A 54,972-nucleotide genomic window follows, 5' to 3' on the forward strand; every position below is an offset into this window, starting at 1 on the left:
CGCCACCATGCACAACCTCACCCTCACAGGGTGAAACAGCACGTCAGACACCGCTCCGGCCTGCCCGCGGCAGACCTTCTGCAACACCCTTTAGGACCGCGGGAGGGCCCGGGGGTCGGCCGGGCGGGGGACGAACACCGGGGAGTCCGACTGGTAGAAGAGGTCGATGTCGGCCTCCTCGCCGCCGACGATCAGGGTGTCCCAGGCGCCGCTCTCCCTCAGGGTGCGGAGGGTGGCGGGGGCGATCGGGGCGAGGTGGGAGCGGAGTTCCGCGTCCGTGGGCAGGCCGGGCAGCCGGGACGCCAGCCGGTCGCGGATCCCGGACATGCGCTCCAGCAGCGCGTCCAGATCGCTCCCGTCCCCGGCACCGGACGCGGCAGCCGGCGCCGGCCCGGGTGCCGCACCGGGCGCGGCGCCGCCGGCCTCCGCGCTGCGCGCGATGATGTCCCTGATGGCCCGGGTGACGCCCTGCTCGTCGGTGGTCACCATGGCGTTCCACGCCCGGCTCTTGTGGCGGTACTGGAGCATGGACATCGCCGCCTCGTGACGGATGAAGTCGGCGTCCCGCAGCGGTTTGCCCCGCCAGGCGCGGCTGAGCGAGCGGGCCAGTGAAGAGGCGGAGGCCAGACCGCTGTTGAGGCCGCGGCCCGGCCAGAAGTGGATGGCGTTGGCCGCGTCGCCCAGCAGGAATCCGTACGTACCGGGGCTGGTCGCGGTCGGGCGGCGCAGCTGCGCGGTGAACCGCGGGCGCTGCACCATGTCCAGCCGGAACGAGGTGATCGCGGACAGGTCGTCCTCCGCCACCCCGAAGAGGCCGAGGCCCTGCCGGATCTCCTTCCACAGCGGGGAGCTGCGCAGCAGGGCGGGCAGGAACAGGGTGCCGTGGGTGGGGCAGCGGAACTCGTTGTCCTCCTCCTGGCGGCTCATCAGGCAGGGGCGGGTGGCGATGCACTCCTCGAACACCTGGCGCACCGGGTCGATGCCGATGACGTTCCTGGCCTCTTCGCGGGTGAGCCGCATGTTCAGGAAGCCCTCGCCGCGCAGCGAGTTGAGGAGGAACCGGTTCTGCGACACGGTGAGCAGTACGCTCATCGGGTCGGGCAGCTTCGACTTGACGCGCAGGCCCAGGACGATGTCCTGGAGGTGCTCGCCGTCGAGGGAGTAGATCGAGGCGTCGGCCGCGCCGAAGCGGTCCGCGTAGTGCTCGCGGGTGCGGGAGCGGCCGCCCTCGCAGACCACCAGGACGTGTTCCTGGGTGAGCCGGTTCTGCTGCTCCTCCACGTCGAAACGCCGGGGGACGAGGCGGATCGCCGACCGCCGGTTCGCCAGGTCCAGCAGCCGGTCCTCGATGTGGGCGATCCGGATGTTGCGGGGCGGGCGGCCGTCGACGGAGTCCGGGCCGACGGGCCACATCTCGGAGTAGGCGCCGTCGTCGCCGAAGAGCGCGGTGAGCACCTCCTCGGACAGGGCGAGGTACTGCCGGCTCTGGACGGTCACCACCTGCTGGCGGCGGAAGTTGCCCTGGGTCTCGTCCTTCCAGACGACCGCGGCGCCCTTCCTGGTCCACCGGCCGTCGTAGAGGGTGATGGCGGTGCGACCGGGCAGCATCTCGTCGAGCGCCAGGGCGAAGGCGAGGCCGACCGGGCCGCCACCGGTGACGGTGACCCGCAGTGTGCCGGGGTCCGCGGCGCTCGGCCGGGGGACGTCCAGGAGGGAGAGGTCCATGACCGTCTCCATGGAGTCCTGCGCCTCGTAGAGGAAGGTTTCGTCGCCGATGCGGATGCAGTCGTTCGCGCGCAGGACGTGCCGGGTGACGCGCTGGTCGTTGACGAAGGTGCCGTTGCGGCTGTCCCGGTCGTAGAGGACGAATCCGCCGTCCTCCGCGAGGACTTCGGCGTGCAGCCGGGAGGCACTGGGGCTGACGATCACGACGCCGTTGTCGCTCTTGCGCCCGAAGCTGAGGGACTCGCTGCCCAGGACGACGCTCTGGCCGGTGAAGGGACCCGTGCGCCCGACGATGACCGATGGCACTGCACACTCCTCGAAAGCGATGCTGCTGACTGTTCCTACGACAGCAACACGCCATCGAGAAGGTGTTCGGTTCGGGCACGTCTCGGAAAATTTCCCCGCGCCCGGCTGAACCGGGGGCGTGGCCGGTACGTGATGTCCACGTCGGCCGGCTTGAGAGGAAGTACCGCCCCCATGCGCTACGAGGAAACCGAGACCGTGACGGAGACCGTGCTCGCGGGTGCTCCGGACGCGGTGGCCGCACCCGGCGGCGAACGCCTGATCGCGGGCCGCTACCGGCTGCTGTCCCGGCTCGGCGAGGGCGGCATGGGCACCGTGTGGCGGGCCCGTGACGAGACCCTGCAGCGGGAGGTCGCCGTCAAGGAGGTGCGGCCGCCGGGCGGCCTGGGGGCGGGCGACATCGCGCGGATGTACAGCCGGCTCGAGCGGGAGGCGTGGGCGGCGGCCCGGATACCCGACCGCCACGTGGTGACGGTCTACGACGTGGTCATCGACGAGGACCGGCCCTGGATCGTGATGGAACTGATCCGCGGGCAGTCGCTGGCCGAACTGCTGCGGGCCGAAGGGCCGCTCACCCCGCGGCACACCGCGCACATCGGCGCGGAGGTACTGGGCGCCCTGCGTGCCGCGCACGCCGTCGGGGTGGAGCACCGGGACGTGAAGCCGGCGAACGTGCTGCTCGCCGAGGACGGGCGGGTGGTGCTCGGGGACTTCGGCATCGCGATGGTCGAGGGCAGCACCGCCCTGACCATGACCGGCGAGGTGGTCGGCTCCCCCGAGTTCTTGCCGCCGGAGCGGGCGCTGGGCCGCCCCTCGGGTCCCGAGTCGGACCTGTGGTCGCTCGGGGTGATGCTGTACGCGGCCGTCGAGGGGATCTCCCCCTTCCGGCAGGACACCGCGCTGAGCACGCTGCGGGCCGTGGTGGACGAGGAACCGCCGGAGCCCTCCCGGGCGGGTCCGCTCGCCCCTGTCATCGCCGGGCTGCTCCGCAAGGAGCCCGCCGAGCGGACTCCCGCCGCCGAGGTCGCCGAAGCCCTGCGGGACATCGCCCGCGGGCCCGGGGCCACCACGACGGCCGCCCCGGTCCCGGCGAGTGCGGCGCAACGGGCGGCGGCCGGGACGCCCTCGGGGACGGAGTCCGCGGCCGCGACCCCCGTCCCCGGCGCCCCGCTGCGCAGGCGGCGTACGGCGGCCTTGGTCACGACCGGCGCGGCCGCCTGCGTACTGACCGCGGCCGGGCTGGCCTACGCCTTCACCGGCAACGGCGGGGAAGGGGCCTCCGACCCGGGCCTGCGGATGTCGGTGGTGGGCGCGCACACGACGTACACCGGCCGCTGTCCGAGCCCCGAGGGCAGGGCCCCGTCGTTCACCGCGACGTTCACGGCCTCCGAGCCCACCCTGATCTCCTACCGCTGGGTGTCCGGCAACGGCGCGGTGGTGGACCCGCACTGGCGCACCATGAAGATCGGGGACAGGGCCACGCCCACGGGGCAGGACACGGTGCACCTGACGGCCTACGCGAGGGCCGGCACGCTCACCACCGGGATGGCGGTGGAGCTCCAGAGTCCCACCCACGCCACCTCCGACCCGGTCCCGTTCTCGATCACCTGTACCGGCTGACCCTGCCGTACCGGGGCGGAGTCCAGCGGACGGGCTCACCCTCCGGGCCCTCCCGTCAGGCGGCGAAGGACCTTTCCAGCCTGGGGATCAGATCGCGGAGGTCCTGTTCCCAGCAGCCGGCGTTGTGGCCGCCGTTGCACTGGGTGCCCCAGGCGGAACCGTCACCGTAGTCGACGTAGTAGTAGGGCATCCGCAGGGCGTCCATGCTGTCCTTGACGTGCTTGGACGCGCTCTCGACCCAGAACTCCAAGTCGGTGACGTCACCGCGGCCGTTGCCCACGTAGATGGAGACTCCCACTCCCGCGAGCTTGTTCATGTGCGCCGCCGGGTCGACCTCGTTGAACCTCCAGTCGGCGTTGAACACCGGGTAGGGCGAGCCGAACACGGCGTCGCTGTCCACGCTGGGCTCGTAGGCGACGAGGGAGGCCACGACGGCCATCCGCAGGTCCATGGAGCGGACCGACAGATCGATGTCGCCCGACAGGGACGCGGTCTGGCTGAACAGGTCGGGGCGGACCTGGGCGTAGTGCAGGGCCCCGAACCCGCCCATGGAGACACCGGCGACGGCCCTGGCCTTCTTGGCGGCGATGGTGCGCAGGTTCGCGTCGATGAACGGGATCACCTGCTTGAGGTGGAAGTTCTCCCAGTTCTGGGCCCCGGCCGCGGTCCTCTGGTTGAGCCAGTTGGCGTACCAGCCCCGGGCGCCGCCGTCCGGAATGACGGTGATCATCTGGTCGGAGGTGGTCAGCGCCGGGTAGTTCTGCTGGATCGGGTCGTCGGGGGACCCGTGCAGGAAGTACAGCACCGGATAGCGCCTGGCCGGGTCGTCGTAGTAGCCGCTCGGCAAGATGATCTTGATGTGGTGCTTGCCCGCGACCTCCGGTGTGGTCACGGTGATGTGGAAGTTGCGGGGACCGCCTGTCGCCGTGTCGACCTGGGTCAGGCCGAAGCCGTCCGCCAGCGGCGGCGGCCCGGTGGGCTCGGCGGCCCGTGCCGTGCCTGCCGGTGCGGCCAGCGCCACGATGGCGGCCGTCAACGCCACCACCATGCGCCATGGACTCGTTTTCCTCATCACGCTGCTTCCCCCTTGGGAGCCTTGTCGTCGGGCATGTGGACGGAAGGGCGGCCTCATCAGGAAAGGACCTTGATCTCCAGTGCCGGCGAGGCCGCGATCTGGTCTTCGGTGAACCGTTCCGTCACCCACTGGCCGGCCGAGAACAGCCTGGTCTGGTCGGCGTGGTGCGGCGAGTTCGGGTTGGCCGACTGGGAGTAGGCGAGCACCGAGGAGGCCTGCGGCGGGCCGTCGGCGGTGAACTTCACCTGCTGGATGAAACTGGATCCGAAGGTGATGTCGAGCTTGCCGTCGACCAGGCCGGGAGTGACCACGTTCAGTACGCCCAGTTCACCGATCGAACCGTGGATCGGGATCTGCTCACCGCCGCGGGTGATCTTCTGGACGTCCGACAGCGGCGCGTTCAGGGCAACACCCGCCCTGCGCAGCGCGAGGACCGCCCGGCCGAACGCGTCGCGGACGGCGGAGCTTCCGGCGTCCAGTGAATTGGGCGTGTGCACCGGGTCCTTGGGGTCGAAGGGCACCCGCCACGGCAGTTTCTCGATCGCCTGCCCGTTCAGCAGGAAGGCCCAGTAGTTCTCGAAGAGCCACGACCCCCGGCTGTCGGCCGTGAAGTCGTGGTCCCGCCATGCGGCCAGGATCGGGCAGGCCTCGCTCACGTTGACCAGGTTGCCGTCGACCAGGATGAGCCCGAACGGGAGGCTGCGGCACATCGCGACCGTGGCGTCGAGGGCCAGGTCGGCGGCCCTGCTGTTGTCCGCGAACAGCAACTGCCGCATGTTCTCCGGTGTGAAGCCCCTGCCGGGAAGACCGTCGGTGCCGTTGATCCGGTTCTGCGCGGTCAGGATCAGCTCCTGGGTGCGCAGTGACCGGGGAGCGGCCGTATCGCCCATCACCCTCGGGAAGGACAGCGGCTGCTCGGGGTTGGCCAGCCAGGCGCTGTCGTTGGCGTTGCCGGCGAAGTCCTTGCGGATCAGACGTGGCTGCTTGTGCGGGTCCAGCAGTCCGGGCGCGACCGCGTTCGGATCGTCCGGCCAGTCACAGGCACTGCGCTTGCCGTCGAGGACGGAGACCGGCGGCACGTTCGGCAGCCGCAGCTCCTGGTTGAACAGCAGCCGCCCGGTCAGGGTCAGGCACGACTGGGCGTGCTCGTCGGTGATGTTCGCAGTGGCCTGGATGTCCGCGTACAGGGCGTTGCCCTTGCGGTCGGAGGCGACGGTGTTGAAGAAGGGGACGCCCTGCGTGGTCTCGAGGGTGTCGACCACCTCGTTGACGTCCTTGGCCCGGTCGAGGTGGAACCAGGTGTTGAGCGCCCGCAGATTGTCCGTGTTCACGTCGCGCACGGCGTGCGCGCTGACCACCCACGGCAGCGGGATGCCCAGCACCGAGGTGACGACCGGGCCGTACCGGGTGGCCCAGAGCGTCCTGGTGACCTTGCCGATGGAGCCGTCCGCGTTCAGTACGTCGACGGCGACCTGCTGCGAGGTCATCCGCTGCCAAGCACCGTCGACCAGGTAGTTGGTCGGGTTCAGCGGATCGACCTGTACGTCGAACAGCCCGAACGGGGCCACCGTGGCGACGGTGTGGCTCCAGGCGACGTCGTCGTTGTGCCCGATGTTCACCGCGGGGAATCCGAGCAGGCTCGCCCCGGAGACGTTGATCTTCCCCGGGATCGTCAGCTGGCTCTGCCACATCCGGTTCTTGCCCTGCCACGGGAAGTGCGGGTTGGCCAACAGCATGCCGGTGCCCCCGGACACGCCCTGCGAACCCACCGCCAAGGCGTTGCTGCCCATGCTCTGCTGACGGCTGACGGCCAGGGCGTCGCGGATCTTCGCCGCCGTCTCCTCGGGTGAGGATGCCGGCGGCGCGGCAGCCGGTGCGCCCGGGGGTGCGGCGGTCACCTGACCGTCCAGCAGCGGATCGGCGCTGCCCATGATGATCTCGGCGTGCGCGTGCCGGTATACGTCCAGTTCCGTGATCGGCCGCACCCAGGCGGCGCCGCGGCAGGCCGGGTCTGAGATGTTGTCCACGCCCGTCTCGGCCAGGTACCTGTTGTATCCGCGGACATAGCCGCGAATGGCTTCCCGAACCTCCGGCTCCGGCCCGTTGGGGGCGGGCTGGTCGAGCAGGCGCTCCACCACGCGGTTGTCGTTGATCCGCTGGAAGTAGAGGTCGCTGTTGAGATTGGTGGTGGTGTTCTGCTTCTCGCCGGGGCTGGCCTTGCCGTCGGGGCCCAGGTAGCGGGACTTCCGGGCGTTGACCATCAGATAGGTCTCGGCCAGCGTGCAGACGTTGTCCTTGGCCGCGGCGTATCCGTAGCCCGTTCCCAGGCCCTCCCAGTCCGAGGCGATGATGTGCGGGATTCCGTACTCGGTGTAGCGGATCGTCGGCTTGTCCGGCCCCGCTGCGGCGATGGCCGACGCGGCGGACGATGACCCGGCCGGTGACGACCCGGCCGGTGACGACGCGGCCGGTGACGACGCGGCCGGTGATCCGGAGGCAGCCATCGTGCTCATCACCGCCGCCGCGGCCATGACCGCAACCGGCAGCCTCGCCGTGAATCCCCTCCGCGCCATCGAGCCTTCCTTCCCCTGTGGTCGAGGCCTTCCTCCGAACGCACCCACGCTAGGAAGGGGCGATGAAATCCCGATGGAGTCGCCGCCCCGTCGCGGGTTTCATCGGGATGTCATCGGCCGCTGCGACGGTCGTCCGGTGACTTCGGCCGACGGCGTTACGCATCGGGAGGCGGACACGTGGGCCGACTATCCTTGGAGGATCGAATGCGAGCCAGAAGGATCTCGGCCGTGGCGGCCGGGTTTTTGCTGACGGTCGGACTTTCCGCGGTACAGGGGGCCACCGCACAGGGGGCCGCGGCGCAGGCGGCGGCCTCGTGCGAGGGCACGTACACGATCGTCGTCGGAGGTACCGGCAGCTCGTGGAACAACGACGGCTTCTACGGCAACATCCAGCAGCACGTGGGGTACCCCACCCGGATCCCCAACGGCGCGAGCGCCCGGGCGGGCGTCAATGAGCTGAACCGGCTGGTCCGCGACCAGCGCGCGGCCTGTCCCTGGCAGCACGTCAAGATGGGCGGGTACTCCTTGGGCGCCGCGGTGGTGCACACGTGGATCACCGAGAACTGGCAGACGTTCGGCAACGTCAACGCCGTGCTCATCGCGGACCCCAAGCGCCAGGGCCCTCCCGGCGCCAACGGCGGATCCGTGCCGTTCGGCGGGATCGTCGGCGCCCCGCTCGCGGGCGCCGACCGGTTCTTCGGCAACGTGCCCGTCAAGACCATCTGCCATTGGGACTACGTCTGCGACGAGTCCGCGGGCATCTGGACCTACCCGAACAACCACGTCCGGAACTACCCCGAGGACTTCAACATGGATCACCACAACGACAGTGCCAGCGAGCAGTGGTACAACGGCGCCTGGTACGCCTGGTAACCCCGCCCGTCACGCACCGCCCAGGGCCCCGCAGCGCCAACCGTGGCGGTACGGGGCCCTTCGCCGTGAAGGAGGAGCCGGAGTGCGGGGACCGCTCAGTCCACGCCGAGCAGTCGCCGTCGGTCCTCGGGGCGGGAGGCGAATTCCGCACAGGACGCCCGGTGGACGATGCGGCCCTTCTGCATCACCGCGACGTCCTGGGCCGCGGAGAAGGCGAGCCCCAGGTTCTGCTCGACGAGGACGACCGCCGTGCCCTGCGCACCCACCTCGAGGATCACCTCGCCCACCTGGGCGACGATCGCCGGCGCGAGGCCGTCGGACGGCTCGTCGAGCAGGAGCAGGCGCGGATTGCCCAGCAGGGCCCTGGCGATCGCGAGCATCTGCTGTTCCCCGCCGGAGAGCTGGTCCCCGCGGTGACCGAGCCGCTCCCCCAGCCGCGGCAGCAGCTCGAGGACGCGGGCCCTGGTCCACGGGCCCGCGGCCGGACGCCGCGAGGCGATCGCGAGGTGCTCGGCCACGGTCAGCGGGGCGAACACCCGCCGCCCCTGCGGGACGATGCCGACACCGGCGCGGGCGATCACGTCGACGCGGGCTCCGGCGATCTCCCGGCCGTCGAGGGTGACGCTGCCCCCGTACGGCCGTACGAGCCCCGTGACGGTCGAGATGAGCGTGGTCTTCCCGACCCCGTTGCGGCCGAGGACGGCGACGACGCCGCCCGCGTCGAGGTCCAGGTCGACACCGCCGAGGACGAGGCCCCCGGCGTAGCCGGACCTCAGGTCGCGCACGCTGAAGAACGGTTTCACGAGGCGGCCTCCGCGGTGCCGAGGTAGGCGCTCTGGACCGCAGCGGAGGCGCGCACCGCGTCCGGGGAGCCGGTCATCAGGTGCCGGCCGAGGTGCATGACGGTCACCGTGTCGGCGAGCTCGAAGACCATGTCGAGGTCGTGTTCGACGAGGAGTACGGTCACCTCGGCGGGCAGGGCGGCGATCAGTGCGGTGAGCCGAGCGGTCTCCGCGGGAGACATGCCGGCGGCCGGTTCGTCCAGGAGCAGCAGCCGGGGATCGGTGGCCAGCGCGACGGCGACCTCCAGCTGTCTCCGTTCGCCGTGCGAGAGTTCGGCCGCCGCGAGCTCGTACCGGCTGGGCAGGCCCACCCGGTCGAGCAGGGCGTGCGCCTGGGCGATCGTCTTCGGCCGGGCGGCGACCTTCCGCCGGCCCCCGAGCCCTCCCCCGGGCCGCCGCAACAAGGAGAGCAGTACGTTTTCCAGCACGGACTCCCGCATGAAGAGGCTGGAGTGCTGGAACGTGGCGGCGATCCCGAGGCCGACCCGGCGGTGCACGGGCAGCCGGGTCACGTCCTGCCCGTCGAAGAGGATCGATCCCGCGGTGACCGGCAGCGTTCCGGAGACCAGGCCGAACAGGGTGGACTTGCCCGCGCCGTTCGGGCCGATGATCGCGTGCCGGGCTCCCGACCGCACCCGGACGGAGACCTCGTCCAGGGCCCGGAAGGACCCGAAGTGCCGTGAGAGGTCCCGTAGTTCCAGGAGGGAGGGGTGGCCGTGGGTCTGGTCGGTCACGTCGTTCTCTTTCGGGTGGTCATGAGCGGCAGCCGTACGCCCGCCAGCCCGCGGGGCAGCGCGTACACGGCGACGACGAAGAGCAGTCCGAGCAGGAGCGGGCCTCGCCCGGCGACGGCTTCGAGGTTCCCGAGGTAGTCGCGGGTGAGCCAGACCAGCGCGGCGCCGGCGCAGGCTCCCCACAGGGAGCCGGAGCCGCCGATGACCACGGCCAGCAGCGCCAGGGCCGCGATCTCGAATCCGGCGTCGCCGGGCGAGACGAACCTCTGCACCGAGACCCACAGGGCTCCGGCGACGCCCGCCAGTGCCCCGGCCCCGCAGTAGACGGTCAGGGCGTAGCGCCGCGTCGGATAGCCGATCGCCCTCATCCGCGGCTCGTTGTCGCGGATTCCGCGCAGGGCGAGGGCGAAGGGGGTCGAGCCCAGGCGGGTGACGGCCGCGAGGAGGAGCAGGAACACGGCCAGTACGTGGAAGTAGACGAGCCCGTCCAGCGCCAGTGCGGGCATGCCGGGCAGCGGAACGACGGGCGGGATGCCCGATATGCCGTCGGTGCCGTTCGTCACGGGCTTCCAGTTGACGGCGGCGCTGTACGCGATCTCGCCGATCGCCAGGGTCAGCATCAGGAAGACCACGCCCCGCGCCCTCACCGCCAGCCACCCGGTCGGGACCGCCACCAGCGCCGAGACGCCTGCGGCGATGAGCAGCTGGAAGAGTCCGACGTCGGTGAGGCGCGTCGCCACGATGGCGGCGGTGTAGGCACCGACTCCGAAGTGGGCCGACTGGCCGAGTGTCGGCAGCCCCGTCAGGCCGGTGAGCAGGTTCACGCTGACGGCGAGGAGCGCGAACACCAGGATGCGCGACAGGGTGCCGATGGCGTACGGGCCGAGGACGAAGGGGGCCACGGCGAGTGCGAGGACCACGGCGGCCGCAGACAGCCGCCGCCCGGCGGCGCCCGCGGTTCCCGCGGTTCCCGCGCCGGTGGTTGCGGTCCGGTTCATGCGCTCACCGCCGATGGGACCAGGCCGTTCGGCCGGACGACGAGCACGATCAGCATGGTGCCGAAGAGCAGGAAGGGCGCGTACTCGGGGAGCAGCGCCACCCCGAGGGTCTGCACCTGCCCGATCAGGAGCGCTCCGGCGAGCGCACCGCGCACGGATCCGAGACCGCCGACGACCACGACCACGAGGGAGAGGACGAGCACGGTCTCGTCGACGCCCGGCCCTGGGCCCAGGATCGGTGCCCCGAGGACGCCGCCGACCGCCGCCAGGGCGGCGCCGGAGGCGAAGACCCCGTACAGCACCTTGCGGACGTCGACCCCGAGTGCGCGCACCATGTCCCGGTCGGCGACCGCGGCCCGTACCAGCGCGCCGAGCCGGCTGCGCTCGAAGACGAGGTGGACGAGGAGCACGAGGCCGGCCGCGACGCCGATGAACACCAGCCGGTAGACCGGATAGGCGTGGCCGACGAGGTCCACCGTGCCGCGCAGGGCCGACGGCGGGTCCGTGGGGAGCACGTCGCCGCCGAAGGCCGCGGCCAGCAGGTCCGCGACGATGAAGGTGATGCCGAGCGTCAGCAGGGCCTGGTCCAGGTGCCCGCGCCGGGCGAGCGGCCGGGTGAGGAACGTGAGCGCGGCCCCGCCCGCACCGCCGGCCAGGGCGCCTGCCGCCAGCGCGAGGACCAGGCCCCACAGGCTGCCGTCGGACAGCGCGTAGGCGACGTACGCCCCGCCCAGGTAGAGGGTGCCGTGGGCCAGGTTCAGCACGTCCATCATGCCGAAGACCAGGGAGAGCCCGACGGCCATCGTGAACAGCAGCAGACCGAAGGCAACCCCGTCGACGACGCTGACGAGGTTGCCGTTCAACCATCCGGTCATGTCAGCCGCCCAGCCGGCCGAGCTCGGCGGTGACGGTGTTGGCGCCCTGCTTGACCTCGCGCAGGTACCACGGCTGGACGGGCGTGCCCGCGTTGCCGAACTTCCAGGTGCCGCGCGGGCTGTCGATGTCCCCCACCTTGGAGATGGCGGCGTTGACCGATTCCGGGGTCACGGTGCCACCGGCCGCCTTGATGGCCTTGTCGAGCACCTGCGCCGCGTCCCATGACGCCATCGCGTAGGTGGTGGCGGGCGCTCCGTAGGCGGACCGGTAGGCGGGTGCGAACTGCCCGTTCGCCGCGTTGTCCAGGTCGGCGCTGTAGTTGAGCGCCGTGAAGATGCCTTCGGCCGCCTCCCCCTGCCCCTTCAGTACGCCGCCCTCGGTGAGGAAGCCGGGTCCGTAGAGCGGGATCTTGCCGGCCAGCCCGAAGTCCCGGTACTGCTTGACGAAGTCGACGGCGGCGGCGCCCGCGTAGAAGCAGAAGACCGCCTTCGCCCCGGAGTTCTGGATCTGGGCCAGGTAGGGCTGGAAGTTCTTCGTCCCCGGGAAGGGGGTGTAGACCTCCTCTCCCGCGAGTTTGCCGCCGGCCGGGAGGAAGGTGGACTTGAAGCCCTCCACCTCGTCCTTGCCCGCCTGGTAGCCCGCGGCGACCAGGAAGACGGGGCCGCCGGCCTTCTCGGCGACGTACTTGCCGAGCGCCTTGCCCGGCTCGTCGTTGACGTACGACGTGCGCCAGACGTACTTGGTCCCGGTCAGCGTCGTCGGCGAGGCGTTCGAGCCGACGAGCGGCACCTTGCTCGTCTCGAAGAGGTCCTTGACCCCGTTGATGGTGGCCGAGCTGACCACGCCGCTCACCGCCAGGACCCGGTCCTGCTTGACGAGCTTCTCCGCCGCCGCCTTGCCGGAGTCGGCCGTCTCCCCTTCGTCGGCGGTCACGATCTCCACTTCCCGGCCGCCGAGTCTGCCGCCGTGCTGCTTGACGTAGAGCTCGAAGCCCTGCTTCATGTCGTCGCCGAGCGCCTTGTACGTTCCGGACTGCGGGACGAGGAGCCCGATCTTCACGGGCCCGTCCTGCTTGTCGCCGTCGCCGGTCCCGAGGCTGGCGCCACCGCACGCGGTGGTCAGCAAGAGGCCCGTCGTGACGGCGATCAGACCAACGGGGCGATACCGACCTGCCATGGAGACTCCGTACGTGGTCAGCCGGCCCTGGTGGACCGGGTGTTGCCGATGGGGTGCCTGGAGGGTGACACGTGTCTATCGCGTTAATGAGACGGCCGTCAATAGTTCGCGAGACATGGAGCGATAAGAGCCCCGCACCCCTTGACCCCGCTCACGGATGTGCCGTAACACTTGCGGTCGTCAAATCTCCGCTATGCCATATATCGGCGGCGGTCCTGCGATCAGTCAGGGAGCGAAGCACCATGACCGACGATCCATCGCGACGCGAAGTCCTCAAGAACGGCACGGTGTTGGCCGGAACCGCACTGCTCGCCTCCGGGGTTCCGGGTGGGTACGCGGCGCGGGCGGCGGCGAAGGCGGACGACCCCTCCCCCGTCGTGGACCTGCCCGCGGGCCGGCTGCGCGGAGCCGTCGAGGGAGGCCTCGCCGTCTTCAAGGGCGTTCCCTACGCGGCGCCGCCGGTCGGCCCGCTGCGCTGGCGCCCTGCCCAGCCCCATCCCGGCTGGTCGGGAACGCGCGACGCCACCGCGTTCGGCCCCAGCGCACCGCAGCTCTACCGGGAAGGCGGCGACCCGGTCCTCGGATCGCACGGCTCTCCCCCGTTCGACGAGGACTGCCTCACCCTCAACGTCTGGACCCCGCGGGCCGACGACGCCAAGCGGCCGGTGATGCTCTGGATCCACGGAGGCGGCTTCCTCTCCGGATCCGGCTCGCTGCCCGTCTACTCCGGCGAGACCTTTGCGCGGGGCGGCGATCTCGTCGTGGTGACCGTCAACTACCGGCTCGGACCGCTGGGGTACCTCTACTTCGGCGAGGACGGGGCCGGCGGGAACTTCTGGCTCACCGACCAGCTCGCCGCCCTGCGCTGGGTACGGGACAACATCGCCGCGTTCGGCGGGGACCCGGAGAACATCACCCTGGCCGGCCAGTCCGGCGGCGCGTTCTCGGTCGCGGCGCTGGCCGGTGCCCGCCCCGCGGGCCGCCCGCTGTTCCGCCGCGCCATCCTCCAGAGCCCGCCGCTCGGCCTGCAGGTCCCCACGCGTACGGAGTCGTTGCAGCGCAGCGCCGCCTTCCTGGACGTCCTCGGGGCCAAGGACGTGGCGCAGCTGCGGACCCTGCCCTGGCAGCAGCTGGTGGGCGCCACCATCGAGATGTTCAAGCGCACCGGGCGGTGGGGGTACTGGTCCACCCCGTTCCTGCCGGTGATCGACGAGGTGACGCTGGACCGCCATCCCGCCGAATTGCTGCTCGGCGGCCCCGGGGCGGACATCGACGTCCTGATCGGCTGCACCAGGGAGGAGGCCAACTTCGCCTTCGCGCTCGACCCCGCGTACGCCGCCGCGACCAAGGAGCAGGTGCTCGCGCGGGCGAGGGACACCTTCGGGAACCGGGCTTCCGAGGCGTACGGCGCGTACGAGGAAGCCCGGCCGGGCGCCCGCCCGGTGGACGTGCTGATGGACCTGATCAGCGACGACCTGTTCCGGATGCCCGGCCTGGCGCTCGCCGAGCGGCGGGCGGCGGCCCGCAAGCGGCCGGTCTGGGCCTACCAGTTCGACCTTCCGACGCCCGCGTACGGCGGCAGGCTGGCGGCGGCGCACTGCCTGGAACTGCCGTTCGTCTTCGACAACTTCGACAAGTGGGCGCAGGCCCCGTTCCTGACCGGGCTCGATCCCCGGATCCGTGAGGGGCTGGCCTCCGCCGTGCACGCGGCATGGATCTCCTTCATCCGTACCGGCGACCCCAACCACCCGGCCCTGCCGAACTGGCAGCGCTACGAACGGGACACCCGGACCACGATGCGCCTGGACTCGGTCACCACCGCGACGAACGACCTGGCCGGCCACTGGCGGCGCCTGCGTCGACCGACGGGCTCCTGACGCGTCGGCGGAGCGCCGGCCCGTGCACACCGGCGTGCACGGGCCGGACGTCGGCCTTCCTCGGGGCGGCTCAGGAGTTCCGGGTCAGTGGGAGCCGGGGCGGGTGGCGCGGGGGCGGGTGGCGCGGGGGTGGGCCGCTTCGAAGCGGTGGAAGGCCGCTTCCTGACGCCACTCGACCTGTGCCTTCAAGCTGCCGGCGAGGAAGCCGGCGCACCGCGCGCCCGGGTGCTCGGCGCCTTGGCGCTCGTCCGCGCACGGCCCGGCCGGCCGGTAGCCGCCGCGCAGGTCTCGGTTCCAGAGGCTGCGGCCGGGCAGGAACGAGTGCTCCAGGGAGGCCCGGGCCAGGTCCCTCAACTCGGGGTAGCCGAGCCCGTACATCTGCGCGGCCCGCCGGTACTCGTCGGTGATCTCGATCCGGGACACGCCCGGGTCGTCGGTGGCGAGGACGACCGGCACGCCGTGGCTGCGGTAGGCGGCGAAGGGGTGTGCGGCGCCGGAGACGCGCAGGATCTGCTCGTTGCTGTGGAAGGGGACCTCGACCGCGATCCGCCGGTCGGCCATGTAGCGCATGAGCGACTCCCAGCGGTCCTCGTGCAGGACGGACACGCCGTGCCCGATCCGCTCGGCGCGGCCGGTCTGGGCGGCCTCCCTGATGTGGAAGGTGAGGTCCTCCGGCTTGACCAGGCCGGGTACCAGCTCGCCCGCATGCAGGGTGATGTGCGCCTTGGGGTACTGGGTCTTCAGGTAGTTCAGCATCCGCATGTGCAGGCGGTAGTCGCGCAGGGCGACCTCGCCGTCCTCCGGCTGCACCAGGTTGACGGCGACGAAGCGCGGGTCGCTCTCGGCCAGCCGCATCCCGAGCGCCATCTGGGTGAAGACCCGCTCGGGCGTGCCGAGACGGGCGACCTGGGAGATCCAGCGGTACGGGAGGGAACACGCGGCGTCGGGCCGCGGGGTGTCGCAGTGCGCGGCGGCGCGGAAGTCGGCGTCGGTGGTGTCGGCATCGGTGCGGGCCTGCCGGACGACCGCGTCGAGGCCCCCGTCGGCGACGAGCTTGTCGTGCATGCGGTCGAGGTCGGCGTCGTAGCCCACCCGGTCGGCGAGGGCGCGGGCCTGGCCGGAGGCCGGGGTGATCATGGTCTCCAGGTAGAACTGGTTCTGCCGGGCGGCTGTGTTGGCGACTTCCGCGAGGATGCGGCCGGGGTGGCGCCAGGGCACCTCGCCGAACTTGTCGAAGGTCGCGAAGAAGTGGTCGTGGCCGTTGCCGTCGGCCGGGAAGTCCTGCATCGACCAGGCCTGGATGACCTGCCGGCGGAACGCGGCGTCGGTGACGGCGTCAGCGGCGGGGCGGGTCCCCGGCCCGCACGGCGGGGGCTTCGCGGTGGTGGTGTCGGTGGTGATGCAAAGGCCGTCTTCGGCGGCGAGTTCGATCAGGAACTCGGTGGTGACCGCTCCGGACAGGTGGTTGTGCAGGTCACCGCCCTTGGGGAGGTCGGCGAAGAAGTCCTTCGGGCGGGGGGCGGCCACGGGTGCGGCGGGGGCCTGGGCCGGGGCGGCGTACGCGGAGGCGGGTGCGAGCAGGGCGAGCGCGGAGAGCGCACCGATCAAGTGGGAGGGGATCACGGGCACATGGTGGTCAAGCGGACCGCCGTACCACGCGATGCCGTGCCGGGCGCCCCCTTGCGTCACCCGTGAGGCCCCGCGGAGGATCGTTCCTCCTGACGGGGGCCTTCCGTACGCCTCAACCCGTACCGGCGCGGTGCGCGGCGATGATCCAGGCGCGGGAGTCGAGCCAGACGCCCTCGTCGGTCAGGTGCTCGGCGAGCGCGCCGCTCAGGTTCCCGACGGCGCGGGCGGCGGCAGTCGGATCCAGTCCTTCCAAGGCTTCGCCCGTGCACGTGAAACCGCGGACCCAGTCGAGGGCGGCGGCCACGTCCGGACCGTAGTAGACCTGTTCGCGGACATCGGTGAACTCGACGTCCACGAACCCCGCGCCCCGCAGGATCTCCCGCACGGCGGCCGGATCCGCGAGCGAGAACGGGTCCGGTCCCCCGCGGCCGCCGGCTGCCGGCCCCGTTGCCGCTTCGAGGGAGCGGCGGATGGCGACGTCCCACGCGTTGAGCCCGGGCGCCCGCCAGACCATCATCACCAGGCGCCCCGCCGGGCGCAGCGCCCGCCCGACGTTGGCGAACGCGGCGACGGGGTCGTCGAAGAACATCGTGCCGAACCTGCTGATCGCCAGGTCGAATCGCTCCGGCGGGAAGCGGTGGACCTGCGCGTCGGCCTGCACGAAGGCGATGTTGCGGAGTCCTTCGGCCCGGGCCAGCCCCCTGGCGCGCTCGATCGCGGGCGCCGAGACGTCGATGCCGAGCGCGCTGCCCGCCCGGGCGGTACGCGCGGCCTCGCGGGTGGTCCGCCCGGCGCCGCAGCCGATGTCGAGCACGTGGTCGTCGGGCCGGACTGCGGCAGCCCGGCGCAGCACCTCGTCGTGCCTCTGCAGCTCGGCGTCGTACCCGCCGGTGCCGGGCGTCGGCTCGCCTGTGGCGTCTCGCATCGCAGTCCCCTCGTGTCGCCCGTGCCCCGAGGCCGCCCGGGCGCTGTCGGCCACCCGTACCCATCATGACCGCAAGACTAACCGGATACATCATCCGCATACGTGCTACGGTCGCTCCAGACCAAGCGGATGACCTATCCGTATGCCTGCCCGGAGGAGACGCACGATGAAGAGAACTGCCGTGGTGACGGCCGCGACCGCCGGCATCGGCCTGGAGACGGCGCTGGGTCTGACCGCCGCCGGATACGCGGTCACCGTGGTCGGACGCGACCCCGACCGGGGCGCCCGCGCGGTCGAGCGCATCAACGCGACCGCCCCGGCCCACCCGGCCCGGTTCCTGGCCGCCGACCTCGCTTCCCTGGACGAGGTGCGCGCGCTCGCCGGCCGCGTCGCCGCCGAGCACGCCGCCTCGGGCGAACCGCTGAACGTACTGGTCAACAACGTCGGCGCGATGTTCGCCGACCGGCTGAGCCTGGGCGGTGTCGAGGCGTCGTTCCTCGTCAACCACCTCTCCCCCTACCTGCTGACCGAGCTCCTGCTCCCCACCCTGACGGCCGCCGCTCCGAGCCGGATCGTCAACGTCACCTCCGCCGCGGTCGGGGTCGCCAAGCGGGTGTTCGACGACGTCGAGCCGCCCGGCGGCTACTACGGCTTCCACCGGTACGGCCGCGCCAAACTCGCCAACCTCGCCTACACCCTCGACCTGGCCGCACGGCTCGACGGCACCGGTGTATCGGTCTTCGCCGCCGACCCCGGCGGCGCCGCCACCGACATGACCGACGGCACCATGACCGACCCGAAGATCGTCGCCCCCGCACTGAGGCTCATGTGGCCCTTGGTGCGCCGCAAGTTCGAGCGCTCGACCTCCGGCCCCGCCTCCGTCGCGGCCCGGCCCTCGATCGCCGCCGCCACCGACAGCACGCTGACGGGCCGTACCGGTCTCGTCATCGGCGCCGGGGCAGTTCCGGTCGCTCCCTTCCGGGCCGCGGCCGACCCCCGCATCGCCCGGGCCGTACGACGGCTCAGCGAGCGGCACGCACCGCTCGTGACCGTCTGACCCTGCATCCGGTGCCGCCCTCGGGGCCGCGCGCCGCCTCGCCGGGATGCGCCCCGGGGATTCACGCGGCTGATCAGGGAAAACCGGCCCGACACCCTCGATGTGCCCTGCACGAGGCCGCCGGTTGCGGGAACATGGCCCGGCAAGCGCCGGCCGACGCGCCCCGACGATGCCGTGCACCGGGCCCTGTTGCGCCTGCGATCCGGGACGCCCGTGGTGACAGGAGCCGTAGATGTCCTTCCTCGTGTCAGCGCTCACCGCGTCGCTGGCCGTCCTCCTGCCCCTGTCCGCGGTCACCGGCCAGGACGTGACGATCGAGGCGTCGTTCCGGGCGGCCGGCGGCCCGCCCGCACACCAGGCGGTCACGTTCGACACCGAATCCGTACCGGTCGGCGCCGTGGTCACCGTGACCGAGCGGGTCGGCGACGACACCCACCTGGAACTGCGGCTCCAAGGCGTGGGAGCGAACCGGACGTTCGGTGCCCACGTGCACCAGAAGCCCTGTGGCGGCAAGCCCAACGACTCCGGGCCGCACTACCAGAACGCGGTGGACCCCGAACTGCCCTCGACGAACCCCGCATACGCCAATCCCCGCAACGAGGCGTGGCTCGACATCAGCACCGACCGGCACGGCGACGGCGCCTCGGCGTCCACCCTGAACTGGCGGTTCCGCACGGACCAGGCCCGCTCCGTGGTGATCCACGAGCACACCACCCACACGGGATCCGGCAGCGCCGGTACCGCCGGGGCGCGGCTGGCCTGCGTCAACGTGCCGTTCAAGTAGCGGCGTCCGCTTTCCCCTCGCGTCCGCGACCGGGCGTCGACTGCATGCCATGTCCCTGACCAGCTGAGATATGTTGTCCGTCCCACAGGGGGACGACATACGGAGCACGGGCATGACGCAGAACAACTGGCCGGGAGCGCACGGGGGCGGCTGGGGTGGCGCCCCGCAGTGGGGAGGGCCGCCACCGGCGCCGAAGCCGGGGGTGATACCCCTGCGTCCGCTGGCCCTCGGGGACATCATCAGCGGATCGTTCGCGACCATCCGCGGCCACTGGAAGACGCTGGCCGGTGTGGTGCTGGCCGTGCAGGCGATCGTCCTGCCGGTCATGGCCCTCGTGGTGGGCATCGCCGTGGTCGCGGTCCACGACCACTTCGACCCCGTCTTCGATCCGCCGTTCGGCGAGGATCCGGCGTCCGAGCACGTCGTGCCCCTGGTCGTCGCGGCCGTCGCCGTGTTCGTCCTGCTCTTCGCCATCGGCGTGCTGGGCATGTCGGTCATCGCCGCGCTCTGTCCGGCGGTCCTCAAGGAAGCCGTGATGGGCCGCCCCACCACCTTCCGAGCGCTGTGGTGGTCCTCGGTCCGGCGGGCTCCCGCGGTGGCCGGCGCGCTGTTCCTCGGCATCGTGATCGCCGGCGCCCCGGTGTTCCTCGTCCTGGCGGTGTGGGTGCCGCTGGTGGCCACCGCCGGATCCGGGGACGGCGCGGTCGCGCTGCTCGGCCTCCTGCCGCTGCTGCTGTTGGCCGCGATGCCGCTGACCGTCTGGCTCAACATCCGGTTCGGCCTGGCCCCGGCCGTCGTGGTGCTGGAGGGTGCGGGTCCGGTCACCGGACTGCGGCGCTCGTCGGCACTGGTACGGGGCGACTGGTGGCGGATCTTCGGCTACACCATCGTCGCCGTCATGCTGGCGGGGGCGATCGCGTACGCGATCCAGCTGCCGTTCAACTTCATCGGCATGTTCGCGATCGTGCCCGCCCTCGAGGGGATGCCCGAAGGTGGCGGCGCCCCGTCGGCGGGGGTCATCACCGCCCTGGTGTTCGCCTTCCTCCTCGTGCTCATCGGCGGCGCCGCGAGCCAGGTCTTCCAGATCGGCTACAGCCAGCTGGCGAGCGCCATGCTCTACGTCGACCAGCGGATCCGCCGCGAGGGCCTGGCCGAGGCCATCCTCGCCGACCTCGCCGCCGCACCGGCCGCCGGCGCCGCACCCACCGCTGCGCCCCACACCGGCGGCGACGCGGATTCCTGAGGTACGTCCGGCACGGCCGCCCGCCGCGCCCCTCGCGCCCCCTAGGGGGCGTCCGCCGAGCTGATCAGCAGGTCGAGGAGGGCGAGGAGCACGTCGCGGGCGTCCGTGCGGGCGCGGGCGTCGAGCAGCAGGACGGGCGTGCCGGGGTCGCGCAGGTGCAGCGCGGCGGCGATCTCCTCGGCGGTGTACGGCTGTTCGCCGTGGAAGCAGTTCGCGCCCACGACGAACGGCAGCCCGCGGCTCTCGAAGAAGTCGATGGCCGGGAAGCTCCGGTCCAGGCGCCGCGTGTCGACCAGGACGAGCGCGCCGAGGGCTCCGCTCAGCAGGTCGTCCCACATGAACCAGAAGCGTTCCTGGCCCGGGGTGCCGAAGAGGTAGAGGACGACCCCCGCGTCGGCGAGGGTGAGCCGGCCGAAGTCCATCGCCACCGTGGTGACCGCCTTGGACTCGATCCCTTCGAGGTCGTCGACGCCCACTCCGGCCGCGGTCAGCCGCTCCTCCGTACGCAGCGGCTCGATCTCGGAGATCGTCTCGACCAGGGTCGTCTTGCCGACGCCGAACCCTCCCGCGACGAGGATCTTGACAGGCGAGACCTGTCCGGCAACGGCGACAGACGGGTCGAATCCATCATATCCGGGCAAGGTTGTCCCTGATTCTCATGAGCATGTGGACGTTGGTGGTCTCCGCCCCCTGCAAGGGCGGCTGATGGTGGATCAGCCCGCGGTCCGCGAGCTCGCCGAGCAGCAGCGTCATCGGCGTGAGCCGGATCCGCATGCGCGCCGCGATCTCGGCGACCGCCAGCCCGCCCGGCGGGGCGCACATGGCCAGGACGGCCTGCCATTCGGTGGGCAGGCCGCCCCGGCCTTCGGCGCCGGCGGCCGCCGTGATCGTCGTGTCCATGGTGAGGACCGTCTGCGGAGCGGCGGTCCGGCCGTCCGTCAGCGCGTAGAGCCGGGTACGGCGGCGGCCGCCGCGCTGCGGCTCCCCGGACGTCTCCCGTGCGGACGCCCCGGTCTCCGGGACCTCGGTCTGCGAGGCCCCGGATTCCGACGCTTCGGCCTCCGACGCCGGGGATTCGGGTCTTTCGGGCTCCGACATCTCGGGCTCGGGCATTACGACTTCGGCGCCGCGGGACGCTCGGGCGTGCCGAGCCATTCACCGAGCGCCTGGGCCGTACGTACGGCCTCGCCGCCCAGCTCGCCGAGACGGGCCTTGCGGGAGGTCACCACGAGGAGCGTGCTGCCCTCCCCGCACCCCACGACGCAGAGGTACCGGTCGTCCATCTCGACCAGCTGGCGGATCACGCGGCCGCCGTCGATCTCCCGGGATATCGCCTTCATCGTGGCGGCGATCCCGGAGGCGGCGGCCGCCATGCGTTCCGACTGGTCCCGGTCGAGGAGATAGGCGGTGAGCGGGATCCCGTCGTTGGAGAGGAGTACGGCGCCCTGGATGCCGGCGATCCGGTTCAGATGGTTCTCCAGAACGCTGAAGATCGCGTCGTTCGACGTCGAAGTACCGGACGTCGCGGAGTTGGGGGTCGTCGTCATCGCTGATCCTGTTCCTGTCTGAGCTCGGCTTCCACCTTCTGCGTCCCCTCTTCATAGTCCGCCCAGGCGTCGGCGACCTCCTCGGGGGTGTCCGTGCCGGGGCCCGGCTCCGGCTCGGGCGCTCGCGGCGCGCGCAGTTGCCTGGTCATGTGGGTCTGCGGGACGCGCTCCGGAAGGGCGGGGCGGGTACCGCCCTCCGCGGTCACGGGCCGGATCGCGGGCGTGCGCTGCGCCGGTTCCGGTTCCGGGGCCGGGGCCGGGGCCGGGGCCGGGGGCCGCTCGGCGGCGGGCGGTTCCGGGAGCGGTTCGGGCGCAGCCCGCCGCAGGGGTACGGCAGCGGGGGCGGGCGCCGACAGGGCTGCGGCGGATCCGGCCGGGGCGGCCGCCCGTGCCAGCAGCTCGTTCGGCAGTACGACGACCGCCGAGGTGCCCCCGTACACCGAGCGCCTGAGCGTGACCTTTGCCTTCAGCCGGTCGGCCAGGTGGCCGACCACGAAGAGGCCCAGGCGGTGCGCGTTCTCGGCGAGTTCGGCGTAGGGCGGGGCCGAGTGGAGGCGCCGGTTCATCTCCTCGTAGCCGGCCGCGCCCACGCGCGGCCCGCGGTCCTCGATCTCCACCGACAGCCCGTCCGAGACCAGTTCGGCCCGGATGACCACCTTCGACCTCGGGGGCGAGAACCGGGTGGCGTTGTCCAGCAGCTCCGCCAGCAGATGGCTGATCTGGCTGATCACGCTCGGTTCGACGCTCGCCTCGTCCAGCGCGTGCCGTTCGATCCGCCGGAAGTCCTCGACCTCCGCCGCCGCCTCGCGCAGCAGGTCGGCGACCCGCATCGGCTCGGTGTGCGGGTCGGGGACCTCGCCGCCGGACAGGATGAGCAGGTTCTCGACCTGCCGCCGCATGCCGACGGTCAGCTGGTCGGACCTCATCAACTCGGCGAGCAGTGCCTCGTCGTGGCCGAACGTGTCCTGGATCTCCTCGGTGAGGCTCAGCTGGCGGCTGACCAGGTTGCCGGTGCGCGAGGCGATGCCGGAGGCGAACATGCCGAAGCCGTGCCGCTCGGCCGCGAGCTGCCGGTGGCCGTCGACGGACACGGCCACGACCCGGGCGAACGCGTCGTTGATCCGCCCGACCTCGTCCTGGTTCCCGCTCACGGACGGCAGCATCGCGTCGTCGACGGGCTGGCCGCGGTGCAGCCGATCCACGACGTCCGGCAGCGTCTGCTCGGCGATGGCCACGGTGCGCTCGTGCAGCCTCCGCAGGCGGCGGAGCACCGATCGCGTGGTCACCACGACGACGGCCACGACCAGCAGCAGTGCGCCGGCGCTGCCGCCGACCAGCCAGTAGACCTGGGTCTCGAGTTCGCCGGCGTTCGCGTCGGCGTGCGCCAGCAGATCGCGCGAACGCCGGGTCCCGAGCTCGACCAGCTGGGCCGCGAACTCCTCGTACGCCGCCGGCCAGGCGCCGACATCGGCCGGGAGCTTCATCCCGGCATCGGTGACCTTGTGCTGCGCGATGATGGCGTTCTCGACGCGGAGCTTGGTCTTCCAGGCGTCCGAGGAGGTGATCTTCTCGTACGTCTCCTTCTCCGCGGCCGGCAGGTACGGCACGATCCAGGTGTCGTACAGGTGCCGGTGCGCACCGGCGTCGTCGAGGAACTCCCCGAAGGCGGCGGGCGTCAGTTCTCTGGAAGGCCCCGCCAGCGTGAGGATCGTGTCCTGGCGGGCCAGCATCTCGGACGCGGAGATCATCGCGACGACCGGGCGGCTCTCCTCGACGAGCGCGGCGTCGTCGGTGCGGCTGAACGCCCCCTGGTAGAGACCGGTGATCCCGTCGATGACGCCGTTGTAGTACGCGATCGTCTGCGCGGCGACGCCGGTACGGGCGTCCGTGCGCGAGCGGAAGGCGGTCAGCTGGTCGAGGCGGGACTTCACGTCGCTCACGTGCTCCGCGGCCTGCGCGGACTCCGGCCGGCCGCCCGTGTCGGAGGAGAGCCGTCGGAACTCGGCCACGGCCCGGTCGGTGGCGGCCCTGAGGTCGCGCAGATCGGCGTCGGGAACCGGGGTGCCCGCCCACCGTGCGGCGGTCATCTTGCGTTCGGCCTGCAGCTCGGCCATGAGCCGGAACAGCGGCTCGCCGATCCGCTTGCTGGCCGCCAAGTCGTCGCGCAGGTGGTCGGCCTGTACCAGCAGCCGTTCGGCGGTCACCGCCACCTGGGTGCCCATGGCCACGGTGGGGACGACCGCGAGCCAGATGAGCATCGTACGGAGGCGCACGGTGCGCCGCCTTCGGGCCTTCGACGGCCCTGGGGTGCCTTCGGGTATGGGAGACATCGGTCCTCGGGATGCGGCGGGGCAGGATCGCGCGAGCGACAGGCGCCGATCATATCCAGCCACAAAGAACACATACAGCCGTACCCGGCGGTGGATGTTCCGGCAATCTCGATCGCTCTCGGCGGGGCCCCTTGAAAAAAGATCCGGGCCCTGTGGGTCGCCGCCCCTAGGGTGGGCGGATGGACGGGATGGGGACGGTGGCCGGTCAGGCCGAGTGGCGGGGCGGGTTCGAGGAGCGGGTGCTGGCCGGATACCGGGCCGCGGGGTGTTCGGAGCCACTGGCCCGGGCCCTGCTGGAGCGGGCGGTGAAGGGGATCGAGGACTGGACGGTGGCCACGGACGGCACCGGCTGGATCGCGGTCGGGGTGACGGAGGAGAACGGGGCGCTCGTGGGCCGGATCCACGACCTGACGGTGCCCCAGGGGCGGGAGTGGGCCGAGCGGTGGTGCGCCGGGCAGGGCGCGGAGCGGGTGGAGGTCCGGCTCACCGGCGGAGCGGGGGCGGAAACGTTCGCGAACTACCCCGTACGGCGACAGAACCGGATGCGGGCCGCGGCCGAGCACCCCGAGCTGCCCGCGGGCCTGACGGTCCGCCCGCTCACCGAGGAGGAGTACCCGGCCTGGTACGCCGCCGAGGAGGCGGGGTACATCGCGGACATCGTCCGGGCCGGTGCGCTCACGCCGGAGCAGGCCAAGGCGAAGTCCGACCAGGACTTCGCGAACCACCTCCCGCAGGGGTACCTGACGCCGGGTCACGCCTTCTACGCGATGGAGGCCGGCGGCCTGGTGGTCGGCACCGGCTGGGTGAACCACGGCTTCCTGCCGGGCGTGACCTTCGGCTGCTCGCTGGAGGTGTACGAGGAACACCGGGGCAAGGGGTACGGCAGGGCCGCGATGGCCGTCGGCGAGTGGGCCACGCGGCAAGGCGGCGACGAGGTGATGATGTTCAACGTGTTCGGCGGGAACGAGGTCGCGATGGGCCTCTACGACAGCACCGGCTTCGGCGTGCTGGACGAGTTCCGCTCGATCGACCTCTGACGCCCGCCCGATTCGGCGCCGGCCGCCGAAGGCTGCCCGCAGGGCCGGGCCAAGGGTTTCGAGGTCCATCGTCGCCGAGGCGCGCTCGCGCGCATCGTGGGGCCGCGACCCGTCCCGCGCCCACGGATTCGCGGGCGGCGCAGGTCAGTCGGATGTCGACGCGGTGATTCCGGCGAGGATGAGGTCGATCCCGGCGAGGAACTCGACTCGGTCGTCATGGTCGCGGAGTTGCTGCGCCATGTCACGGGTGAACGCGTACTCGTCGGGATCGAGATTCGCCCACGCGGCCGAGACGGTGTCGAGGAACTCCGTCCGGTTCTTCTCCGATTCCTGGCCGTGGGCGTTGGCCGCGTTCTGTCCGCCCACTCCGAGGATGTAGTTCAGGAGCGCGGACGCGGCCGTGAACTGGGCGGCCCGGGGTGCGCCGAGCGCCCGGACCTGGCGCCCGAGGTGCTCGAAGACCCTCAGCATGGGCGACTGCCCCGGTGAGCGGGCGAGCTGGTTGCCGATCCACGGGTGCGCGTCGATCGCGTCGAAGAGCCGGAGCGCGAGGGCGCGGATCGCCGCCTGCGGCGTCGCCGCGGACGCGCCGCCGACCAGGGTGTCGGCGACGACGCCATCGGTGGCGGCGGTGAGGAGCTCGTCCTTGCCCGAGACGTGCCAGTAGATGGCACCCGGCCCGGTCGCAAGGCGCTCGGCCAGCACGCGGAACGTGAGTCCGCCCTCGCCCGCCGTGTCGAGGATCCCGATCGCCGCCTCGACGATCCGCTCCCGGGAGAGCGGCTCCTCCCGTCGTTCCGCACGACGCGCCCTGGTTGCCATGCGCCCATCCTGGCACATGGCTGGAACCCCGTTCCAGCTTGACATCGCTGGAACGGGGTTCCAATGTGGGGTGGAACGACATTCCAGAATTCCAGGGGTTCGGGGTCCGGAGATCCAGGGATCCGCAGATGCGACAGGCAGGAAATCGCCATGACCACTGATGTCACGATCATCGGAGCCGGGCTCGGAGGACTGACGCTCGCCCGCGTCCTCCACGTCCACGGGATTCCGGCGACGATCTACGAGGCGGAGCTCTCGCCGACCTCGCGCACCCAGGGCGGCATGCTCGACATCCACGACTACAACGGCCAGCTCGCCCTCAAGGCCGCCGGCCTGTTCGACGAGTTCCTCGGCCTCGTCCACGAGGGCGGTGAAGCGTCACGCGTGCTCGACCGGGACGGAACGGTGCTCCGCGACGAGCCGGACGACGGCACCGGCGGGCGCCCGGAGGTCCACCGCGGCGACCTGCGCCGCATCCTGCTCGACTCGCTCCCGGCCGACACGGTCAAGTGGGGGTGCAAGGCCGCCTCGGTCCGCCCGCTCGGCGGCGGCCGGCACGAAGTGACGTTCGCGGACGGGGCCACCGTGACGACGAACCTGCTGGTCGGCGCGGACGGGGCCTGGTCGCGGATCCGTCCGCTGCTGTCCGACGCGAAGCCCGAGTACGTCGGAATCTCCTTCGTCGAGACCTTTCTGTACGACTCCGACACCCGGCACCCGGCCAGCGCACGGGCGGTCGGCGGCGGGTCCCTCTTCGCGCTCGCGCCGGGGAAGGGGATCCTCGCCCACCGGGAGCCCGGCGGCGCCCTGCACACCTACGTGGCGCTCAACAAGCCGGAGGAGTGGATCGCCGGCATCGACTTCGGCCACGCGGGCGCGGCCACGGCCCGGGTCGCCGCGGAGTTCGAAGGCTGGGCCCCGGAGCTCACCGCGCTCATCACGGACGGCGAGACCCCTGCGGTTCCGCGGACCGTCAACGCCCTGCCGATCGGGCACCGGTGGGACCGCGTGCCCGGCGTCACGCTGCTCGGCGACGCGGCCCACCTGATGTCGCCGTTCGCCGGCGAGGGAGCCAACCTCGCCATGTACGACGGCGCCGAGCTCGCCCACGCCATAGCCGCGCACCCGGACGACCCCGAGGCCGCGCTCACCGCGTACGAGGAGGCCCTCTTCCCCCGGAGCGCCGATGCGGCCGCCGAGGCCGCCCGGAACCACGAGCTGTGCTTCGACGAGAACGCCCCGCACAGCTTCCTCGCCCTGTTCACCGACCACGAGCCGGCCGGCTGAACGGCAACCCGCGGGCCAGGACCCACCGGCTCCGCGGCAGGGGTGTGGGGGCGTGTCCGCCCGGCCTCTCGCGAGGCGGCGCTGTCGGAGGCGCGTGCGACGATGCGAATCATGATCGTCTCGTTGGAAACCCTGCTCGGCGATCAGGGGCTGGCACCTCGGCGACGTGGACCGACGGGACCTGAGGCCGGCGTCCCCCGAGGATCTCTCCGGTACCGGTGGATGGATGCATGCGACTGCCGTCCGCGATGGCCAAGGCCTCCTCGCCGAAGGGATCGCCCATCTCTTCGGCCAGGCGGAATGCCCGGGCTGCGCCAGCGTCTTCACCATCGCGGATGAATACTCGTCTTCCAACCGCCCTGTCATGTGAGCGGCGGTGGTGGGAAGTGACCGCCCACGGCTCGGGAGCGGAGCCACGGGCGGATCGGGGCGAGGAGCGGGTCACATGACCCACCGGACGGGCTCTACACGGGGCAGGGCTTGTACTCGAGGCTCAGTTCGCGGTCGACGGCGTAGCTCGTCCGCATCGACGCGTCGATGACCTGGTTCCAGGTGCCGTACTTGGCGTACAGCTGGTCCGCCGTGGGCCCGAGCGGGTTGCCGTACTTGGCCGTGTTCCGCTCCTCCAGGATGCGCACCTCCTCCGGGGTCATGCCCGCGCGGGTGATCGCCTTGGCCTGGTTGCGCATGTCGACGAGTTCCCTGGCGACCTCCTCGTCGGTGGCCCCGGCGTTCCGCATGTCGGCCGCGGTCCGGTGCATGTCCTCGAGGAGCCCGTGGTAGCTGATGCGGGTCCTCTGGGCCTCGACCTTCTCGTCCATCGGGAGCACGCGGATACGGCACACGACCGGATCGGCGCTCGGACAGGGATCGTCGGCGGAGACGGGGGCGGCGAGGGGCGCGGTGATGATCGAACCGCACGCCTCCGCCGCGGCGGCCGAGGAGGAGACGACGGTGGCCGACAGGGCCAGTGCGGCCACGAACGGGACCAGCGCACGGCGAAGTGACGAAGATCGAAGAGCCATGGCGCCATCCTGGGCAGCCGCGTCCCGCCGCACACGCGCCCACACCGATGATCACTCGGACGGGGAGCGGACCCGGGTCTCACCGCGGGGCGGGAATGCATCGGGCCGGTCTCCTGTTGGAGCAGTCAGCTGGCATGCGCGAGTCAAACACCGCGCGGATGTCACCGAGAGGAGCACCACGTGGCACGCAACACCACACGCCCCGTCGTCCGGCTGAAGTCGACGGCAGGGACGGGCACCACCTACACGACGCGCAAGAACACCCGGAACAACCCCGACCGGCTCGTCCTGCGGAAGTACGACGCACTGGCCGGCAGGCACGTCGACTTTCGAGAGGAACGCTGAGGCGTACCTCGGACCATCCGGCAGGCCCCTCTCTGCCCACCTGCGCAGACACGCACGCACACCCCGACGCTCGCACGCGGCCCGCGCCGCCCAAGCGCATGAGGAAGGACACCGCATGAAGCACGGCATCCACCCCGAATCCCGCTCCGTCGTCTTCCGCGACCGCGCGGCCGGCACCGCGTTCCTGACCCGGTCGACCGCGCACGCGCCGGGCACCGTCGAGTGGGAGGACGGCAAGACCTACCCTCTGGTCGACGTCGAGATCTCGTCGGCGAGCCACCCGTTCTACACGGGGACCGCGCGGATCGTGGACGCCGAGGGCCGGGTGGAGCGTTTCCACCGGCGCTACGACCGCTGAGCGCCCTCCCGCCGTTGACCACGGGCAGGCGCGATACTGGCGCCGAGTGGGGCCGCACCACTGCCGATGACTCCGAGGGGAGCCGTTCATGACCACGGCGAAAGACCTGTTCATCATCGCCATGGATCCGCAGCCGGACCACCCCGTGGGACAGGGCGACTTGTCGCTCGCACTCGCGGGGGCCGAGCTGATCGATCTCATCGGCGCGCAGGTCGTCACCCTGGACGGTGACAGCATCGTTCCGGGCGGTCCCTGGGAGTCGGACGACCGCCTCCTCGGCGAGGCGTCGGCGGCGCTCACCCGGCAGGTGCCGTACGAGCGGGTCGAAGACTGGCTGTGGCGCAGGGGCCGTGACCTGGCCGCGGCGTACCAGGCCGCCCTCGAGGCGGACGGCGAGCTGACGCGGGGACGCGGCGGCCGGTCGTTCTTCGGGGCGGAGCGCGTGGAGCTGGCCGATTCGCCCGCCCTCCACCAGGCACGGCACCGCTGGGAGGCGGACGAGCCCGTGCTCGCCGCCCTCGCGGCGGTGGTGGGCGTGCAGAGCGGCCCGCCCGAGGAGGAGCTCGACCTCGACGACGAGGCGGTGACGACCGTGCTGGCCATCGTCAACGACGCGGTGATGGAGCTGGAAGCCGTACGCCAGCGGCGGTCGATCGAGAAGGCGGCGTTCGCCAACGTCTGGCGAGCACCCTAGGGGGTGTCGTCAAAGTCCCTTCTGACCGGCGGGGTCTGGCACGCGCGCTCGCCGCGTTGCCGTCGGTCGACGACGCGAGCGTCGCCTCCTCCCCCTGCCTTCGGCGGGGGACCCCCACCTCCGCCTTGCGATCACACGCACCAGACCCCGCCGGCCCCGCCCTCGCGGGCGGACGAAGCCACTTCGACGACAACCCCCTAGCCGGACGCAAAAGCGTTCGAATGCCGCACGGGTGCGAGAGCCGGAACGGAGTAGATCTCCGGAGCGGCTCCCGGACCGGGGCACAAGCTTTTAGGCTGGTCACATGCGCCACACGCTCACCAGCCTCGCCAACGCTTACGAGCTGGAGCACGTCAAGCGTGCCCCGGCCGGCGGTCGCGACTTCATGGCCCGGGCCGCCGCCTACCAAGAGCGGCTGGCTCAGCGCCCCGACCTGCGCCACTGGTCCCTCATCGACGACACCGACCCCGGGGACGACGGTCCCACCCGTGTGCTCGACGCCGACCTCGACGCGTGGACACGGCTCGTCGAGGGCCCCAACCGCGGCGCGTGGCGGATGGCGCGGTTCGCCCGGCCCGGGCAGGAGGAACAGCCCGGCGGCGCGCTGACCTGGCGGGAGCTCGCGTACCACTACGGGCCGCTCACCGAGGACACCCAGTGAGGGGGCGGCATGCCCGATGAGCGGGCGTCGGTTCGGGTCGAGCGGGACGGTCCGGTCTTCACGGTGATCCTGAGCCGGCCGGAGGTCCGCAACGCCGTTGACGGTCCGACGGCGGGGCAGCTCGCGGAAGCGTTCCGCCGGTTCGAGGCGGACGAGGACGCGGCCGTCGCCGTGCTCTGGGGCGAGGGCGGTACGTTCTGCGCCGGCGCCGACCTCAAGGCCATCGGCTCCGAGCGCGGCAATCAGGTGCTCGCTTCGGGGGACGGACCCATGGGGCCGACCCGGATGCGCCTGAACAAGCCGGTGATCGCGGCCGTCGCCGGGCACGCGGTGGCCGGGGGCCTGGAACTGGCCCTCTGGTGCGATCTGCGGGTCGCGGAGGAGAACGCGGTCTTCGGCGTGTTCTGCCGCCGGTGGGGCGTGCCGCTGATCGACGGCGGTACGGTGCGGCTGCCCCGGCTGATCGGCGAGAGCCGGGCCATGGACCTGATCCTCACGGGTCGTCCGGTCGCCGCCGCCGAGGCGCACGCGATCGGGCTCGCGAACCGGGTGGTGGCTCCGGGGCGGTCACGCCAGGCCGCGGAGGCGCTGGCGCACGAGATCGCCGCCTTCCCCCAACTGTGCATGCGCCACGACCGTTTGTCCGTACTCGAACAGCACGGGCTGGAGGAGCCGGAGGCGTTGGCCGGGGAGTACCGCCACGGCCTGGTCCCGCTGAGCGCGGGCGAGACCGCGGCGGGGGCGGGCCGCTTCGCCTCGGGCGCGGGGCGGCACGGCGCGTTCGGGGAATGATCCGGCGGTCGACCTTCGGGAAGCGATCCGGCGGTCGATCACCAGGCGGGGGTGTCCCCGGACCGGGACGCCGGGGACACCCCCTAGGGGGTGTCCGCAAAGTCCCGCCTGCCCCGCGACGCCCGGCACGCACTCTCGGCGCACCGGGCGAAATCCCGAGTACGTCCAGTACAAGGGCTTCCGCCCGGCACACCGAGAGCACGCACCGGACGCCGCGGGACCGCCCTCCGGGCGGCCGGCGCCACTTTGCGGACACCCCCTAGACCCGGATCGCGATCTTGCCGCGTACGCCGCCTTCCCGTAGGCGGCGTATCGCGTCGGGGACCTCTGCCAGCGGGTACGTGCGGTCCAGCGCCGGAGTGAGCGCGCCGGACCCGATGAGCTCCCCGAGGGTGCGCAGGTCCTCGGCGCGCGGGGCCGCGGCGAGTCCCCGCAGGCGGTGACGGGTGAACGGCGACAGCAGCAGTGCGCGCAACTGCCGGTCGTGGCCGCCGATCCAGCGGCCGTCGGTCTCGCCTCCGATGATGATCAGCGTCCCGCGCCGGGTCAGGGCCCGGCGCAGCGCGTTCAGGGGGCGGTTGCCGCCGATGTCGAGGACGAGGTCGTACGGGTGGGCCGCGTCGGTGGGGTCCTCTCGCGTGTAGTCCACGATCTCGTCGGCACCGAGGGAGCGCACCAGCTCGGCTTTGGGGGTGCTGCAGACTCCGGTGACGTGCCCGGCCCCGAGGGCCTTGGCCAGTTGGACGGCGTACGTCCCCACCCCGCCGCCCGCGCCGATCACCAGGACCCGCTGACCGGGTGCCAGCCGCCCCGCGCGCAGGGCCTGGAGGGCCGTGCCGGCCGATATCGGGACGACGGCGGCCTCTTCGGGGGTGAGCCGGGCCGGCCGCGGGGCCAGCCCGTCCTCCTTGGCGCACGCGAACTCCGCGAACGAGCCGGTGCAGGTGCCGTACACCTCGTCGCCGGGCCGCAGGCGGGTGACCCCCGGTCCGACGGACTCGACGCGGCCCGCGACGTCCATGCCCCGGATCCGCCGCCTGGGTGCGCGCAGGCCGAAGCCCGCGGCGCGCAGGGCGTAGGGCATGCCCGTCATGAGGTGCCAGACCCCCTGGTCGAGGCCGGCCGCGTGCACGCGCAGGAGCACCTCGCCGGGCCCGGGAACGGGCCGGTCGATCTCTTCGAGACGCAGGACCTCGGGCGGTCCGTACACGTCCTGGACGATGGCTCTCATCAGTCGTCCCCTCCGTCGTTGTCCGTGTCCCCTGGTGTGCACGTGCCGTTCGCGCCGCCGCCCGGCGAATACTGGAAGACGCCGTCGAGGGGCACCCCGAACACCTGGGCGATCTGGAAGGCCATCTCCAGCGAGGGCGAGTAGCGGCCCTGTTCGATGGCGATGACCGTCTGGCGGCTCACGCCGATGCGGCGGGCGAGCTCGGCCTGGGTCATCTCGTCGTGCGCGAAGCGCTGGGCGCGGATGGTGTTGGTGACCCTCGTCGGCTTCACCACGGGTGGAAACCGAACCGGTACGAGATGACCTTGACCACGGAGCCGAGCACCGACGACAGGACGAAGGCCAGGTAGATCGCGTTGGCGATCCAGAACGGAGCGGCCTCGGCCATCGCGAGCAGCATGCCGCAGACGGCGCCGATGACGACGAACGACTGCCCCACGTACTCGCCGAAGCGGTGGATCTCGCGGTCGCGCTGGTCCCTGACGTTCGCGTCCTTCGGCGAGGACGCGGCGATCGCGATGTGGGCGGCGATCGACACGACGATCGCCAGGCCGACCGTCCCCAGCAGGGCCCTCGCGTAGGGCGCGTCGGTCAGCGCCACTCCGGCGGGGCGCTCCAGTACGAACCACAGGTACGTCGCGTACGACCCGATCGCGACCGCCAACATGCTCCAGGCACGTTTTTCCTCGACCGCCACTGCCCCTCCCGATGTAAAGAAAACCTGACACTCGGAGTGTCAAGCACCCGCGACACGATGTCAAGAATTCTTGACTCCGGGGTGCCGACGGAGTGCCCCCGTGCCACGCTGAGATGGAGATCGCGACGGTCCGGCACGCTCGGCTGACCGGACGGCCGCGCCAAGCAAGGAGGCCGACATGGCCAGTGACTCCACCCGAACCGGAGCGGTCGGCGCCGACCCGAGCCCGTGGCACGGGCCCACCTCCGGAAGCACCGTCTTCGCGGCAGCACTGATGATCTTCGGCGGCGCCATGGCCCTCTTCGAGGGAATCGCGGCCGTCGCCAAGGACGACATCTTCCTCTCGACACGGCACTACGTGTTCGAGTTCAGCCTGGCGGGCTGGGGCTGGGTCCACCTCATCCTGGGGATCATCGTCATCCTGGCGGGCATCGCCGTCCTCACCGGCGCCCTGTGGGCTCGCTTCCTCGGCGTGTTCGTCGCGGGTCTGGGCGCGATCGCCAACTTCCTGTGGATCCCGTACTACCCGATCTGGGCCACGGTGCTGGTCGCCGTCAACCTCTTCATAGTCTGGGCGCTGTGCCACGGCATGCACCGGGAAGCCGACCACGGCCGGGCGGCATGACCCGCCGCACGGCGCGACCCCGCCGCACGGCGTGACCCGTCGCACGGCGTGACCCGGAGTCGGCGGCCGCCCTCGGTCACGAACGCCGCCCCGGTGCCGGGATGTTCAGCACGTGGTCGCGCGAGGCATGGACCTGCCGGCGCAGCGCCGGCAGGTCGACATCGAGGACCCGCCCGTCCCACTTTCGGGGTTCGCCGTTGATCAGGACGGCGCTGACGTTGCGCGCGTCGCATCCGAGGACGACGGTGCCGATCGGGTCGTTGAGCGGCATGTTGTTGAGGTCTTCGGCCTGGACGACGAGCAGGTCCGCCTTCTTGCCCGGGGTGAGCGAGCCGGTGACGCCGGCGAGTCCGTTGGTGCGGGCCCCCTGGAGGGTGGCGAAGTCCAGGACGTCCTGCGTGGTGATGCGGGAGGGCCGCCGGTCGGTGCCGTAGGCGGCGTTGACGGCTCGCATCCGCTGGATGGCGTGCAGGGTTCGCATCTGCGTGAACATGTCGCCGGCCAGCGCGACCTCGACGTCGATGCTGAGACCCGGCCGGATGCCGGCGGACAGGGCTTCGTCCACGGCGGGAATCGCGGTCTCCAGGCCGATCTGGGCGTCGGAGGTGGGGGCGAGCGCCACGGTGGTGCCGCTCTCCCCCATCGCCCTCCATGCCTCGGGGGTGAGCCCGGTGGCGTGGATGAGGGTGACGTCGGGGCCGAGGATGCCTTCCTCGGCCCAGTGCAGCACCGCCTCGGAGGACGCCGTGCCGAAGACGGCGTCGACGCTGACCCCGATGCCCAGGTCCTGGGCGATGCGGGCCAGTCCGGGGCCGTACGCGAGCGCGGGGCCGGCGATCTCGTCGGTGGCCAGGGCCGCCAGGCGCAGGGTCAGCAGCTGGTCGTCGCTGCCGAAGTACGTCTCCTTGAGGCGGGTCAGGTCTCCCGGCCACTGCCGGTCCCACGTGCCGAAGTGCGGTCCCATGGAGGCGTGCACGCCGCGGATTCCGGTGTCGATCAGGGCCTGGACCGCGGCGTCGGAGTGCTCCCGGGTACGGGAGTTGTGGGAGAAGTCGAGCATCGTGGTGATGCCGCTGTCGATCGCGGAGAGGGCGGCCAGCCGGGTGCCGACGTACATGTCCTGCGGCCGGTAGACGGTGGCGTGGCCGGCCAGGGTGGCCATGACGTAGCCGCCCAGGTCGTCGACGTCGGGCATGATCCGGCGCAGCGGGGCCTGCCAGGCGTGCCGGTGGGTGTCGACGAAGCCGGGGGTGAGGAGCGCGCCGGTGCAGTCGACGACGACGGCGTCGTCCACGCCCAGGCCGTGGCCGACGGCGGTGATCGTGTCCCCCTCGACGAGGAGTTCGCCGCGGTCGAGGACGCCGAGCGCCGGGTCCATGGTGACGAGGGTCGCGCCGGTGAACAGGATGCGCCGGCGGTCGGCGGGCAGCCGGCGGATCCGCGCGAGGGCGGCCTGGCCGGTGTTGTCGTGGATGGTCACGGGGTGGACGGTCACGGTGGTCTTCTTTCCGTTCGCCGCAGGGGCCGGAGCGGCCGGAGGGGCGGGTGGTCTCTGTTGCGGAGCCACCAGCCTCGTCGCGGGCGGCGAACCGGACCAGGCCGCCGTCACCCCGGGTGCGGCGCACCCACCCGCGCGCCGCGGGCCGGCTGCGGGAGCCGGGTTCGGCGAGGGCGGACGGAACGGCACCGTCCGGCTCGCCGACGCGGCCCAACGCCGTCATCACCCGTCCACAGGCGCCGAATTGGCCCGATCGCAGTGGTGAGAACCGGACAGGGGCGGCCGTCCACCGAAATCGTCGGGGTCCCGTTCAGAGGGCCGTGGGTGGCCGTTAGGGTGACTTGATCAATCGTTTCAAGAAAGGTCACGCGGCTCCCAGTGTCCGAATCACGCCCCCATACCCTGTTCTCCTTCGGCACGTTGAGGGACGAGCGCGTGCAGACAGCCCTCTTCGGGCGTACCGTGCCCACGTCCGCGGCGTCGCTGGCCGGCTACACCACCCGGCCGCTCCCGATCACCGATCCGGCCGTGATCGCCGCCAGCGGCCTCGACGTGCACCTGATCCTGGAGCGCGAGACGGGCTCAGCGGTCGAGGGGGCCGTCCTCCACCTCACCGACCGGGACCTCGCCGCGGCCGATGCGTACGAAGTCGACGACTACGCCCGCCGGCGGGTGGTCCTCACCTCCGGCGAGAGCGCCTGGGCCTACCTGGCCGCGGACCCGCTGCGCTCGGCCCGGCGGATCGTCATCGTGGGCGACAGCATCGCGTACGGACGCTGCGACCCGCGCGGCGGTTGGACGGGCCACCTGGCGGCCGCCCACATCGCACGGAACGAGACCGCACACCGCGTCTTCAACCTGGCCGTGCCGGGCAGCTTCCTCAGCGATGTCAGCGCGCAGACGCCCGCACTGCTGGCCCCCCGCCTCCCCGACACGCTCATCGTCGCCGCGGGCATCAACGACTGCGCCGTGCGGCTCTCCTGCCCGGACGCCCCGTACGACGGGCCCGCGCACCTCGCGGACCACTTCGGCTCGCTGGCCGCCACGGCCCTGGACCACAACGCGCGACTCGTCGTCGTCGGACCGACGTGGATCGACGAAGCACGCACCGGCGACTACGAGGGCCTGCGTTTCACGCAGGCGCGCGTACGGGCGCTGCGCGACTCCATGCGGGCCTGGTGCGAGGCGCACCACGTCGACTTCCTCGACCTGTGGGAGCCCCTGCGCGGGAGGACCGGACTGCTCGTCGACGGCGTGCACCCCTCGGCCGAAGGGCACGCCGCGCTGTACCGGCATCTCGACACCCGCGGCCACTGAGCCCGACCATGCACGAAGAACACCAGCACCAGCGGCGGGGCACGGCGTGAACGACTCGAACGGACTGGGCTTCTACCTGCCCGGAGTCCTGCTGCTCGCGGCGGCGGGCCTCAAGCTCCCCGCCCTCTGGCGCAACCCCCGCGACGAACTCCTGCGGTCCGTCCTGGTCCTCCTCGTACTGGCCACCGCCGTGTTCGGCTTCACCGCGATTCCCACCCTCGTGGCGGTCAACCGGTTCACGGGAGTCCCGAACGCGGCGGCACCACTCGTGTTCTCACTGCTCACGGCCTTTTCGGGGGCCAACATCGTACTCATCTTCCGCTGGAGCAGCGGACCCCAAGACACGGAGCGGACGCGCCGGTGGTCCCGCTGGTGCAACATCGCGACCCTCACGGTGATCGCCGCGATCAACGTGCTCTTCGCGCTCGGCGAGGCCCCGGTCGAGCGCCTGCGCGATCTGGACACGTACTACGCGCGCACGCCGTACATCCGGGAGATGATCCTCCTCTACCTCGCGGCGCACACCACGGCGGCGGTCACCATGACGCTCCTGTGCCGCCGGTGGGCGCGCGAGGTCCACGGCGCGCTGCGCACCGGGCTGGGGCTGATCGCCTTCGGGTACGTGCTGAACCTCCTCTACGACATCGCGAAGTTCAGCGCCATCGGGGCCCGCTGGGCGGACGCCGACTGGGACGTCCTCAGCACGGAGGTCGCTCCGGCCCTCGCCTCCGTGTCCGCGCTGCTGATCGCGACCGGGTTCGTCCTGCCGCTCGTCGCCCAGCACGTCCTCAGCCAGTGGGACATGTGGCGACGGTACGCGCAGCTGCGCCCGCTGTCCCGGGAGCTGCAGGACGCGACGCGGCGCAGCATCGCGCTGGGCGGCGGTCCGTGGACGCCCATCGAGATCCGGTTGACGCAGCGCGAGTCGGACATCCACGACGGGATCCTCACGGTCAGCCCGTACCTGCGGGCAGGGGTACGGGAGAGGGCGCTGCGGGAGGAGCTGGAGGCGGGGCGTCCGGCCGACGAGGCGGCGGCCGTGGCCGACGCGGTCGCCCTGGCGACGGCCGTCGTCCTGTGGGGCCGTGCGCAGAGTGCGCCTCAGGACCCCGGGGCGCAGGCCGCGGACCCGGTCCTGATCTCGCCGAACAGTCCGTCGGGTCTGGTACGGATGTCCCGGGCCCTGGCCAAGTCGGCCACCGTCCGCTCCTTCCGCCAGACCGCCTGACGGACGTCAGGTACGGGCGATGCGTACGCGGCCGCTCTCGTCGCCGGAGAGGAACAAGGCCAGCACCCGGCCCTCTTCGGCGACGGACGCGCGGTCCGCGGCGCGGAGGGTGCGCAGCGGGGTGACCGTCACGGTGCCTTCCCGGACGTTCCAGGTCGCGGCGGCCCGGCCGTCGACCAGCACGGCCCGCTCGCCGGCCACCGACAGGCCGCGATGGGCGTCGTCGATGATCCGGGTGCGGTCGTCGTAGCCGAGGATCGCGTTGTCGAAAGCCGGCAGGAACCGCACGGGGGCGGGCGTGGCGGGGTCGGGGCGCGGCGCGTCGGGGAGGTCGAGCAGTTCCCGGCCCCGCTCGTCCCGGAAGGAGACCAGCTCCTCGCGTACGGCGGCCACCGCGGCCGGCAGTCCGGCGAGCCCGCACCAGGCCCGCAGGTCGGCCGAGGCGGCGGGGCCGTACGCCGCCAGGTAGCGCCGTACGAGCGCCTGGCCGACCGGGTCGGTGCCGTCGGGCGACGGCGGGTCGATCTCGCGGCCCAGCCACGAGGAGAGCAGGACGTTGCGCACGCCCGCCTTCGTCCGCCAGAGCCCGCGCGGCGGCGCCTGCGCCACCGGGACGAGTGCGGCGACCAGCATCTCCCCCAGTGCCCGCTGCCCCGGGGCCGGCCAGCGCTCGGCGAGCGCCCGCGCGAGTTCGGTCATCGAGCGGGGCTCGCCGTCGGCCATGACGGCCCGGCCCGCCGCGGCGAGCTCGTCGAGGTCCACCCCGTCGAGCTCGCGGCGGTAGGTGCCGAGGACCCGCTGGCGCAGCATGGCCCCGTGACGGGCCCGCCAGGCCAGGGCGTCGTCGGCCGTGACGAGGTGGACGGTGCGGCGCATGAGGTGGGTCCGCACCACACGCCGCCGGACCAGCAGGTCCGACAGGGCCGCCGGGTCGAAGTCGCGCAGCCGCGACCAGAGCCCGACGAACGGCTCCTGGGGTTCCTGCGCCTGCAGCCCGCCCAGGTGCGCGACCGCGCCGAGGACCGGTACGTCGGCGCGGTCGAGCAGCAGCTGCCGGGCGAGCGTGGCGCGGCCCAGCGCCCGGGTGTCGAGAACCGTCATCGGCATTCCTTCTTGTCGTTCGGCACGGGACGACAGTCGCAGGAGATGCGGTCAGGATGTGTCCGCTTCCGGGGGCAGCATGGAGGACATGCCGAAGACCTCAGCGCGACTTCTCTCCCTGCTCTCCCTGCTCCAGACGCGCCGGGACTGGCCCGGGCAGCTGCTGGCCGAGCGGCTGGAGGTCAGTCCCCGCACCGTGCGCCGCGATGTGGACCGCCTGCGCGAGCTGGGTTACCCGATCGTGTCCGCGAAGGGGCCCGACGGGGGCTACCGGCTCGATGCCGGCACGCGGCTCCCGCCGCTGCTGTTCGACGACGAGCAGGCGGTGGCCCTCGCCGTCGCCCTCCAGGTCGCGGCCACCACGGGCGTCGGCATCGAGGAGGCCTCGGCCCGGGCGCTGGCCACCCTCCGGCAGGTGATGCCCGCACGGCTGCGTCACCGCATCGACATGCTCCGCTTCACGGCGGTCGAGCGGCCCTCCGTCCGGCCCCGGCCCCCGGTCGACGGAGAAGTGCTCATGGCGGTCAGCGCCGCCGCCCGCGCGTGCGAGGTACTGCGCTTCGACTACACCCCCGCGCCGCGGGCGGGGGCTCCCGACGGCGCGCCGCCCGCCGGGCTCCCTCCTCGCCGGGTGGAGCCCCACCACCTCGTCACCTGGTGCGGCCGGTGGTACCTCATCGCGTGGGACCTCGACCGCGAGGACTGGCGTTCGTTCCGGGCCGACCGGATGGAGCCGCGCACACCCACGGGCCCCCGCTTCACTCCGCGTGAAGTCCCTGGGGGCGAGGTGGCCGCCTTCGTGACCCGCAGGTTCGAGGGCTACGACGACTCCGGCGGCCGGCCCTGCCTCGGCGAGGTGATCCTCGACCTGCCCGCGGCCACGGTGTCCCGGTACACCCACGACGGTCTGGTGGAGGAACTCGGCCCGAACCGCTGCCGGCTCGTCCTCGGCTCCTGGTCGTGGACCGGCCTGGCCGCTGCCATCGGCCGGTTCGACGCCGACTTCGAGGTCGTCGGGCCGCCCGAGCTCGCGGAGGCCTTCGCCCACCTGGCCCGCCGCTACGCCGAGGCCGCCGCCCGGCCGGACCGGCGTCAGGAAGCCCGGCCGGCGCACGACGGGCACAGCCCCCGGTAGGTCACCTCGACCTTCGACACCGTGAAGCCGAACCGCTCCTCCTCCGGGAGGCCCGCCATCGGGTCGCCCGCCGGGGGCACGTCGCGGATGGTGCCGCAGCGGGAGCAGACCAGGTGGTGGTGGGGGTGGCGGGCATTGGGGTCGTAGCGCTTGGCGCGGCCGTCCGTGGACAGCTCGACGACCTCACCGAGGGTGACCAGCTCCCCCAGGGCGTTGTAGACCGTCGCCCGCGAGATCTCGGGCAGCCGCTCCACCGCACGCGCGTGCACCTCGTCCGCCGTGAGGTGCACGTGCTCCCCGTCGAGCACCTCCGCGACGACGCGCCGCTGGGAGGTCATGCGCCAGCCGCGCTCCCGCAGTCGTCCCAGCAGGTCACTCATATCGGTTCACCCCATCAGGTAAGGCGGGATGCCCGGAGTCCAGGAAGGTGTCCGGATCCCTATCAGATATGCAACTGGTGCTCTTCTTGACTTGGATTGCGTCCATCGTAGGATCGGTTCGGTCGGCAGCCAAGCCTCACCGAGCCACGCCCGTACAACGCTTCCGTCGCTCCCCCTTTCCTCAGCAGCGCGATCCGCCCGGTTTGGAAGGATTCCCATGTCCGAGAAGCACGATGCACACTCCGTAGAAGCGAACACGGAGGCCGCAGGCGGGTGTCCCGTCGCGCACGGGCGCGCCGCGCACCCGACGCAGGGCGGCGGCAACCGCCAGTGGTGGCCCGAGCGGCTCAACCTCAAGATCCTCGCCAAGAACCCCGCCGTGGCCAACCCCATGGGTGAGGAGTTCGACTACGCCGAGGCGTTCAAGACCCTCGACCTCCCCGCCGTGAAGCGGGACATAGCCGAGGTGCTGACGACATCGCAGGACTGGTGGCCCGCCGACTTCGGCCACTACGGCCCGTTCATGATCCGCATGGCCTGGCACAGCGCCGGCACGTACCGGATCAGCGACGGCCGCGGCGGCGCGGGCGCCGGCCAGCAGCGCTTCGCCCCCCTCAACAGCTGGCCGGACAACGGGAACCTGGACAAGGCCCGCCGGCTGCTGTGGCCCGTCAAGAAGAAGTACGGCCGGAGCATCTCCTGGGCCGACCTCATGATCCTCACCGGCAACGTGGCACTGGAGTCCATGGGCTTCGAGACGTTCGGCTTCGCCGGCGGCCGCGCGGACGTCTGGGAGCCCGACGAGGACGTGTACTGGGGCCCCGAGACCACCTGGCTCGGCGATGAGCGCTACACGGGCGAGCGTGAGCTGGAGAGCCCCCTCGGCGCGGTCCAGATGGGCCTCATCTACGTCAACCCGGAGGGTCCGAACGGCAACCCGGACCCGCTCGCCGCGGCCCGCGACATCCGCGAGACGTTCCGCCGGATGGCGATGAACGACGAGGAGACCGTCGCCCTGATCGCGGGCGGCCACACCTTCGGCAAGACCCACGGCGCGGGCCCGGCGGACAACGTCGGCGCCGACCCCGAGGGCGCTCCGATCGAGCTGCAGGGCCTCGGCTGGAGCAACAGCTTCGGCACCGGCAAGGGCGCCGACGCGATCACCAGCGGCCTCGAGGGCATCTGGACCGACACCCCGACCGCCTGGGACAACAGCTTCTTCCAGATCCTGTTCGGGTACGAGTGGGAGCTGTTCGAGAGCCCCGCCGGCGCCCACCAGTGGCGGCCGAAGGAGGGTGCCGGGGCCGGCACCGTCCCCGACGCGCACGACGCGTCGAAGACCCACGCGCCGACGATGCTGACGACCGACCTCTCGCTCCGCGTGGACCCGGCCTACGAGCAGATCTCGCGGCGCTTCCTGGAGAACCCGGCCGATTTCGCGGACGCCTTCGCCCGCGCCTGGTTCAAGCTGACCCACCGCGACATGGGCCCGGTCGTGCGCTACCTCGGCCCGGAGGTCCCCTCCGAGACGCTCCTGTGGCAGGACCCGCTCCCCGCCGTGACGCACGCGCTGGTCGACGCCGAGGACATCGCGGCTCTGAAGAGCCGGGTCCTCGCCTCGGACCTGTCGGTCTCCGAGCTCGTCTCCGTCGCGTGGGCCTCGGCCTCGTCCTTCCGCGGCAGCGACAAGCGCGGCGGCGCCAACGGCGCGCGCATCCGCCTCCAGCCGCAGGCCGGCTGGGAGGTCAACGACCCCGACCAGCTCGCGACGGTGCTCCGTACGCTGGAGGGCATCCGGCAGTCCTTCAACGCGGCGCAGAGCGACGGCAAGCAGGTCTCGATCGCCGACCTGATCGTCCTCGCCGGCGGCGCGGCCGTCGAACAGGCCGCCAAGAGCGCCGGCTTCGAGGTCGAGGTGCCCTTCACCCCGGGCCGTGTGGACGCCACTCAGGAACAGACGGACGTGGAGTCCTTCGCCGCGCTCGAGCCGGTCGCCGACGGATTCCGCAACCACCTCGGGAAGGGCAACCGGCTGCCCGCCGAATACCTGCTGGTCGACCGTGCGAACCTGCTGACGCTGAGCGCCCCCGAGATGACGGTCCTCGTCGGCGGACTCCGCGTCCTGGGCGCGAACCACCAGCGGTCCTCGCACGGCGTGTTCACCACGACCCCCGAGTCGCTGACGAACGACTTCTTCGCCAACCTGCTCGACCTGGGTACGACGTGGAAGGCGACGGCCGAGGACGGGAACACGTTCGAGGGCCGCGACGCCACCACGGGCGAGGTGAAGTGGACCGGCACCCGGGCGGACCTCGTCTTCGGGTCGAACTCCGAGCTGCGTGCGCTCGCGGAGGTCTACGCGAGCGATGACGCGAAGGAGAAGTTCGTGAAGGACTTCGTCTCCGCGTGGGCCAAGGTCATGGACCTGGACCGGTTCGACCTCGTCTGAACGCTCTGATCCCGACGTCCGGGCCGCCGGGCAGCCGTTTCATCGGCCGGCCGGCGGCCCGGACGTCTTGCGTGCGGGTCGTGACGCGGCTACCGGGCCCGGCGCCGCTCGTGGCGCGCACGCGCCAGGCCGTGGGCGTGGCGCAGCAGTTCACGGAGGGTGTCATCCGTCCGCGGGCCGGGGTTCACCACGGCGAGCCAGCCGGCGGAGCCGTAGACGGGGTGCGCCATGACCGTGTCGGCGACGCCGTGGTCCTCGTCGCCGGCGGCCGGGTCCTGCGGTGTACGGCCCGTCCGGCGGACGAACTCCTCCCTGCCGGCCGCGACGTTGACACGGAACGCGTCGGGCCGGTCGAGCCGCCAGGACGCCTCGCCGGGATGGTCCTTCGTCACGATGGTCGCGAAGGGCTGGGCGGCGGTGGGAACGGTGCCGTCCGGCGAGTGGTAGAAGAACGTGTCCCCCCAGCTGATCTCGGGCGATCCGTCGCCGGGTGCCGGTCGGAGGGTCAGGACCCCGTCGAGGGAGCCCGCGAATCCGATGATCTCGTCGACGGTCATGTCTGCAAGCGTTTCATTGAAGTGGTTGTGGAGGCTTTCAGCCTCAAGATGCCCCGGATGCAGGGGAGGGACGGATGCCAACCCTCGAATCGGGTCCGATGCGGACGGTCGATGTCGCACGGCGCTGCGGGTACTCGGTCCAGCAGATCCGCAACCTCGAACGCGACGGCGTGCTGCCGCCCGCGGCGCGCACCGCCTCGGGGTACCGGGTCTACACGGAGGTCCATCTGAACTCCGCTCTGGCCTACCGGGCCCTGGCGGGCGGTACGGGCCCGGTGGAGGCCAAGGACATCGTCCGCGCGGCTCATGAGGCACCCGCCGCCCGGCTGTTGGCACGGCTCGACGCGGTGCACGCCCGGCTCGACCGGGAGCGTACGGAGCTGGCGCTCGCGAAGGAGGCCGCGGCGGCGATCGCGGCCGAGCCGATGGCGGGGGTACGCCCCGCGGACGCGATGGGCGTCTCCGAGCTCGCCGCGGCCCTCGGCGTACGCGCCTCGACCCTGCGGCACTGGGACGCGGAGGGGCTCGTGGTCCCCGACCGGCGGGACGGCATCCGGCGCTACGCACCCGCCCAGGTCCGTGACGCCCGCATCGTCCACCAGCTGCGCGGTGCCGGGTACCGGATCGAGGCGCTCCGCAGGCTGATGCCCGATCTGCGGAGCGGACGTCACGGTGCGGCGACCCTCGAGGCGGCGCTGGCCGCCCGGGAGGCGGGCATCGCGGCGCGCTCCCGGGCCCTGCTGGAGGCGGGCCCCGCCCTCCTCGCCCTCCTCGCCCCGACCGGAGCGCACGGCTGACGGTTCGTCGGCCGTCCGCAGGTCGCGCCGGGGCCGGAGGCCGGGTGGGTCAAGATGTCGGTGTACGAGCCGTGAGGCGCGGCGCAACGAGCCGGAGGATGCCCGGTGGACCTGTTCCCGGCGATTCCACTGTCGCAGTGGCGAGATTCCAAGGAGACGCTGCACCGGTTCGCGCAGATCGTCGGCAAGATCCGGCTGGCGAGCAGCGTACGGCGCAACCACTGGTGGAACGTCGCCTTCCATGTCACGGGGCGGGGTATCACGACCCGGCCGATGGGGGGCGTCGACGGCAATCCGGTCTTCACGATCGACTTCGATTTCGTCGACCACTGGCTGACCGTGTCCTGCCTCGACGGCTCGACCACCTCCTTCCCGCTCCTCGGGCAGTCGGTGGCCTCGTTCCACCGCGAGGTGTTCGCCGCCCTGCGCCGGATCGGCGTGTCGGTGACCCTCCCCCACCCCCGTCCGTACAGGCTGCCCGACGCCCACCGGCCGTTCGCCGAGGACACCGAGCACACCTCCTACGACCCTGAATGGGTCAACCGGCACTGGCAGGTGCTCAGCCAGGTCGATCTGCTGCTGGAGGAGTTCGCTTCCGGCTTCTCCGGGAAGGTCAGCCCGGTGCACCTGTTCTGGCACTCGTACGACCTCGCCGTCACCCGGTTCTCGGACCGCTCCGTCGAGCTCGGGGCGGAAGTCGACCCGGTGACCCGGGAGGCCTATTCCCGCGAGGTCGTCAGCTGCGGCTTCTGGTTCGGCGACGAGGACCACCCCCGGCCGGCCTTCTACACCTACGCCGCGCCGGAGCCGGCGGGCCTGGCCGGGCAGCCGTTGCGGCCGGCGGCCGCGCGCTGGGTCGAGCAGGGCACCGGCCGTCTGGCCACGCTCGACTACGACGACGTCCGCGCGGGCGTGAACCCCCGGGAGACCGTGCTCGGCTTCTTCGGGTCCCTGTACGGCTCCGCGGCCGCCCTGGCCGGCTGGGACGTCGAATACCTCGCCTCCCCGGGCGGCATCACGGATCCGCTGGCCCGCGAGGACGCCTGAGCGGCTCGGCGTGCCGTTCCACGGGGGCGGGGCTAGCCTGAAAACGGACCCTTGCCGCGCCGCGTGTCCGCTGCCGCGCCCCTCGTTCACGGTCCGCCCCATCAATGCTTTCCCGGCAAGGAGGGAACGCATGAATCGGCATGTTCGCTACGCACTCCTCACCCCGCTCCTGGCCTGCTCCGTTGCCCTGCCGTCGACGATGGCCGCGCAGGCCTCGCCCGTGGCCGGGGCGCCCGCCGCCCTCGGCGCGGCCCCCCAGGCGGCGTCCTGCAAGCTGGAAGTGGCCGCAGGCACGGATCCGGTCGAGTTCGACCTCTCGCTCGCCGGATTCAAACCGGGATCACAGGTGCAGGTCTCCGGACCGGAGAGCTTCAAGGCCGCCATCAACAAGCAGGGGTCCTTCACCGAGCAGGACGTCAAGAAGGGCACGTACACGGTCAGGACCGGCGGGAAGAACCACAGCCAGACGATCAACTGCGCGAAGCCGGCAAGGGTCCCCGCGACGGCGAAGGCCCGCGTCACCGACGTGGACATCACGACTGCGTCGACCGCCACGCCGAAGGTCGACTGCAGCCAGCCCCAGAGCGTCAAGTTCGAGGGCAAGCTGACCGGAACGGGATCCGGCGAAGTCACGTACGTCTGGTCGGGGCCGGGCAAGCGCTCCGCCCCCTCCGTGAACTTCACCGCCCCCGGCGTCCCGGCCGCTCCGTTCAGCGTGAAGTCGCCCGTACGCGCGGCGGCCAACGACCCGGCCCCCAAGGTGACGGTCACCCTCGCGGACTCCACGGGCGCCGTGTCGGACCAGCTCACCTTCACCCTCGTCTGCCAGTGAGCACACGGCTCACGGAGCGGCCCGTGCCCCCTCGCGGTGCGCGGGCCGATCCGTGAGCCGGCGTTATTTCCTTGATTTTCCGGGTGATCGCGGCGAGCATCTCAACGCGCTCTTCCGGCGGCAGGCGGCGGGTGACGATCCGAGGGGGGACCCCGCTCGTCGACGTCCTGCGGCTGTGTACTCTGAGCACGCTTTCGAACCTGTTCAAGCGTTTACCGACAATGGGGGGGCCGGTGCGCAATCGCCGACTCGTAATGTCCGCTGCCGTCGTGGCAGCCAGTGTGGGTCTCATACCGGCGGTGGCCCAGGCCGCTCCGGCCACGCCGGGAGCGTCGGGCCCGCACGGGGTCTCCGCACCCGACGTGGACCTGAACAAGGTCGCGGCGCCGAACTTCACCACCGTCAAGAGCCCCGCCGAGCGCACGGTGCACACCCCGTCCGCCGCCAAGGGCAACGGCAAGGCCGGCGCCACCGCGCAGGCCGAGGGCAGCGCCGCCGCGGAGCCGACGGTCGGCCTGGCCGCCAAGGGCACCAGCGCCCGCGGCATCAGCCTGGACCTCTCGGTCGTCAGCGACCCGGGCACCGCACTGTCGGTCAACGTCGCCTGGGGCGACGGCACCAGCGTCACCTTCGGTGCCAACGGGCCGACCAACGCGACCGAGACGCACTCGTACGCGGAGATCGGCTCGTACACGATCAAGGTCACCCTGTCCGACGGTTCGGGTGTGCGGGGCACCAACGAGCTGGCCGTCGTGACGCCGGGCTCCGACTTCACCCCGTACGCGCCCACCCGCCTCCTGGACACCCGGGACGGCACGGGTGCGACGAAGGGGAAGGTCGCCCCCTACGCCACCGCCCGGGTCAAGATCTCCGGCAACGGCGCGATCCCCGCCGGTGTCACGGCCGTGGTGCTCAACGTCACCGCCACCAACACCACCAGCGGCGGCCACGTCACGGTCTTCCCCGAGGGCAGCGAGCGTCCGACCACCTCGAACGTCAACTTCTCGGCCGGCCAGACCGTCCCGAACCTCGTGATCGTGCCGGTCAACAAGAACGGCTACGTCGACCTGTACAACGGCGGCTGGGAGCCGGTCGACCTCATCGCCGACGTCACCGGCTACTTCACCCGCACCTCCTCCAGCGGCTACACCTCGCTGAACCCCTCGCGCTTCGTCGACACCCGCGAAGGCCTGGGCGCCCCCAAGAGCCAGGTCGCCGGCCAGGGCACCATCGGCGTCCAGATGACGGGCAAGGGCGGCATCCCTTACGGCGCCACCGCCGTCGCGCTGAACGTGACCGTCACCAACCCGCGCGAGGACGGCCACCTGACCGTCTACCCGAGCGGCGGCGCGGCCCCCACCACGTCCAACCTGAACTTCCGCGGTGGCCAGACCGTCGCCAACTCGGTCATCGTGCCGGTCGGCGCCGACGGCTCGATCAAGATCCGCAACGGCGCCTGGAAGGGCGCCGACGTCATCGTCGACGTGGTCGGCTACTACAGCACGGACGGCCAGGGCGCCTACCTGCCGTTCCTGCCGGAGCGCATTCTCGACACCCGTGACCCCGCGGACTGGCCGTACGGCCAGCTGGAGGGCCAGGGCTACATCTACATGCCGCTGTCCAGCTCGCGTCCGCAGAACACGGCGTACGTGCTGAACACGACGGTCACCAACACGCGCGGCGACGGCTACCTCACGGTGTCCCCGGACCCGAACTCGCTGAGCGCCTACGACAACGACTGGGCGACCTGGCCGACGCCGCCCAACTCCTCCAACCTGAACTGGAAGCGGGGCGAGACCGTCCCGAACCTGGTCCAGGCGGGCATGGGCTACAACGGCATCGTCGACTTCTGGAACCGCGGCTGGGACAACATCGACCTGGTCGTCGACATCTTCGGCGTCTACCAGACGAACTGACCCACCGCCGGTTCGCGGCCGCATCCCGGCCGCACGGCAAGCCGTGTCCGGCCCGGATCCCCTCGCGGGGGTCCGGGCCGCGCGTCGTACGGCGGGCCCCACCGTCCCGGCCCCCCGGACAGACCACGCGCCTCGCGCGGCGCCGCCGGGTGCATGACGATGCCTACATGGCCCAGGACAGCGCCGGCGGAGCAACGGGTGGCGAAATCCCGGACGCGGAGCTCAAACACAACGCGATCGGGTTCCTCGACGCGCTCGTCATCGGCCTGAACTCCACCTCGCCCGCCTATTCGCTGGCCGCCGTCATCGGGCCGATCGTGGCGCTGGCCGGGATCTACGCGCCGGGCGTGATGCTGGCGTCGTTCGTCCCGATGCTGCTGATCGCCGCCGCCTTCTACTACCTCAACAAGGTCGACCAGGACTGCGGTACGACCTTCTCGTGGGTGACGCGGGCCATGGGCCCCTGGGCCGGCTGGCTCGGCGGATGGGCGATCACGATGACCGGGGTCCTGGTCATCGGCTCGCTGGCCGACGTCGCCGTGAACTTCGGCCTCCTCGCCGCCGGCCTCGACGGCTGGGCCGCCAACCCGGTCATCCGGCAGACCCTCGCCGTCCTGGTGATCCTCGCCATGACGGCCGTCTGCGTCATCGGCACCGAACTCTCCGCCCACCTCCAGGACATCCTCATCCTCGCCCAGGTGCTCTTCCTGCTGGTCTTCTCCGTGGTGGCCTTCTACCGCATCTACGCCGGGACCAGCACCCTCGACTCCATCGAGCCGTCCCTCGGCTGGCTCAACCCCTTCGGAGCCGGCGGCGCCGCCCTCACGGGCGGGCTGCTGCTCGGCGTGTTCATCTACTGGGGGTGGGAGTCCGCGGTGAACCTCACCGAGGAGGTGCAGGACTCCGCCACCGCTCCCGGCAAGGCGGGCATCTGGTCCACCGTGGTCCTGCTGGTGACCTACCTCTCCGTGGGCTTCGCGATCGTCGGCTACGCGGGGACCGCCTTCCTCGCCGAGAACGCGGGCGAGGAGGAGGCCATCTTCGCCGTCCTCGCGCACGAGGTGATGGGCGGCTGGGACTGGATGGTGCTCCTGGCCGTCTGCACGTCCGCGCTCGCCTCCACCCAGACCACGATCATCCCGGCCTCCCGCACCGCCCTGTCCATGGCCCGCCGCCACGCGCTGCCGCACCGGCTCGCGCACATCCAGCCGCGGTTCCGGACCCCGGACGTGAGCACGTGGTGGGTCGCCGGCATCGCCATCGCCTGGTACCTGGCCGTGAACCAGATCAGCGAGAACGCCCTCCTGGACTCGCTCACGGCGCTCTCCCTGCTCATCGCCTTCTACTACGCGCTGACCGGGGTGGCCTGCGCCGTGTACTACCGCCGCCACCTGCTGGAGAACCTGCACAACTTCCTGCTCATCGGCCTCGGGCCGCTGGTCGGGGCGGGGCTGCTGGTCTGGCTGCTGGTGGAGTCGGTCAACGACATGTCGAATCCGGAGAACTCGGCCAGCGGGGTCTCCTGGTTCGGTCTCGGGCCGCCGCTGGTGATCGGGATCGGGATCGCCGTGGTCGGCGTGCTGATCATGTGCTTCTGGCGGGTGCAGGACGGCAGGTTCTGGCGGGAGCGGCGGGGCGTGGTCGACCCGGAGCTCGTCCACCGCAAGAAGCCGTAGCCGCCCGCCCGTCCGTGCGGTGCGTACGGTCCGTGCGGCCCGGTATTCGCGAAGGAGTCCATGATGTCTGTGGTGCTGGGGTACGACGAGTCGCCCGGCGCGGAGCGGGCCCTGCGCGTGGCGCTCGAGGTCGCCACCGCCTTCGGGGAGCCGCTCGTCCTCGTCTACGGCGCCGCCGCTCCCGGCACCGCCGGGGAGGAGTACCGGGCCCACCGGGAGGCCGTCCGCCAAGCGGGGCGCAGCGCCCTGGCCCGCGCGGTCGAGGCGGCCGACGAGGCCGGCGTCCCGTCGACGGTCGAGGTGGTCGACGAGAAGCCGGCCCAGGCGCTGCTCGATGCCGCTCAACGCCACCGGGCGCGGGTCATCATCGTCGGCAGCTGGGGCGACAGCCCCATCCGCGGCGCCCTGCTGGGCTCCACCCCGCACAAGCTCCTGCACCTGTCGCCGGTCCCGGTGCTGTGCGTACCGACGGCGGGCGACGCCGAGCCGTGACGGCGCGAGTCATGCCGAGCGGGTCGGGGGCGGCGGGTCAGGCGGCCGGGAGCAGCTCGGGGGCGGCTACATCCCTTTCGGCTGGAGGACGGAAAGGATGTTCCCGGCCGGGTCCTTGAACCAGGCGATCGCGGGGCCGGGCGCCTCCCGGGCGATTGCCTTCGCGTCCTGGTCGAACGCCTCGTACCGCTCGAACGACACACCGCGCGCGGCCAGTTCGTCGACGGCCCGGTCGATGTCGTCCACCGGGAAGTTCAACACGGTGAAGGTGGCGGGCTCGTGGTTGTCCTTCGGGTACAGCATCACGTCGGTGTCCCCCGCGAGGTGCAGGGTCAGGAGACCGTTCTCCTCGGACACCCGCAGACCGAGCGTCCCGCCGTAGAAGCCCTTGGCGCCTTCGATGTCGTCCACCGAGTAGCCGCTGAATCCCCTGCTGTCTCCCAGCATGGTGGCTGCCCTCCGTTCGCCGCAGCTCGTCCGGCATCGGCCCCCTGCCTCCAGTGTCCCTCCGAACACCCGCCGTCGCCCGGCGGCGGGGCCGTCCGCGCGATGGCGCCAGGTGCGCTGCCGGGCCCCGTGAGCCCGGCAGCGCATCCGACCTGTCAGGCGAGGGAGATCTTGTCCCCCTCCACGGCGATCTTGGCCGCGGCCAGCGGACGCGTGGCGGGCCCGCCGGCGACCGTGCCGTCCGAGATCTTGAAGAGGCTCTGGTGGCACGGGCAGACGATGTTCCCGTCCTTCACCGACGCCACCGAGCAGCCCTGATGGGTGCACGTCGCCGAGAAGGCCTTGAACTGCCCCGCCATCGGCTGGGTGACCACCACCTTCTGGTCCTTGAACACCTTGCCGCCGCCGACCGGGATGTCCGACGTCTGCGCGAGCGCCTGCCCGCCGCCGGCGCCCCCTCCGGCCGGGGCGCCCGCCGAGGGTTCGCCCTGTGCGGTGCCGGGTGCGTTGCCGCCCGCGTCCCCGGCTCCGTAGCCGGCAGCCGCCCCGGTTTCCCCGTCGCTGCCGCAACCGCTCAGGACGGTGCCTGCCAGCGTCGCGGCGCCCGCCGCGAGAACCGTGCGCCGACGCGTGGTGTCGCCCATGGCCGTATCTCCTTCTCGTACCGGAAGCGGGCCGGAGCATCCCTTGCCACCCCAGCCTCAGCAGGAACACGGGGGCGGGCGGCTCGTGGTTCACCGCGTCCGCCACCGAATACGACCGAACCGCGACGCGGGTTCCCGCGTGTGCAGGGTGTGACTACGACATCCACCGGCCTGCGCTCGCGAGCGGCCGAGTACGCACTCCTGCCGCTGCGCCTCTTCCTCGGCATCACCTTCGTCTACGCCGGACTGGACAAGCTGACGGACGCGGCGTTCCTGTCCGCCTCCGGTGACGGTTCGATCGGCCAGCAGATGGAGGCCGTACGGGATTCCGCCGCCCTCCCGGCACTGGTCGAGCTCTCCTCGCAGAGCCCGGTGGCACTCGGCATGGCCATGGCCCTGGGGGAACTGGCGGTCGGGCTGGGCGCCCTCGCCGGGCTGCTGACGCGGATCGCCGCTCTCGGCGGCGCCCTGATCTCGCTGAGCCTGTGGCTGACCGTGAGCTGGCAGACCACGCCGTACTACTACGGCAACGACCTCGTGTACCTGGTGGCCTGGCTCCCGCTGATCCTCGCGGGCGCCCCCGGGCTCTCCCTCGACGCGCTGCTGCACCGCCGCCGCCGCGCGCGGCGCCCGTCCGGATCGAGGCGGGCGGGGTCCGGTCGCCCGAACCGGGCCGCCGCAAGCCCGTCCTGACCGCCCTCAGGCGTCGGCGCCGTCGCCCGCCGCCGGTCCGGAGCGGCGTTCCCGGGGCGTGCGCGGCGCGGCGTCGAGCAGGGCCCACAGCCGGCGCCCGTCGGGTGCGATGTCGCTGCCGCAGCCCACGACGGTGCGCAGGGCGGCGAGTTCGCCGAGCACGGCGTCCTCGCCGGGGGCGGCGGCGCAGACGTGGCTGAGTACGACGGCGAGGATGCGGTGGTCCTGGTCGGCGAGGTGGACGCTGATCCGCTTTCCGCCGTCGGCGACCGCCGCCTGGACGAGACGTCGTACGGCGGTGTCCAGATCCGGCTCGTCGAGGTGTGCGTACCCCCAGGCCCGGACGGTGGCCGTCGCCTGCGCACCGGCCTTCTTCGCGGCCCACTGGTCCGCGCGGAACGTCAGCCCCGCGGTCTGCCGGTTGCGGATCTGCATCCGCGGTCGGGCCCGGTCCACGGTCGGCCCGCCCGCTCCAGCCGGTGTCGTAGTCATGCGAACACGCTACGCGCACGGGACGGCTCCCGGAAAGCCCGCAGGTCCGCGGCGGGCGGGACCGTCCGCTCCCTCAGCCCAGCGCCACGGTCAGGAGCGCGACGGTGACGGTGAGCGCCGCGCAGGTCACCAGTAAGGGCCGACCCGCCGTCAGCGCCCAGCCGATGCCCCCGCAGCAGGCGCCGTCCGCCGCCGTGTCCTCGCGTAACGCAGGGGTCTCACCGCCCGCCGTACGCAAGAGGGTGCACTGGGCGCACTCCTCCGTGCCGTGGGGGGAGGGGTCCGAGTCGATCCAGTACGCGCCGCTGAGCTCTGCGAAAGAAAAATCCGGGGACACGACTGGACGCGTAGAAGCTGCTTCCATGACCGCCAAACGGGCGGCCGGCGCCGGAAGCAACGGTGATCACCGCATCCGAGACCGGATCGTCACTTCTGCGCGGGCACGGCCGCCGGACCGCCGACCGGCGCGGGGTCAGGCGGCCTGGAGTGCCGCAGCGCCGAAGGACACGTCGAAGCGGTCGCACCAGATGGTGACGCTGGAGTAGTCGGCGAGGTTCACACCGGCCGGGATCTCGTAGTTCTGGTCGCCCTTGTTGCCCTTGAGCTTGCCCAGGCTCACGTACTTGCCGTCGTCGAAGACGAACCAGCCGTCCGCGCCCTCCTTCACCGGCGCGTCGGTGAGCCACACGCGCAGGTCGGGGCCGCTGCTCGTGTCGAGGTCCTCCAGGCGGAGCGTGCGCGAGCCGTCGGGCAGCTCGATGAGCTTCACCGTGCCGGTGGTGCGGTGCTCGTGACTGATCAGAGAGCCCCGGGAGACGGTCCGCGGAGCCGGGGCGGGGGCGGCTCCCGGCCGCGAGGCGCCCGGCGCCGGGGTGGTGGCGGCGGTGGGCAGCGCCTCGTTGACGGTGGAGTTCTGCCAGAGCTTCCACGGCTGGGTCCAGTACAGCCCGGCTCCCAGCACCAGCGCCGCCGCGATCAGCACCCCGCCCAGCACCCGGCGGCGCCGGCGCCTCCCCGACACCGCGCCCGTCGTCGTCCCCGTCATGGCAGCCCCTCTTCGTCGTTCCGTTCCCCCACATTCAAATGCGGCCGGCCGTCCGGGGGCCAGGATCTGCGGATGACGAAAGTCTTACGCCGACGGCCGGGGTGACGGACCGCCGGTACGCCCCACCGCCCCGCCGCGCCGTGGTCATTAACCCTCTCCGATCCGTTCCTTAAGGCGGCCTCAAGAACACGGGAGCAAGGGCCCAACCGCACATTCGTCCGGTTTGTGCTCGCTAGCGTGCTGCTCGAACCCCCATCCCCCGAGCACGGAGGCAGGTCCTCATGGCTGGCCATTCCCACCGCCGTACGACGAGTGCCAAGACCAAGGCGGCCGCGGCCTTCGCCGTCGCGGCGGCCGTCGCCGGCACCGCCGTGGCACTGACCGGTACCGCCCAGGCCGCATCGGTCGGCGCCACCTTCACCAAGGCGAGCAGCTGGACAACCGGCTACACCGGCCAGTACGTCGTCACCAACAACGGGGGCGGAACGCTCAAGGACTGGACCCTCGAGTTCGACCTGCCCGCCGGCACCTCCCTGGCCTCCCTCTGGAACGGCGAACACACCGTCAACGGGCAGCACGTGACGGTCAGGCCGCCCCGCTGGGACACCGCCGGTCTCGCGGCCGGCGCCTCCGTCACCGTGGGGTTCGTGACCAACGCGAGCGGGAACCCGGGCACTCCCACGGGATGCCTCATCAACAAGGAGAAGTGCTCCCCGGCCACCGGGCCGACGCCCAGCCCGAGCGGCCGGCCCACCACCGCGCCGACGGCCGCACCCACCGCGACGGCCACCACCGCACCGACGTCGACGCCTACGTCGAAGCCCTCGCCGAAGCCGACACCGACCGTGACCGTGCCCCCGGGCGGCGGCAGCGCGGCCGGGTTCGCCCCGTACGTGGACACCTCGCTCTACCCGGCCTTCGACCTGCTGGACACGGCGGCCCGGACGGGGGTGAAGGAGTTCAACCTGGCCTTCATCACCTCCGGCGGCGGATGCTCCCCCCTGTGGGGCGGGGTCACGGCCCTCGGGGACGACCGGGTCGCCTCACAGATCTCCGCCCTGCGCGGCAAGGGCGGGGACGTCCGGGTGTCGTTCGGCGGCGCCGCCGGCTCCGAGCTGGGCCTGGCGTGCGGCTCCCCCGCCGACCTCGCCGCCGCGTACGGCAAGGTGGTGGACACGTACCGGCTGACCAAGGTCGACTTCGACATCGAGGGCGCGGCCCTGCCCGACACCGCGGCGAACACCCGGCGCGCGCAGGCCATCGCGCAGCTGCAGAAGTCGCACCCCGGGCTCGACGTCTCCTTCACCCTGCCCGTGATGCCGGAGGGACTGACGCAGCCTGGCGTCGACCTGATCGCCAACGCCAAGCGGAACGGGGTGGCGGTGTCCGCGGTCAACATCATGGCGATGGACTACGGTCCGGCGTACAGCGGGGACATGGGCGGCTACGCCGTCCAGGCGGCCAC

The 54,972-nt window shown here is 72.0% G+C and carries 54 protein-coding genes (1 of these 54 only partly in view); 26 read left to right on the top strand and 28 right to left on the bottom strand.

The annotated features are described in order from the left end of the window. Window positions 1-90: 90 nt before the first annotated feature. The gene (locus ACFY1T_RS22635; protein ID WP_390789746.1) at window positions 91-2,031 is read right to left on the bottom strand and encodes an FHA domain-containing protein; all 1,941 of its coding nucleotides are present in this window, start codon (window positions 2,029-2,031) and stop codon (window positions 91-93) included. Window positions 2,032-2,202: 171 nt separating this feature from the next. On the opposite strand from ACFY1T_RS22635, the gene ACFY1T_RS22640 reads away from it, so the two are divergent. Then, window positions 2,203-3,648, top strand: a complete 1,446-nt coding sequence (locus tag ACFY1T_RS22640; protein WP_390789747.1) for a protein kinase — start codon at window positions 2,203-2,205, stop codon at window positions 3,646-3,648. Window positions 3,649-3,703: 55 nt separating this feature from the next. On the opposite strand, the gene ACFY1T_RS22645 is transcribed toward ACFY1T_RS22640, so the two are convergent. Both ACFY1T_RS22645 and ACFY1T_RS22650 read right to left on the bottom strand, forming a co-directional pair. Further along, window positions 3,704-4,696, bottom strand: a complete 993-nt coding sequence (locus ACFY1T_RS22645) for an alpha/beta hydrolase (protein ID WP_390789748.1) — start codon at window positions 4,694-4,696, stop codon at window positions 3,704-3,706. Window positions 4,697-4,779: 83 nt separating this feature from the next. Then, on the bottom strand, window positions 4,780-7,296 hold the full coding sequence (locus ACFY1T_RS22650) for a penicillin acylase family protein (protein WP_390789749.1): 2,517 nt from the start codon (window positions 7,294-7,296) through the stop codon (window positions 4,780-4,782). A gap of 204 nt (window positions 7,297-7,500) precedes the next feature. Here ACFY1T_RS22650 and ACFY1T_RS22655 point away from each other — a divergent pair, with 204 nt between their 5' ends. Beyond that, on the top strand, window positions 7,501-8,169 hold the full coding sequence (locus ACFY1T_RS22655) for a cutinase family protein (protein ID WP_390789750.1): 669 nt from the start codon (window positions 7,501-7,503) through the stop codon (window positions 8,167-8,169). A 95-nt stretch (window positions 8,170-8,264) separates the two neighbouring features. Here ACFY1T_RS22655 and ACFY1T_RS22660 read toward each other — a convergent pair whose 3' ends face one another. From ACFY1T_RS22660 to ACFY1T_RS22680, 5 genes are read right to left on the bottom strand one after another with little or no spacing between them, the layout of a single operon-like run. Then, a complete protein-coding gene (locus tag ACFY1T_RS22660) occupies window positions 8,265-8,972 on the bottom strand; it encodes an ABC transporter ATP-binding protein (protein WP_390789751.1) in 708 nt (235 codons plus the stop codon). Then, window positions 8,969-9,745, bottom strand: coding sequence for an ABC transporter ATP-binding protein (locus ACFY1T_RS22665; protein ID WP_390789752.1), 777 nt, complete (start codon window positions 9,743-9,745; stop codon window positions 8,969-8,971). The genes ACFY1T_RS22660 and ACFY1T_RS22665 overlap by 4 nt, the downstream gene beginning before the upstream one ends. Beyond that, window positions 9,742-10,743, bottom strand: coding sequence for a branched-chain amino acid ABC transporter permease (locus ACFY1T_RS22670; RefSeq protein WP_390789753.1), 1,002 nt, complete (start codon window positions 10,741-10,743; stop codon window positions 9,742-9,744). The genes ACFY1T_RS22665 and ACFY1T_RS22670 overlap by 4 nt, the downstream gene beginning before the upstream one ends. Then, window positions 10,740-11,618 carry a branched-chain amino acid ABC transporter permease gene (locus ACFY1T_RS22675; protein WP_390789754.1) on the bottom strand — a complete coding sequence of 293 codons (879 nt, stop codon included), beginning with the start codon at window positions 11,616-11,618 and terminating at the stop codon, window positions 10,740-10,742. The genes ACFY1T_RS22670 and ACFY1T_RS22675 overlap by 4 nt, the downstream gene beginning before the upstream one ends. A 1-nt stretch (window position 11,619) precedes the next feature. Further along, window positions 11,620-12,795: an ABC transporter substrate-binding protein gene (locus ACFY1T_RS22680; RefSeq protein WP_390789755.1), complete on the bottom strand. Its 1,176-nt coding sequence runs from the start codon at window positions 12,793-12,795 to the stop codon at window positions 11,620-11,622. A gap of 242 nt (window positions 12,796-13,037) precedes the next feature. Here ACFY1T_RS22680 and ACFY1T_RS22685 point away from each other — a divergent pair, with 242 nt between their 5' ends. Continuing rightward, entirely contained in the window at window positions 13,038-14,672 is a 1,635-nt protein-coding gene (locus tag ACFY1T_RS22685) for a carboxylesterase/lipase family protein (protein ID WP_390789756.1), read from the top strand. 84 nt (window positions 14,673-14,756) lie between these two features. Here the strand turns inward: ACFY1T_RS22685 and ACFY1T_RS22690 are convergent, their stop codons facing one another. Both ACFY1T_RS22690 and ACFY1T_RS22695 read right to left on the bottom strand, forming a co-directional pair. Beyond that, complete coding sequence (locus ACFY1T_RS22690; RefSeq protein WP_390789757.1) at window positions 14,757-16,295, bottom strand: adenosine deaminase; 1,539 nt, start codon at window positions 16,293-16,295, stop codon at window positions 14,757-14,759. 118 nt (window positions 16,296-16,413) lie between these two features. Continuing rightward, a complete protein-coding gene (locus ACFY1T_RS22695; RefSeq protein ID WP_390789758.1) occupies window positions 16,414-17,226 on the bottom strand; it encodes a class I SAM-dependent methyltransferase in 813 nt (270 codons plus the stop codon). Between the two features lie 166 nt (window positions 17,227-17,392). Between ACFY1T_RS22695 and ACFY1T_RS22700 the strand changes: the two genes are divergently transcribed. The 3 genes from ACFY1T_RS22700 (at window position 17,393) to ACFY1T_RS22710 (ending at window position 20,310) form a co-directional block, all read left to right on the top strand. After that, entirely contained in the window at window positions 17,393-18,283 is an 891-nt protein-coding gene (locus tag ACFY1T_RS22700; protein ID WP_390789759.1) for an SDR family NAD(P)-dependent oxidoreductase, read from the top strand. Window positions 18,284-18,515: 232 nt separating this feature from the next. Further along, a complete protein-coding gene (locus ACFY1T_RS22705) occupies window positions 18,516-19,067 on the top strand; it encodes a superoxide dismutase family protein (RefSeq protein WP_390789760.1) in 552 nt (183 codons plus the stop codon). Between the two features lie 112 nt (window positions 19,068-19,179). Next, complete coding sequence (locus ACFY1T_RS22710; RefSeq protein ID WP_390789761.1) at window positions 19,180-20,310, top strand: hypothetical protein; 1,131 nt, start codon at window positions 19,180-19,182, stop codon at window positions 20,308-20,310. A gap of 41 nt (window positions 20,311-20,351) precedes the next feature. Here ACFY1T_RS22710 and ACFY1T_RS22715 read toward each other — a convergent pair whose 3' ends face one another. Genes ACFY1T_RS22715 through ACFY1T_RS22730 form a run of 4 tightly spaced genes read right to left on the bottom strand, consistent with a single transcriptional unit; the run spans window position 20,352 to window position 24,130 of the window. Then, window positions 20,352-20,951, bottom strand: a complete 600-nt coding sequence (locus ACFY1T_RS22715; protein ID WP_390789762.1) for an ATP/GTP-binding protein — start codon at window positions 20,949-20,951, stop codon at window positions 20,352-20,354. Next, window positions 20,938-21,423, bottom strand: a complete 486-nt coding sequence (locus ACFY1T_RS22720; protein ID WP_390789763.1) for a DUF742 domain-containing protein — start codon at window positions 21,421-21,423, stop codon at window positions 20,938-20,940. The genes ACFY1T_RS22715 and ACFY1T_RS22720 overlap by 14 nt, the downstream gene beginning before the upstream one ends. After that, a complete protein-coding gene (locus ACFY1T_RS22725) occupies window positions 21,423-21,857 on the bottom strand; it encodes a roadblock/LC7 domain-containing protein (RefSeq protein WP_030856876.1) in 435 nt (144 codons plus the stop codon). Before ACFY1T_RS22725 ends, ACFY1T_RS22720 begins: the two co-directional genes overlap by 1 nt. Further along, window positions 21,854-24,130 carry a nitrate- and nitrite sensing domain-containing protein gene (locus ACFY1T_RS22730; RefSeq protein WP_390789764.1) on the bottom strand — a complete coding sequence of 759 codons (2,277 nt, stop codon included), beginning with the start codon at window positions 24,128-24,130 and terminating at the stop codon, window positions 21,854-21,856. The genes ACFY1T_RS22725 and ACFY1T_RS22730 overlap by 4 nt, the downstream gene beginning before the upstream one ends. A 236-nt stretch (window positions 24,131-24,366) precedes the next feature. Here ACFY1T_RS22730 and ACFY1T_RS22735 point away from each other — a divergent pair, with 236 nt between their 5' ends. Then, window positions 24,367-25,224: a GNAT family N-acetyltransferase gene (locus ACFY1T_RS22735; RefSeq protein ID WP_390789765.1), complete on the top strand. Its 858-nt coding sequence runs from the start codon at window positions 24,367-24,369 to the stop codon at window positions 25,222-25,224. A gap of 144 nt (window positions 25,225-25,368) precedes the next feature. On the opposite strand, the gene ACFY1T_RS22740 is transcribed toward ACFY1T_RS22735, so the two are convergent. After that, window positions 25,369-26,046, bottom strand: coding sequence for a TetR/AcrR family transcriptional regulator (locus ACFY1T_RS22740; RefSeq protein WP_390789766.1), 678 nt, complete (start codon window positions 26,044-26,046; stop codon window positions 25,369-25,371). A 150-nt stretch (window positions 26,047-26,196) separates the two neighbouring features. Between ACFY1T_RS22740 and ACFY1T_RS22745 the strand changes: the two genes are divergently transcribed. Continuing rightward, window positions 26,197-27,333, top strand: a complete 1,137-nt coding sequence (locus ACFY1T_RS22745; RefSeq protein ID WP_390789767.1) for an FAD-dependent oxidoreductase — start codon at window positions 26,197-26,199, stop codon at window positions 27,331-27,333. Between the two features lie 464 nt (window positions 27,334-27,797). Here ACFY1T_RS22745 and ACFY1T_RS22750 read toward each other — a convergent pair whose 3' ends face one another. Further along, window positions 27,798-28,358, bottom strand: a complete 561-nt coding sequence (locus ACFY1T_RS22750) for a hypothetical protein (protein ID WP_390789768.1) — start codon at window positions 28,356-28,358, stop codon at window positions 27,798-27,800. Between the two features lie 180 nt (window positions 28,359-28,538). On the opposite strand from ACFY1T_RS22750, the gene rpmG reads away from it, so the two are divergent. The 5 genes from rpmG (at window position 28,539) to ACFY1T_RS22775 (ending at window position 31,208) form a co-directional block, all read left to right on the top strand. Beyond that, window positions 28,539-28,703, top strand: a complete 165-nt coding sequence (gene rpmG, locus ACFY1T_RS22755; RefSeq protein ID WP_385574764.1) for a 50S ribosomal protein L33 — start codon at window positions 28,539-28,541, stop codon at window positions 28,701-28,703. A 115-nt stretch (window positions 28,704-28,818) separates the two neighbouring features. After that, the gene (locus ACFY1T_RS22760) at window positions 28,819-29,061 is read left to right on the top strand and encodes a type B 50S ribosomal protein L31 (RefSeq protein ID WP_390789769.1); all 243 of its coding nucleotides are present in this window, start codon (window positions 28,819-28,821) and stop codon (window positions 29,059-29,061) included. An 88-nt stretch (window positions 29,062-29,149) separates the two neighbouring features. Continuing rightward, window positions 29,150-29,755: a GPP34 family phosphoprotein gene (locus ACFY1T_RS22765; RefSeq protein WP_390789770.1), complete on the top strand. Its 606-nt coding sequence runs from the start codon at window positions 29,150-29,152 to the stop codon at window positions 29,753-29,755. Between the two features lie 304 nt (window positions 29,756-30,059). Continuing rightward, on the top strand, window positions 30,060-30,416 hold the full coding sequence (locus ACFY1T_RS22770; RefSeq protein WP_390789771.1) for a hypothetical protein: 357 nt from the start codon (window positions 30,060-30,062) through the stop codon (window positions 30,414-30,416). 9 nt (window positions 30,417-30,425) lie between these two features. Continuing rightward, window positions 30,426-31,208: a crotonase/enoyl-CoA hydratase family protein gene (locus tag ACFY1T_RS22775; protein ID WP_390789772.1), complete on the top strand. Its 783-nt coding sequence runs from the start codon at window positions 30,426-30,428 to the stop codon at window positions 31,206-31,208. Between the two features lie 259 nt (window positions 31,209-31,467). Here the strand turns inward: ACFY1T_RS22775 and ACFY1T_RS22780 are convergent, their stop codons facing one another. Genes ACFY1T_RS22780 through ACFY1T_RS22790 form a run of 3 tightly spaced genes read right to left on the bottom strand, consistent with a single transcriptional unit; the run spans window position 31,468 to window position 33,106 of the window. Beyond that, complete coding sequence (locus ACFY1T_RS22780; protein ID WP_390789773.1) at window positions 31,468-32,439, bottom strand: NAD(P)-dependent alcohol dehydrogenase; 972 nt, start codon at window positions 32,437-32,439, stop codon at window positions 31,468-31,470. Further along, window positions 32,439-32,807, bottom strand: coding sequence for a helix-turn-helix transcriptional regulator (locus ACFY1T_RS22785; RefSeq protein WP_390789927.1), 369 nt, complete (start codon window positions 32,805-32,807; stop codon window positions 32,439-32,441). Before ACFY1T_RS22785 ends, ACFY1T_RS22780 begins: the two co-directional genes overlap by 1 nt. After that, window positions 32,708-33,106, bottom strand: coding sequence for a hypothetical protein (locus ACFY1T_RS22790; protein ID WP_390789774.1), 399 nt, complete (start codon window positions 33,104-33,106; stop codon window positions 32,708-32,710). Before ACFY1T_RS22790 ends, ACFY1T_RS22785 begins: the two co-directional genes overlap by 100 nt. 304 nt (window positions 33,107-33,410) lie before the next feature. Here ACFY1T_RS22790 and ACFY1T_RS22795 point away from each other — a divergent pair, with 304 nt between their 5' ends. Continuing rightward, on the top strand, window positions 33,411-33,761 hold the full coding sequence (locus ACFY1T_RS22795) for a hypothetical protein (RefSeq protein WP_390789928.1): 351 nt from the start codon (window positions 33,411-33,413) through the stop codon (window positions 33,759-33,761). A 76-nt stretch (window positions 33,762-33,837) separates the two neighbouring features. Here ACFY1T_RS22795 and ACFY1T_RS22800 read toward each other — a convergent pair whose 3' ends face one another. Beyond that, entirely contained in the window at window positions 33,838-35,241 is a 1,404-nt protein-coding gene (locus tag ACFY1T_RS22800) for an amidohydrolase family protein (RefSeq protein WP_390789929.1), read from the bottom strand. A gap of 396 nt (window positions 35,242-35,637) precedes the next feature. Between ACFY1T_RS22800 and ACFY1T_RS22805 the strand changes: the two genes are divergently transcribed. Beyond that, window positions 35,638-36,576, top strand: a complete 939-nt coding sequence (locus ACFY1T_RS22805; protein WP_390789775.1) for a GDSL-type esterase/lipase family protein — start codon at window positions 35,638-35,640, stop codon at window positions 36,574-36,576. A gap of 46 nt (window positions 36,577-36,622) precedes the next feature. Then, window positions 36,623-37,804, top strand: a complete 1,182-nt coding sequence (locus tag ACFY1T_RS22810) for an MAB_1171c family putative transporter (protein WP_390789776.1) — start codon at window positions 36,623-36,625, stop codon at window positions 37,802-37,804. 6 nt (window positions 37,805-37,810) lie between these two features. Here the strand turns inward: ACFY1T_RS22810 and ACFY1T_RS22815 are convergent, their stop codons facing one another. After that, entirely contained in the window at window positions 37,811-38,905 is a 1,095-nt protein-coding gene (locus ACFY1T_RS22815) for a winged helix DNA-binding domain-containing protein (RefSeq protein ID WP_390789777.1), read from the bottom strand. An 88-nt stretch (window positions 38,906-38,993) separates the two neighbouring features. Here ACFY1T_RS22815 and ACFY1T_RS22820 point away from each other — a divergent pair, with 88 nt between their 5' ends. Further along, window positions 38,994-40,040, top strand: coding sequence for a helix-turn-helix transcriptional regulator (locus ACFY1T_RS22820; protein ID WP_390789778.1), 1,047 nt, complete (start codon window positions 38,994-38,996; stop codon window positions 40,038-40,040). Here ACFY1T_RS22820 and ACFY1T_RS22825 read toward each other — a convergent pair. Next, window positions 39,998-40,420, bottom strand: a complete 423-nt coding sequence (locus ACFY1T_RS22825; protein WP_030856837.1) for a Fur family transcriptional regulator — start codon at window positions 40,418-40,420, stop codon at window positions 39,998-40,000. The two genes, ACFY1T_RS22820 and ACFY1T_RS22825, sit on opposite strands and share 43 nt — an antisense overlap. Before the next feature lie 217 nt (window positions 40,421-40,637). Between ACFY1T_RS22825 and katG the strand changes: the two genes are divergently transcribed. Beyond that, window positions 40,638-42,869, top strand: coding sequence for a catalase/peroxidase HPI (gene katG / locus ACFY1T_RS22830; RefSeq protein ID WP_390789779.1), 2,232 nt, complete (start codon window positions 40,638-40,640; stop codon window positions 42,867-42,869). 89 nt (window positions 42,870-42,958) lie between these two features. Here the strand turns inward: katG and ACFY1T_RS22835 are convergent, their stop codons facing one another. Next, window positions 42,959-43,426 carry a DUF6194 family protein gene (locus ACFY1T_RS22835; protein WP_390789780.1) on the bottom strand — a complete coding sequence of 156 codons (468 nt, stop codon included), beginning with the start codon at window positions 43,424-43,426 and terminating at the stop codon, window positions 42,959-42,961. Between the two features lie 74 nt (window positions 43,427-43,500). On the opposite strand from ACFY1T_RS22835, the gene ACFY1T_RS22840 reads away from it, so the two are divergent. The 6 genes from ACFY1T_RS22840 to ACFY1T_RS22865 all read left to right on the top strand — a co-directional run bounded on the left by ACFY1T_RS22840 (window position 43,501) and on the right by ACFY1T_RS22865 (window position 50,186). Beyond that, entirely contained in the window at window positions 43,501-44,223 is a 723-nt protein-coding gene (locus ACFY1T_RS22840; protein ID WP_390789781.1) for a MerR family transcriptional regulator, read from the top strand. A 105-nt stretch (window positions 44,224-44,328) separates the two neighbouring features. Further along, the gene (locus ACFY1T_RS22845) at window positions 44,329-45,270 is read left to right on the top strand and encodes a DUF5996 family protein (RefSeq protein ID WP_390789782.1); all 942 of its coding nucleotides are present in this window, start codon (window positions 44,329-44,331) and stop codon (window positions 45,268-45,270) included. Between the two features lie 130 nt (window positions 45,271-45,400). Beyond that, entirely contained in the window at window positions 45,401-46,102 is a 702-nt protein-coding gene (locus ACFY1T_RS22850; protein WP_390789783.1) for a hypothetical protein, read from the top strand. Between the two features lie 269 nt (window positions 46,103-46,371). Continuing rightward, window positions 46,372-48,018: a PKD domain-containing protein gene (locus ACFY1T_RS22855; RefSeq protein ID WP_390789784.1), complete on the top strand. Its 1,647-nt coding sequence runs from the start codon at window positions 46,372-46,374 to the stop codon at window positions 48,016-48,018. Between the two features lie 167 nt (window positions 48,019-48,185). Beyond that, window positions 48,186-49,694 (top strand): APC family permease, encoded by a 1,509-nt coding sequence (locus ACFY1T_RS22860; protein ID WP_390789785.1) that lies wholly within the window; start codon window positions 48,186-48,188, stop codon window positions 49,692-49,694. Between the two features lie 63 nt (window positions 49,695-49,757). Further along, window positions 49,758-50,186, top strand: coding sequence for a universal stress protein (locus tag ACFY1T_RS22865; RefSeq protein ID WP_390789930.1), 429 nt, complete (start codon window positions 49,758-49,760; stop codon window positions 50,184-50,186). A 66-nt stretch (window positions 50,187-50,252) separates the two neighbouring features. On the opposite strand, the gene ACFY1T_RS22870 is transcribed toward ACFY1T_RS22865, so the two are convergent. Both ACFY1T_RS22870 and ACFY1T_RS22875 read right to left on the bottom strand, forming a co-directional pair. Continuing rightward, window positions 50,253-50,633 carry a VOC family protein gene (locus ACFY1T_RS22870; protein WP_390789786.1) on the bottom strand — a complete coding sequence of 127 codons (381 nt, stop codon included), beginning with the start codon at window positions 50,631-50,633 and terminating at the stop codon, window positions 50,253-50,255. A 155-nt stretch (window positions 50,634-50,788) separates the two neighbouring features. After that, complete coding sequence (locus ACFY1T_RS22875) at window positions 50,789-51,277, bottom strand: Rieske (2Fe-2S) protein (RefSeq protein WP_390789787.1); 489 nt, start codon at window positions 51,275-51,277, stop codon at window positions 50,789-50,791. 150 nt (window positions 51,278-51,427) lie between these two features. Here ACFY1T_RS22875 and ACFY1T_RS22880 point away from each other — a divergent pair, with 150 nt between their 5' ends. After that, window positions 51,428-51,970, top strand: a complete 543-nt coding sequence (locus ACFY1T_RS22880; RefSeq protein WP_390789788.1) for a DoxX family protein — start codon at window positions 51,428-51,430, stop codon at window positions 51,968-51,970. Between the two features lie 6 nt (window positions 51,971-51,976). On the opposite strand, the gene ACFY1T_RS22885 is transcribed toward ACFY1T_RS22880, so the two are convergent. From ACFY1T_RS22885 to ACFY1T_RS22895, 3 genes are all read right to left on the bottom strand, one after another. Next, window positions 51,977-52,462 carry a hypothetical protein gene (locus tag ACFY1T_RS22885; protein ID WP_390789789.1) on the bottom strand — a complete coding sequence of 162 codons (486 nt, stop codon included), beginning with the start codon at window positions 52,460-52,462 and terminating at the stop codon, window positions 51,977-51,979. Window positions 52,463-52,535: 73 nt separating this feature from the next. Continuing rightward, the gene (locus ACFY1T_RS22890) at window positions 52,536-52,799 is read right to left on the bottom strand and encodes a hypothetical protein (protein WP_390789790.1); all 264 of its coding nucleotides are present in this window, start codon (window positions 52,797-52,799) and stop codon (window positions 52,536-52,538) included. Between the two features lie 135 nt (window positions 52,800-52,934). After that, window positions 52,935-53,507, bottom strand: a complete 573-nt coding sequence (locus ACFY1T_RS22895; protein ID WP_390789791.1) for a DM13 domain-containing protein — start codon at window positions 53,505-53,507, stop codon at window positions 52,935-52,937. Between the two features lie 281 nt (window positions 53,508-53,788). Here ACFY1T_RS22895 and ACFY1T_RS22900 point away from each other — a divergent pair, with 281 nt between their 5' ends. Next, window positions 53,789-54,972, top strand: the 5' portion of a protein-coding gene (locus ACFY1T_RS22900; protein ID WP_390789792.1) for a cellulose binding domain-containing protein. 316 nt of this gene lie beyond the right edge of the window; only the first 1,184 of its 1,500 coding nucleotides appear in the window; its start codon is at window positions 53,789-53,791; its stop codon lies beyond the right edge, outside the window.

It is taken from the genome of Streptomyces sp. NPDC001194, assembly GCF_042896985.1.
In the GTDB taxonomy this organism is placed as follows: domain Bacteria; phylum Actinomycetota; class Actinomycetes; order Streptomycetales; family Streptomycetaceae; genus Streptomyces.

What these genes read in the sequence shown, in the direction of transcription:
- ACFY1T_RS22640 (WP_390789747.1), top strand. Translation starts at nt 2,203, where the DNA reads ATGCGCTACGAGGAAACCGAGACCGTGACGGAGACCGTGCTCGCGGGT.
- ACFY1T_RS22645 (WP_390789748.1), bottom strand. Translation starts at nt 4,696, where the DNA reads ATGGTGGTGGCGTTGACGGCCGCCATCGTGGCGCTGGCCGCACCGGCA.
- ACFY1T_RS22650 (WP_390789749.1), bottom strand. Translation starts at nt 7,296, where the DNA reads ATGGCGCGGAGGGGATTCACGGCGAGGCTGCCGGTTGCGGTCATGGCC.
- ACFY1T_RS22655 (WP_390789750.1), top strand. Translation starts at nt 7,501, where the DNA reads ATGCGAGCCAGAAGGATCTCGGCCGTGGCGGCCGGGTTTTTGCTGACG.
- ACFY1T_RS22670 (WP_390789753.1), bottom strand. Translation starts at nt 10,743, where the DNA reads ATGAACCGGACCGCAACCACCGGCGCGGGAACCGCGGGAACCGCGGGC.
- ACFY1T_RS22675 (WP_390789754.1), bottom strand. Translation starts at nt 11,618, where the DNA reads ATGACCGGATGGTTGAACGGCAACCTCGTCAGCGTCGTCGACGGGGTT.
- ACFY1T_RS22680 (WP_390789755.1), bottom strand. Translation starts at nt 12,795, where the DNA reads ATGGCAGGTCGGTATCGCCCCGTTGGTCTGATCGCCGTCACGACGGGC.
- ACFY1T_RS22685 (WP_390789756.1), top strand. Translation starts at nt 13,038, where the DNA reads ATGACCGACGATCCATCGCGACGCGAAGTCCTCAAGAACGGCACGGTG.
- ACFY1T_RS22695 (WP_390789758.1), bottom strand. Translation starts at nt 17,226, where the DNA reads ATGCGAGACGCCACAGGCGAGCCGACGCCCGGCACCGGCGGGTACGAC.
- ACFY1T_RS22700 (WP_390789759.1), top strand. Translation starts at nt 17,393, where the DNA reads ATGAAGAGAACTGCCGTGGTGACGGCCGCGACCGCCGGCATCGGCCTG.
- ACFY1T_RS22705 (WP_390789760.1), top strand. Translation starts at nt 18,516, where the DNA reads ATGTCCTTCCTCGTGTCAGCGCTCACCGCGTCGCTGGCCGTCCTCCTG.
- ACFY1T_RS22710 (WP_390789761.1), top strand. Translation starts at nt 19,180, where the DNA reads ATGACGCAGAACAACTGGCCGGGAGCGCACGGGGGCGGCTGGGGTGGC.
- ACFY1T_RS22720 (WP_390789763.1), bottom strand. Translation starts at nt 21,423, where the DNA reads ATGCCCGAGCCCGAGATGTCGGAGCCCGAAAGACCCGAATCCCCGGCG.
- ACFY1T_RS22725 (WP_030856876.1), bottom strand. Translation starts at nt 21,857, where the DNA reads ATGACGACGACCCCCAACTCCGCGACGTCCGGTACTTCGACGTCGAAC.
- ACFY1T_RS22735 (WP_390789765.1), top strand. Translation starts at nt 24,367, where the DNA reads ATGGACGGGATGGGGACGGTGGCCGGTCAGGCCGAGTGGCGGGGCGGG.
- ACFY1T_RS22740 (WP_390789766.1), bottom strand. Translation starts at nt 26,046, where the DNA reads ATGGCAACCAGGGCGCGTCGTGCGGAACGACGGGAGGAGCCGCTCTCC.
- ACFY1T_RS22745 (WP_390789767.1), top strand. Translation starts at nt 26,197, where the DNA reads ATGACCACTGATGTCACGATCATCGGAGCCGGGCTCGGAGGACTGACG.
- ACFY1T_RS22750 (WP_390789768.1), bottom strand. Translation starts at nt 28,358, where the DNA reads ATGGCTCTTCGATCTTCGTCACTTCGCCGTGCGCTGGTCCCGTTCGTG.
- ACFY1T_RS22760 (WP_390789769.1), top strand. Translation starts at nt 28,819, where the DNA reads ATGAAGCACGGCATCCACCCCGAATCCCGCTCCGTCGTCTTCCGCGAC.
- ACFY1T_RS22765 (WP_390789770.1), top strand. Translation starts at nt 29,150, where the DNA reads ATGACCACGGCGAAAGACCTGTTCATCATCGCCATGGATCCGCAGCCG.
- ACFY1T_RS22770 (WP_390789771.1), top strand. Translation starts at nt 30,060, where the DNA reads ATGCGCCACACGCTCACCAGCCTCGCCAACGCTTACGAGCTGGAGCAC.
- ACFY1T_RS22775 (WP_390789772.1), top strand. Translation starts at nt 30,426, where the DNA reads ATGCCCGATGAGCGGGCGTCGGTTCGGGTCGAGCGGGACGGTCCGGTC.
- ACFY1T_RS22780 (WP_390789773.1), bottom strand. Translation starts at nt 32,439, where the DNA reads ATGAGAGCCATCGTCCAGGACGTGTACGGACCGCCCGAGGTCCTGCGT.
- ACFY1T_RS22790 (WP_390789774.1), bottom strand. Translation starts at nt 33,106, where the DNA reads ATGTTGGCGGTCGCGATCGGGTCGTACGCGACGTACCTGTGGTTCGTA.
- ACFY1T_RS22795 (WP_390789928.1), top strand. Translation starts at nt 33,411, where the DNA reads ATGATCTTCGGCGGCGCCATGGCCCTCTTCGAGGGAATCGCGGCCGTC.
- ACFY1T_RS22815 (WP_390789777.1), bottom strand. Translation starts at nt 38,905, where the DNA reads ATGACGGTTCTCGACACCCGGGCGCTGGGCCGCGCCACGCTCGCCCGG.
- ACFY1T_RS22820 (WP_390789778.1), top strand. Translation starts at nt 38,994, where the DNA reads ATGCCGAAGACCTCAGCGCGACTTCTCTCCCTGCTCTCCCTGCTCCAG.
- ACFY1T_RS22825 (WP_030856837.1), bottom strand. Translation starts at nt 40,420, where the DNA reads ATGAGTGACCTGCTGGGACGACTGCGGGAGCGCGGCTGGCGCATGACC.
- katG (WP_390789779.1), top strand. Translation starts at nt 40,638, where the DNA reads ATGTCCGAGAAGCACGATGCACACTCCGTAGAAGCGAACACGGAGGCC.
- ACFY1T_RS22835 (WP_390789780.1), bottom strand. Translation starts at nt 43,426, where the DNA reads ATGACCGTCGACGAGATCATCGGATTCGCGGGCTCCCTCGACGGGGTC.
- ACFY1T_RS22840 (WP_390789781.1), top strand. Translation starts at nt 43,501, where the DNA reads ATGCCAACCCTCGAATCGGGTCCGATGCGGACGGTCGATGTCGCACGG.
- ACFY1T_RS22850 (WP_390789783.1), top strand. Translation starts at nt 45,401, where the DNA reads ATGAATCGGCATGTTCGCTACGCACTCCTCACCCCGCTCCTGGCCTGC.
- ACFY1T_RS22860 (WP_390789785.1), top strand. Translation starts at nt 48,186, where the DNA reads ATGGCCCAGGACAGCGCCGGCGGAGCAACGGGTGGCGAAATCCCGGAC.
- ACFY1T_RS22865 (WP_390789930.1), top strand. Translation starts at nt 49,758, where the DNA reads ATGTCTGTGGTGCTGGGGTACGACGAGTCGCCCGGCGCGGAGCGGGCC.
- ACFY1T_RS22870 (WP_390789786.1), bottom strand. Translation starts at nt 50,633, where the DNA reads ATGCTGGGAGACAGCAGGGGATTCAGCGGCTACTCGGTGGACGACATC.
- ACFY1T_RS22875 (WP_390789787.1), bottom strand. Translation starts at nt 51,277, where the DNA reads ATGGGCGACACCACGCGTCGGCGCACGGTTCTCGCGGCGGGCGCCGCG.
- ACFY1T_RS22885 (WP_390789789.1), bottom strand. Translation starts at nt 52,462, where the DNA reads ATGACTACGACACCGGCTGGAGCGGGCGGGCCGACCGTGGACCGGGCC.
- ACFY1T_RS22895 (WP_390789791.1), bottom strand. Translation starts at nt 53,507, where the DNA reads ATGACGGGGACGACGACGGGCGCGGTGTCGGGGAGGCGCCGGCGCCGC.